Here is a 57,671-nt window from a genome sequence, read left to right as displayed (position 1 = left end):
TTATCTCTTTAGCTTGAGATTTACTCGACTGAAAACCACCTAAACAATCTTGCTTCCACTCCAGTACATGCTCTCTATATAAACCCTTTTCTCGACAATACTGACTAATTTCAGCTTCTGACATCGGGGCTGTTTCGATAATGACTGCAAGCTTAGCTTCAGCAGACCATTCATCACTGGTTAATGTTTTACCTGGCACGGGTGACCTTCTTTTCTGAGTTTATCGCGCCAATGATACAAGGTTTTGGATGAGACACCTTCACTCTGTGAGACCTCTGCGACAGTCATACTTTGGGGAGGCAATAACTTTTTAAGGATCGCTTCTTTACGTTCTTGTGAATATCTGGCCATCTCGCTCTCTGTTTACCGCCCCTTATGTTGAATTAATGGATGATTTTAAGGGGTGACAACTATCCTGACACATGGGGATACTTACCACAGGTACCTAATTCACATGCTCGAATTTTATAATAGTAAACAGCATTAGTTCTGCTTGGTAATGAGATGAATCTAGAGCCGCCCCCGTCCCACTACAACCATCAATCGTCGTCTTACTAGCTAATTTCCCTGATTTAATAACAAAACGTAAATTACTGGCACTCGCCCCCCCAGAATTCCCGCCACCAGCATAAACCGTTGACCAAGTACTACTATTTAGCGACTCTTGAATTTCATAAGTCACAGCATTACAGCCACTAATTGCATTCCAATTGAGCTGAACACTCGTTGAATATTTTGTGCCAGAAAGTGATGGGGCTGAAGGGCCTGCAGCGGGGAGGAATGCTGCATTAGCAACAACAGAAAAAAGTAAGCCGAACATAAATATTAGCTTCATCGTCAATGATTTTGAGCGCATATTATTCTAAGTCATTGAATTCATATGATAGCAAAAAATACACATAAAGTTACATCATATCAACAAATGTAAACCTTAAGGCTTATTGAATTATTCCTAATAAGTACTAGCAATTAGGATAATTACTAGCGTTCCCCATTCGATTATCTTTAACCATCCTATTCCTATTAAACCGCCAAATTACCATATTCCCCATACAAAAATGCAGCCCTAAGGCTGCATTTAATCTATCCGTTTCTACTTATAACACTGGTGGCTAATCACCGAAGTCATCCAGCATGATGTTTTCCTCTTCGACGCCTAGGCTCTCCAACATGTTGATCACCGAAGTGTTCATAATAGGAGGGCCACACATGTAGAACTCACAATCTTCCGGCGCCTTGTGATTCTTAAGATAGTTCTCAAGAATCACATTATGGATAAAGCCGGTGTAACCATTCCAGTTATCTTCAGGCTGTGGATCAGACAGTGCTACATGCCAGACGAAGTTTTCATTTTCGGCCGCTAGCTTATCGAACTCATCTTGATAGAAGACTTCTCGGGTCGAGCGTGCGCCGTACCAGAAGCTCATCTTACGCTTGGTCTTCACGCCCTTAAGCTGATTGAAGATGTGAGAGCGCATGGGCGCCATACCCGCACCACCGCCGATAAACACCATCTCGGCATCGGTCTCCTTGACGAAGAACTCACCAAATGGTCCCGATATCGTCACCATATCACCGGCTTTCAGGTTGAAGATGTAAGATGACATCTTACCCGGCGGCAAACCTTCCGATGGCGGCGTAGCAATACGCACGTTGAGCATGATGCGGCCTTTCTCGTCCGGGTAGTTAGCCATAGAGTAAGCACGCAGCACATCTTCATCGACTTTAGACACCAGCTTGAACAGGTCATATTTATCCCAGTCACCACGATATTCGTCTGGAATATCGAAATCGCTGTAGTTGACCTGATGAGCCGGCGCTTCGACCTGAATGTAACCACCGGCCTTAAATTTAACGTCTTCGCCTTCGGGGATTTTGAGCAATAGCTCTTTAATGAAGGTCGCCTTGTTATCATTTGAGATAACTTCACATTGCCACTTCTTAACGCCGAAGATCTCCTCTTCGACTTCAAGCTCCATATCGGTTTTAACCGCTACCTGACAGGCTAAACGACAACCCGTTTTAGCCTCTTTCTTGCTGATATGGTCGAGCTCTGTCGGCAGGATATCCCCGCCGCCAGATTTCACGATTACCCGGCATTGACCGCAGGTTCCACCGCCACCACAGGCGGATGGAATAAAAATCTTTTTATTGGCCAATGCCCCAAGCAGCTTATCGCCGGCTGGCGTTGTGATGCTCTTTTCTTCGTCATCATTGATGCCGATTCTTACATCACCGGTTGAAACCAGTTTACTCTTGGCGAATAGAATCACCATGACCAGCATACTCACCACTAGGGTAAACATGCCGATACCAATTGCCATTTCCATCGAATCTACCTTCTCTTAATTCAATTTCGTTAATTCAACTTCGTCAATCCAAGTACGCGATTAGCTCACTGAATTAAATTGAAATACCTGTGAATGCCATAAAGCCCAATGCCATCAAGCCGGTGGTGATAAACGTAATGCCTACACCTTGAAGCCCTTCGGGTATGGCATGAAACTTCATGCGTTCACGCAGGCCTGCCAACATCACAATCGCCATCGCCCAACCAAAACCTGAACCTGCGGCAAACACCACGGACTCACCTAAGGTGTAATCTCGGTTGGCCATAAAAATAACCCCGGCAAAAATTGCACAGTTAACGGTTAACAGTGGCAGGAAGATCCCCAGCGAGTCATAGAGGCTCGGGATGTATTTATCTAAGAACATCTCGAGGATCTGCACTAACGCCGCGATAACACCGATAAAGGTGATCAGCTGCAGGTAACTCAAATCAATCTCAGGGTATCCTGCCCAAGCCAGCGCCCCCGGAGCCAGTACGTTGGCATAAATAAGCTGATTTAAGGGTACCGCAAGCATCATCACCACTATCACCGCGATACCTAGACCGAAGGAGGTAGATACCTTCTTAGAGACCGCGAGAAAGGTACACATGCCCATGAAGAATGACAGCGCCATATTGTCGATAAGGGCCGCCTGAACAAATAGATTTATATAGTGTTCCATAACTTTCTCTTACCCTCTCTTACGCTGAATGACATTGATAGCCCAGATCATCAAACCGATCAGGAAGAAGGCAATCGGTGGCAGTTTGAACATCTCGTTCGTTAGGTACCAGCCTCCATTTTCCACCGTTTTCAAAATCTCATGGCCAAACAGAGTGCCACTGCCGATCAGTTCTCTGACAAAAGCCACGCCGAGTAAGATCACGCCATAGCCCATGGCATTACCTAGCGCATCGACCACGGCCATTGGCGGCTTATTCTTCATGGCAAAGGCTTCTGCACGGCCCATGATGATACAGTTGGTAATAATCAAACCCACAAACACAGATAGCTGGCGAGACAACTCATAAGCGATATCCTGCAGCACCATGTCGACAATGATCACCAATGAGGCGATAATCGTCATCTGCGCGATGATGCGCACGCTGTTGGGGATAAGGTTACGTATGCTCGAGATGATCAGATTCGAAAACACCAGCACGAAGGTCACGGCTAAGGTCATCACCAATGCCGTTTGCATCGAATTACTGACCGCTAGCGCAGAACAGACACCAAGCACCTGCATGGCAACCGGGTTGTTGGATAAAATAGGAGTCGTCAGAACTTCCCGAGTGGCGGCTAAACTTTTACTCATCTTAAACCTCCGCAGCTTTTAGCTTGTCTAAGAAGACTTTAAAGCCTTCGCTACCAAACCAGAATTGAATCGAACGCTGTACACCACGTCCCGTCATGGTTGCACCGCTCACGGCATCGACACCATGAATGTCACCCTCTTTTGCACCGCCCTTAACAATTTTCAATACTGGCTTACCCTTAGCATCGAAAATTTGCTTGCCGCGGAACTTATCAGTCCACTGTGTCTCGTTAAGAAAGTCACCGATACCTGGGGTCTCACCATGTTCATAAAACACCACATTCCCGATAGTATTAAAGTCGGGTTTCAATGCAACGTAGCCATAGATAATCGACCACAGGCCTTTACCATAAATAGGTAAGACAAGACTCACCAACTTGCCATTTTCGTCAAACACTTGGAAAATTCGCACTTGATCGGCACGGGTTTTAATCTTAGCTTTATCTTTCTTTCTCTCTAACTTATGTGATGTTTCAGGGTTAATGGCCGCCATACGCTCATCAAAATCCATCACTTGTGTGCGCTCCAGAGACTGAATTTCACCCGAATCTAGATCGACAATCATAGGCGTAACCGATGCCTCGAAAATGGCACGAAAATCTTGATCGCCGCGGATATCCACATCCGATGCCATCAATACATAACGCTTAAGCTCATCACGCTTCTTGACCAGCTTGCGCTCTTTGAGTAGCTCGGCGGTTCCTGTGATCATAAACGAGCACAAGAGGCTGAGAGTGATGATGAAAATCATGGTTCCCACCACAGAATCTTTCTTCAAGGCCATTATGATTTAGCTCCCGAATTATCATTACTTAACAGTGCAGCGGGGCGCTTAGCTCTGCGCTTGATATTGGCGCGAGCCACCATGTAATCGAACAGTGGCGACCACAAGTTAGCGAATAAGATAGCTAGCATGATCCCCTCAGGCATTTTCAGGTTCATCACCCGAATGAGCACGGTCATAAAGCCAATTAAGATGCCATATGCCAGCTTGCCCTGACGGGTATAAGAAGTCGTCACAGGATCGGTGGCCATAAACATCATAGCAATGGCGAAACCACCGGTCACAAGATGCCAAGTCCAAGGCATGGCGAACATATCATTCTTGCTTGAACCGATAAGGTTAAACATGACAGAGGTTAAGATCATGCCAAGCATGACGCCGGCAACGATACGCCAATCGGCTAAACGAGTGGCAAGCAGTAAACAACCACCTATCAGTAAGGCCAAGGTACTGGTTTCACCGATAGCACCTGGGGTAAAGCCGAAGAAGGCGTTCCACCACACTGGATCGGAGAAGGCTTGATACCAGCTATAATCGATAAAGCTCAACTTACCCGCAGCGGCTTGGGCTAAGGCAGTAGCACCCGAGAAGCCATCTACTGCGACTAAGAGTGCAGGTTCTGCTATCTGAGTCGGATAAGCAAAGAAGATAAAGGCTAAGCCCGCTAACGCCGGATTAAGGAAGTTATACCCCATACCGCCGAAGAGCTCTTTGGCGATGATCACACCAAAAGTGATCCCCATAGCGACTAACCAGAGTGGCGTCGACACGGGCAATATCAGGGTAAACAGTAAGGCGGTAACGAAGAAGCCTTCGTGAAGCTCTTGGCCACGCACCTTAGCGAACACCATCTCCCACAACAGACTGACTAACAGTGCGGTCAGATAGATAGGAAAGTAGAAGCTAAGACCGTATAAAAACAAGCCGATGAGACCCGTCTGTTCGGTGAGGCCACCTAAGACTAAATTAAATGGCGCGAGTTGCCATACATCAGGAGTCGATAAGCCAGATGCTATCGCGATCTGTGCCTGAAGCCCTAAATTGTATAAGCCAAAAAAGATAGCTGGCATTAAACAAAGACCCACTAAGGTCATGGTACGTTTAACATCGATGGCGTCACGTACGTGCACCTTACCTTTAGTGCTGCGCCCGTTGGCGATAACTAAGGATCTTAGATACCCCTTCATCGCCTGACCCGGCGCGTAGTAGTCTTGCTGAACGTCAGGTTTTCTATCGTTATTACTCATTTATCCTTCCTTCTCAATGATGTCCAGGCAGGCACGAAGCTCTTTACCGAAATCGTATTTTCCCGGACAAACAAAGGTACATAATGCTAAATCTTCTTCATCTAACTCTAATGCGCCGAGCTCCTGCGCCTCGTCGGTATCACGGACCACTAAGTCCCGAACCAACAAGGTCGGTAATATATCCAAGGGCATGACGCGATCTAGCTGACCAAATGCCATCATGGCGCGCTGTGATCCCCCTGTGTGAGTGGTCATATTGAATAATTTTTTAGCATGGGTAAATCGTGAGGTCACCGCGCGAGTGATAGAAAATTTATCTGCGCCGCCGCGAACCCAAGAGAGCAATTCATGCTCAGAATCTTCGGTCAAGGCGGTGATTTGATTGTGAAAGCGGCCAAGGTAGCTGTGTGGACCCGATGCTGTGTGACCCGAGAGTACAGAGCCTGAAACCACTCGTGAAAGACCTGGTGTTAACTCATTCTTAGTACTTTCAAGGATCTCGGCACCAAGCTGAATGCGGATAAGCCTAGGGTTAATCACATCCGGGCCGGCAATAGACACGACGCGATCGGTATAAAGCTCACCGGTCATAAATAGCTTGCCGTAGGCGATAACGTCTTGATAGCCAATATGCCAAACAGTACGTTCGATACCCACAGGCAGAGTAAAGTGAATGTGAGTACCCACTAACCCAGCAGGATGAACTCCACCGAAACGCTTGGTTTCGACCTGAGGAAGATCATGGCCAGGCAGGCTATCTCCTTCGTCATGGCACAGATACACCTTATTGTCGGTTAAGCGAGTGAGTACCTGCACACCGGTTAAAAACGCTTTTTCCTGCTCGGCGATGATAATACGCGGATCGGCTGCTAACGGATTGGTGTCCATGGCAGTAACGAATATGCCTGCAGGTGATGAATCGAGTTCTGGAACCCGAGAAAAGGGGCGAGTACGCAGCGCAGTCCATAAACCACTGTTCACTAAGTTATCTCTAACTTGTTCACGACTCACTTGAGCAAGTGAGTCATAGGATTCGAAACTGATGCTGTCATAGCCGTGACATCTAATCACCACCGACTGAAGCACACGGCGTTCACCACGGTGAATCGCCACCACCTCACCGCTAGCGGGAGCAGTAAATATCACACTGGGTGTTCTCTTATCTTCGAACAGCGGCTGACCTTTCTTAACCTCTGCACCCACTTCAACCAACATACGAGGCTTTAAGCCAACATACTCTTCACCAAGAATGGCCACATGAGATGACCTGGAGAAATTTTCAATCTCTTGCCTAGGCTCTCCGGCAATCGGTACATCTAGGCCTTTCTTTATTGTTTTAACCTGATCTGAGAAACCTGCCATCACAATCATCAACCATAAAAATTAGGATAGTGAATGGTAAATGCTTGTTAACTAAAATACCAACATTGAGGTCACATTACATTCCAGAACTGTAAGCCAACAACGAAATTTAGCTCAAATTTGTGAACTAGATTTATAATCGAATAAATATGAGAGTAACAATGTGGCTTTATAACAAAATAACTAATGTTTACTCACCCGCTCCTTTTCAATAGCTAACGCTTGCATGCCCGCAGTAATCGCCATTACCGCTTTAGATTTAAACTCACGACGATAGAGAGTGTAGACAACGAACAGGCTAGCGCAGATGAATAAAACAGGATGGAAAAACCAGCACATGACAGCCATCGAGAAATAGTATGCTCTTAAGCCATAATTATAGGAGTGCGCCGCCTGGTCTTGCACTATCGCCATCTGCTTTGCATAGTTTTTAAGGTTTTCATTACAGCCACTGGGATCGAAAGGCGCCGCACCCACCATCACATTGAGAAAGCCATATTGGCGCATGGACCAGGTAAACTGAAAGAAAGCCATCACGAAGATGAAGGTCAATAAGGCCAATTTAACTTGGATTAACAGGTACTGCGGGGTAGCGGCATAAGGGATTGTGGCTATCACAGCCTCTAAGCGCTCCACCTGAGCAAACAGGGTCAACACACCGGCGAGTACCAACATAGTCGTAGAAGCGAAAAAAGTGATGTTACGCTCCAGATTCGCCAATAAGGCCGCCTCTCCGACTCGAATCTCGCGGGTCATCAGCTCATTCATCCAATGAATTCGATGTTGATGTAAGCTTCTGGCAATACAGTTAGTGGTTTTAGCCTTACGGCGCGCAAAGGTGGTATAGCCCACCCAGCAACAGAAAAAGCACACAAAAGAGACAACATCTAGCACAGAAAAAGACATACCAACCTACTAACTCCATAAACCTAAGGCTATTAAACCAGTTTTGCGCTCCAGTAACCATCACTCTAATGGGGAAAGATGTTTTTCAATCGGTTGCCACTGAGTCAATATTAAACAGTTAAAACATTAGCAAACTTAGAGCCTAGTCAGCTTTGGCATGTGAACACCTTTTCCCTGCTACACTTTAAATCAACTATCGGTCGCTCAAAAAGGAACGGTAATGGATTACTCAAATAGAATTTTTAAGCTTGCACTGTTAAGCTTTTCCTTATCTGCTACGGGGCTAATAGGATTCGATGCCGCCGCAGCCAACGTCCCATCAGAGACGCAAGATGCGTCTAACTCACATCGTGCTTTCCCGTCTGTAACACTTGCCGAACCCGCTAACGGTGAACATGCCATAGGTCTACTTGGTGCTAAACTTCCAGAAGTAGCTGCTTGGTATGGCAAGACTACAGCTCAGTTTGCCAAGATGATCAGACAAGACTCGAGTGTCTGGTTAGATAAACAAGGGCGAGTTTTCTATGTTGAGATCCAAGAGCCCAGTCAACACAGCATGACCGAACCTTTGACCGCTCCGGAAACTGCACTTAACCAAGAGCAAACGTTCAAGTTACATAGCAGGGCTGGAGCGCCTAGAACAATACTGTTAGATTTTGATGGCCACACTACAACAGGCACAGCCTGGAATGACTCCTATGGCACACCGATTGTGTCACCCGCTTACAACCCCTATGGAGTTCCTGAGACCTTTACCCAAGACGAACTCGATAGAATTCACCTGATGTGGCGACAGGTCGCCGAAGACTTTGCCCCCTTTAATGTCGATGTCACCACAGAAGACCTCACTAACCCAGATGACCTTGCAGCCGATCCTATAGCCCGTGAAACCTCAGGCGATCAACTGTTCGGTACACGCGTGGTCATAACCCAGAACACCTTCTCCAACTGCGACTGTGGTGGCTTTGCCTATCTCAAATCATTCAATGATTACGGAGCCAATACCAATTACTTAAAACCCGCCTTCGTGTTTAACTCGAGTGTCGTCGGTGCCGGTGAAGCTATCACCCACGAGGCGGGTCATAACTTAGGGCTAAGCCATGATGGACAAACAAATGGAACCGGTTATTACACAGGCCATGGCTCAGGTGTAACTGGCTGGGCACCGATAATGGGGGTGGGTTATTATCAAGAATTAGTGCAGTGGAGCATGAACACCTACCCACTGGCCAATCAGCCTCAAGATGATATCTCTGACATTCAATACTATGGTGCCCCCTTGATGGCTGATGACCATGTCGATGACATGAGCATCGTCGACAACGTAACCGCCATGACAGTCACAGCTAATGGCGCAACAGACCAACTCAATGCTTTTGGGCTAATTCACCTTAGTAGCGATCAAGATATGTTTAAATTCGATGCGGCGATGGGTAGCTATAGCATCTCTATTCAAGCCGATGATATCAGTCCAAACTTAGACATAGAAGCCAGCCTCTATGACAGCAGCGGTAACTTGCTGCAAACAGACAATGTCGCAGATGTTCTATCGGCATCACTGAGCGGCAGCTTCGCCAGTGCCGGAACCTACTTCCTGATGATAGATGGTGTCGGTAAAGGTGATCCTCTGGATACGGGCTACCCAGATTACGGCAGCTTAGGCCAATACATCATATCTGCCACCGTTCAGAGCACCTCAAACCTTCAGACTCCAACGGCCAACATCGGCACCTCAGGCTATTCGCCAGCTTTTGCACCTACATCTGTGTCATTTAGCAGTGCAGGCTCGACAGATGATGGCGACATTGTCAGTTATGACTGGCTTTTCGGTGACGGAACGGGAGTGACAACCACAGATCCTGTCGATGATCCGACTCATGAATATCTGGCCCCGGGAGAATACATAGCCAGCCTTACCGTCACAGACAATGATGGCTTAAGTGACCAAGACTCGATTGCAGTTTCAGTCCTGAATCGAGCGCCAATGGCGGTAATAGCAGCAGATCCACTTACGGGCCAGGCAGCATTGGAGGTGACATTTGATAGCTCTGGCTCAAAAGATGATGATCCCCAAAGCAGTATCAGCTTCGATTGGAACTTTGGTGATGGCGCAAGCTCAACTGAGGCGATGCCAAAACATCTTTATACTACAGCAGGTGATTATACTGCGACTCTTACTGTCACCGACAATTTAGCGGCCAGTGATGCAGTTAATATCAATATTAGCGTCGATGCACCTCCCTTTATCAATCAAGTCGCTTATGGTGAGATATTCACGGCAGGCACAGTGAGCGGCAACTACCAAGACTCGGCCCTCGATAGTGGCTCGAGTCAGACAATTACAGAACGCCAATCTGGCGGTAAGAAGCAGAATCGGTTTAGCTACCTAACCCATACTTGGCTATTTAGCATCGCAGCGGCCAACTTAGTCGAGTTACATCTGGATGCCAGCATGTCTGTCTCACCTGACGACCAAATGATACTCTCTTACTCAGTCGATAATGGCGCAAATTTTTCTGACTTTGCAGCACTTTCCAGTGGTGACAGCAAGCATTACAGCACCCCGCTTCCCCAAGGTGTGAGCGGGGAAGTCAGACTAAGAATTGAAGATAGCGATCAAAGTGCCGGGAACAATAGCTCATTCGATAGCATCACAATTTCGAATCTCTATATTCGTTCTGAAACAGATGCTAGCCTAACGCCGCCGAGTGCCCCCACAGAACTGAGCGCCAGCATGGCTTCTTCGAGTCAGATAAATCTAGCTTGGATGGATAACTCAACGAATGAGTCGAGCTTCAATATTGAACGCTCATTAAATGCGACTAACTGGACACAAGTCCAGACTCTGCCAGCCGAGACCACGAGTTATAACGACACAGGACTATCTGCCGACACCCTATATTACTATCGAATCTATGCCGCCAACGGTGCAGGTAACTCATTAATCTCGAATATAGATTCTGACTCCACTTCGCCTGCAAGTCATTTTAACTTGTCAGCCTCGGGTTATAAGTACAAAGGTGTTAAACATATAGAGCTTCACTGGCAACAATATCAAACTATTGATATTGTTTTGGATGAAGTACTAACAGCAAGTCTTACTGGTATATCAGGCGCAGAAACTGCGGAAAAATACTACTTTGATCTAAATACAGAGATTAAAGGTGGTAGTAGTCATTCGGTACGAGTCTGTGAGAGCGGCACAAGTAATTGCTCCGATACGCTGAATATTACCGTTTTCCCATAGCGTTAATTACCAAAGTATTGCTAACCAGCCTATTTTCAACAAGATTCAGTCAATAAAAAACCACCGTAATAGCAATATTCACGGTGGTTTGATTAATCATTAAGCCAATTTAACTTAATCTAAATTAGAACGTCACCGTCTGTTCGGCTGTACAGCTAGAACTCCCATCATCACAGGCCTTATAGGTATATGAACCACCACCTTTAGCGCTGATAATATCGGTATAAGTCAAACTGGCAGATGTCGTGGTAATCATGCTGCCGTCACGGTAAACATCAACATGAGTCCCCGCAGCACCATTAAAGGTTAAATCGACCTTCTTCACGCCTTTACTCTTGTAGCCATTTGCGCTCATAGTAAAGTCGCCACCGGGCTCTCCGCCGCCGTCACCGGCGCAACCATTGGCAGTAAGGTATGCATCTGCTGCAGATGCTTTCACGATACCGTAGCCAAAATAAACATCCTTACCAGCAGCGCCACTATCCATGGCCGTCGCCTTTAATGCTTCACGGATTTCACTGCCGTTACATTGGTTATGGTTAGACCAAACCAGAGCAGCCAAGCCCGACACTGCTGGGGTCGCCATAGAGGTACCGCTCATAAAGCCATAATCTGACGTGCCAATATCGACAGCAATCGTACTCGCGGCCATTAGCGCACCGCGATCCTCAAATGTAGCCCCAACAGCTGGAATACTCGTAGCATTGGTATCACCTAGCGTGCCATATAACATGCCAGGTTCGTTGTTGATGATAACTGCGCCTATACCGCCTGAGTTTTCACAATTTGCCACCTTATCGTGGAATGAGATATTACCGAGGTCGATCACACACACATTGCCATTAGCACCACTATCGGTCGTCTCTGCCGTGCCCATATAATAAGTACTGCCAGTGACACTGCCGGGGTTTTCCATGGCGGAGCTTGCAAAAGCAACGCCATCGGCAGTCATATTCGCAGCCGTAGCCATACCGGCAGGATAAGTCGAAAGTGTATCTACACCACCAGCCGTGACCTCGACACAGATAGTCTCATCTGTTTTCACCTTCTTGCCACGCCCGGTCGTACAACTAGGAAATTGTGAGAAATCGGCAATATTATTGTCGGCGTCGTTAGCACCGATCATCATCACAGATGGGTAACCCGCAGGGTACGAGCGAACATTATTACCATCGTTACCCGCTGCCGCGACCACCAGGCCACCGGCATCGACGAATGACTGGAAGGCATTAGACTCGGTAGAGTTAGCGCCTCCGCCACCTAGACTCATGCTGATAATGTTTGCACCAGCCGCGCTACAAAGGTCTGCTGCATGGGCTAAGTCTGATGAGTAGCCCCAGCCATCATCGTTAAACACCTTGATGAGATGCATGTCGATACCCGGTGCCATACCAATCACGCCGACATTATTGTCTGCCGCGCCAATCGTGCCAGCAACGTGTGTACCGTGTGGCCCGCCGTTCTCATCCCAGTTGCCTGTGCCTGAATCATTGTCGCCGCTGATATTATTCCACTCAAAATCGGTGTTAGTGGTATCGAGTCCAGAATCGATAATACACACCTTCATGCCCGCACTGGCATTGAATGCAACTTGATTAGCTTGAGATTGATACACTGCATAAGGTGTGACTTTCTGGGTCATGGGATCACCGGCATCATCACTGTAGGCCGACATAAGTTGACGACGCTGGTCCACTTCAATCAACTTAATATGTGGGTTGTTAAGCAGCCCTTTCACTTGGGCAAAATTTTTACCACTAAAAGTGGCGGCGATAAAGCCATTGCCGTCCACATGGATTTGACCTCCGAGTTATTTAGTCAGTGCTTTTATAACACCTTTCTTGCTGCTATCGACTTGAATGATATATCGATCATCATCTGCAATGACACTTGTAGACACACTCACGGTAAGGGCCATGATTGCGCCTGCAACTTTAGATAACTTCATAGATTTGCTCCATTATATTTTTTGTTTAGAGTTACTATTTAGATTCGAACACACCGCAAATTATCGGCTACGACTATCGCCTTTGATGGTATTTTCGTTTGCTTACGCTCCCGAAGCTAACAAAAGATCACAATTGCAGCAAGCCAATAACAATATAGCAACACGCAACCTGGCGTCCTAATAACATTTTCATTCGTCCATAAAAAAACCAATCAGGAATGAGTGTTATCGATCACCTACGAGCAAGAGCTAACCTTAAGTATCAGCCACCAAGATCTCATCGGTGCTGGTTTCACTTGTCTTGTTACTCTGGCCAGTTTTATAACCTACGAAAGCGAAAAACAGGATATAGGCAGAAAAGAAGGCACAGCCTACTCGTGTCCAAGGCCGCCCATCTCTGGCGTTGCCAGATATAACATCAGAATCGAACCAATAGAGACTTCGACCCCCACATAACAGCCCCCCCCCAGCGCCATACATCAAGTGCTTATGGTCTAAAAAGGACCCTTTTACCTGACTACCGACCGAGGATGTACTAACACTGTCAATTTTCGGCAGTCGGGTAAAATAGATAAGTGCCGCGATACCGATAATCACCACGGCTTGGACCATATAAGGAATTTGAACCGCTGCCGCCTAAGTTCATCCGCGCCGATCCCGTTTGTTCCGAGCCAACTTTGACGATTAAAGGGTTAAGGGCAACTTGTAAGAATGCGACACCAGTGGCCAAGACGAAGAGTGCAAACATCACCGCCATGTATTCCATATAGTGGGCGGCGGGAATAAATAAGAGATAGCCGATACCCATGATGCCTAATGCCAACGCTGTTAATTGGTTCGATTGGTATTATTAATCGACATCCATCAGGCTATGGCGAGCACAAACAAACTTCTCTCTCCCAATCCTGTTATGCCTATGTTATTTTTTACATCATTATCAATCACTAGGGTCTCGTACCTATGTTTACTTCCAAGAGCTTCTCCTTTCTTTCCCTGCTCGATGCAAATAACCAACGGGAATGGTTCAAGGCTAATCAGGCCCAATATGAAGATGAAGTTCGCACTCCGGCCCTTAAATTTATCGAAGCCATGCAGCCCCATGTGCTGGCGCTATCACCAAGATTAACCGCCACCTCCAAGAAAGTCGGTGGCAGCTTGATGCGTCCACAGCGTGATGCCCGTTTCAGTAAAGACAAGACTCCATATAAGACCAATGTCGGCATTCAATTTCGTCACTTTCAGGGCAAAGATGTCCACGCTCCCGGCCTATATCTGCATATTGCCAACGATGGCTGCTTTATCGGTGCGGGGATTTGGCATCCCGACTCTAAGGCACTCAACAAACTGCGGACCTGTATCGATGAAAACCCCAATGCCTATAAGAAGGCATTAGTTCAGTTGCGAGAAGCAGGATTCGAGATGGAGGGCAGTAGTCTGGTACGCCCGCCAAGGGGATATGATAAGACCCACCCCATGTTAGATGAGTTAAAGCGCAAAGACTTTATCGCCATCAAATCGATAGAGGCTAAACAGATCACAGATAAAGACTTTGTCTCCTGGTGCGCCAACGAATTTAAGCACACCCAAAAACTAATGGGTTACCTATGTTTCGCGTTAGATTTGGATTACTAAAACAAAACGACGTAATAAAGCCATCATAAATCGGGACTCGATCACCTAGCACTTAGCACTCTGGATGAATGAGCTTGTAGGTAATGACGTAGAGTTGTTCTGTGTTTGGATAAACCTGACTGATTATTTCCTTTAGCTTAGGTAACTCAAGGTATTCTTGCTGGGCGTGAAACTCGTTGATCTCGCTGAATAGAATTGGCTCTACCGACTTAATTTCGATATCACAAACCTTAATATTGGTTTCTAAGGTATACACCTCTACCTGAGTGCCCGGCACATAATGACACTCAGACTCATCCCTGATGGTGATGGTCTTTTTCCCCGATGCAACAAAGGGGGTGAGCATTTCAAAAAAACTGATTGTTGTTGGTACGTCTGTCATTGATAAATCCAAATTATCTATTTTGTTATTTCGACTAACTTAGTCAGCGATTTTACTCATGTCTTTTACTTCACTAAAACGGTATTGCCCGTTTCAATGATCACCATATTTTTTTATTAACCAAGATTCTACCAATAAAGACCACTAATATGATGACTCCCAAACATACACTGAAAAAATCCAAGGGCATAAACAGACTTTCATGTAGGAATCCTTTTTCATCGACATATTGATAGCACATATTTTCCAGCGATTCTAAGGCTGAAAGGCTAATGGAGCAAGAGCACCCTAACCATTACCAATAGCAATAAGCTATATAAAAAATCTAACCACCTTGATTCGAAGCTGGCCCACATCTGTTATAATTCGCCCCCAGATAAATACCATCCTAGATAACTACCCATGGGCGACGCCTTGAACACAAGCCACACTGATTCAACTCTCCATTCGAGAATAGGCTCAACAGCTGATGATCACCTCTCAATCGTGACCTTTCTAAACGAGATCAAAGCGACCTCTTTTGCAGCCTTGACTGCCGAGACTCAGGTGCAAAAGCGTGCTCTTAGCTATGCCAATACCATACTTCACCTATTTACTCAGGTGATGGAAAAGAAGCAGCCGGCCGATCGCGTTGTGGGTGAGTACTTTAGAGTCAATAAAAAGCATGGTTCTAAAGACAGGCGGGTGATCCGTGAGAGTTTATTTGCCCTGTTTCGTTGGTGGGGATGGTTAAACAAATTCTCAACTCATACCGGTACTTGCACAGTAAATACAGGCACCCAATCTTGGTTCACTATGTTGACGCTTAATGCCCGGCTGGAGTCCCATTCATGGGAACCGTTTATTGCAGCCTGGACAGGCTTTTCTGGCCAGAAGCAAGCGCTCATTCTTGATGCAGACACACCTTTAGAGACAGTATCGGCAAAATGTGACTGGCTGGCTAGCCAGTTTCCGGCTATCTCTTTTACCACAGATGACTTAGTTCCAGAGTGGTTCTGGCAGACTTGCCCCATTCAAGATGCCGAGCAGCGCTTGGCTATGGTCCAGGCCCTATCTTCTCGCCCGCCAATCTGGGCCAGAGTACAGAATATCGCAACCAATGAGGCCATAGCGAAGCTAGCCAAATTAGATATCACCGCCACGGCGAGTGAGTATTTTAGCGATAGCATCAGTCTTGGCCATAAGAGTATCAACCTCAACGGCATGTCACTATATCGTGAAGGCGAGCTTGAGATACAAGACTTAGGCTCACAAGTTGTCGGGCAAATATGTAACCCGAGTCCAAATGATAACTGGTGGGATACCTGCAGTGGTGCAGGCGGTAAGAGTCTGCAATTAAGATCTTTGATGTTAGCCAAGGACAAGCAAGCTAGGGGCACAATTATCGTCTCAGATGTGCGTCGTAAGCCATTAGAGGAGCTGGCCAAGCGCGCTAAACGTGCAGGCTTTAAAGGCATCACAGCTTCCCCTTGGAAGTCCGATGATCTGCCTGTGCCGCATAATCACTTCGATGGCGTGCTTGTTGATGCGCCTTGTAGTTGCACTGGTACCTGGCGACGCAACCCGGATATGCGCTGGATAGATGGGATTGAAGCTGTTCAGGATAAACCAGATCTGCAACTGGATATTATCAGCCGCTCCAGTCAGGCAGTTAAAATCGGTGGCACCTTGGTATATGCCACCTGCTCACTGTCCCCCTTGGAAAATGAAGATGTGGTCAATGCCTTCTTGGCCAAGCACGCTGATTTTACTCTGGTAGTCACTAGACATCCGTTTACTGGCGTAGAGGCCTGTATGCATCTAGTCTTGCCGTATCAAGCCGATACCGATGGCATGTTCGTCGCTCGAATGAAAAGAAAATAGGCCATGGAACAAGTTCGATCTGACTTCATCTATTCCCCCGGTTCTATGCTGTGGTTCGCCCTATAGTGATGGCATGGGCGATGTGGTGGTCAGAGTGAGCCATTAACTAAGGCTGTCGACAAGGTTAAGGCGATGGCCACTCAAGCCTATCAAGTCTGGCTCAATGAAAATCTGCATGGGTTGGCAATACACACCTGAGAGTGGCGAGCAACCGGTCCTCTCATGCTTCACCGAACCCTTCGATACCTGGTGCCTTAATATAAGTCTGTCTTTCCTCGGACAATAGTTTGATCTTATTTGCCAGTGCCAGTGCCAGCATAAGTGCATCGGCGATTCCGTCTATGAGTGTGGCAAGTTCTGCATATTCGATAAAATCGGGGTGAGTCCTAAATCTCCCGGAAGAATAATCAGTAAGTTATAGCAGGCGATAAAGATGAGTCCACCTAGACATAACATCACAGCCATGGCTTCAAAATCTGCACTCCGCTTGTGATCTAACAGATGTTTGAGCTCCACCTTAGGCACAGAAGAGAAGTAGGATATAAGTAAAACATCAGTCGTAATAGCACCTGAGTGACAGACGCTACCAAAAGAGAGTACCGAAGGTGCATAATAACCAGACGCATGGAAAGAGAGTAGACCCCAGCGCCATAGTGTAACGACCGCCCACCCCAATAGCACTGCCATTCTCACTGTTTTTCGCCCAGGCATAGGAATACTTTGCCCCGATCTCAAAATGATGAATACCCGCATCATGGGCTACATGTACGGCACTCGATTACTCAATTACTCAATTGTTTTTAAAAAACAATTATATTACCGCACACATTAAAGCAACCAACAAACCACAATAACCATAAAGAAGTAGCAGTTCCCCACAGAGTGACAACAAAGAAACAATTCGTATCATCCGAGTTCCTGCGCAAGCCTGTAATACCATTCCGAGTAAGTATCTGGAATGGTATAAGTTGCGCGCAATTAATTTGCTCGAAACTATACTTACTGCTAGATTAGCTGAACACTTCAGGAGAGATTCAACATGACATCCATCTATGACTTTTCGGTAAATAATATCCAAGGAAAATCGGTATCCTTATCTGAATATAAAGATAAGGTGATATTGATAGTCAATACGGCAAGCGCATGTGGCTTCACCCCTCAATATAAGGGGCTACAGGCGCTGTATGACAAATACGGTCCTGAGAAATTTGTCATCCTTGGGTTTCCCTGCAACCAGTTCGGAGATCAGGAGAGTGGCAGTGAGAGTGAAATATCTTCATTTTGTGAACTTAACTACGGCGTGAACTTCCCTCTCTTTGAGAAGGTAGAGGTCAATGGCCCAGAGGCACATCCCCTCTATGAGTACCTCAAATCCGAGGCTAAAGGGATTTTAGGCAGCAAGGGGATCAAATGGAATTTCACCAAATTCTTAATTGATAGCCAAGGAAAGGTGTTAGCACGATTTGCTTCAACGACTAAGCCGGAAGCGTTAGAAAAAGAGATAAATAGTTTGCTAGGCTAATCAACAAGATAGTTTTTTATTTAATTAAACACAAAAAACATCGTCTATTTTTTGAACTTATCCATTTTCAGGGCATCAAAGAATATGAGCGCGAAGAAGGTTTTCATGTTCATCATTCTCCCTGGGACTTCTAGCGCGGTCCCCTTGATCTTAAATGATCATCAGGCAGCCCAATCTTGATAAAAGACTGGTGTTGCCCTTTTTTTTGCTTCATATTCATCGCTCTTCCAAGCAGTCATTATCGGAAGAAAAATAAAAATGACTTTATCTGCTTCCAAAATGAACTTTCGCTAAATTAATGACTCATACATAGTGAACCGAATTTCTGGCTTCGACTGTTTATACTCAAATGAGTCTTACACCGTCCAAGCCGTTTCACTGTTCATCATCATCTCCCTTTAGATACGTATGGTATCTACTGGAAACATGTTATCGACTGCTAGCGCTAATCGATATTATTGTTTCCAACTACAGATTCTGAATAAGAATTCTATGGCTCCCCTTATTTAAGGTGGGGCCATTTTTTTATCTTCTAGTCAAAGACTATCTGTTTTTACACATAAAAAACGTGCCTTAGTTCGAACCTAAGTTTCAGTCTACATTTATGCCTCTGGACTATAATTACTACAAACGCCATATCGGCTTCGAGAGGTAACACCATGGCTATTTCTACCCGGTTAAATGAGTATCTACAGGATAATGAAGTGAGCTATGAGCTTGTGTCTCATCCCCATAGTTTTAATTCCCTGAGCTCGGCCATAGCGGCTCGGGTCTCACCATCCCAGCTGGCAAAGGCGGTGATCTTAGAAGATCATGAAGGACGTAAGATGATGGCTGTGTTACCCGCTAACCATAAAATCAGCTTGGGAGCACTGGGTGACAAACTCAATCGGGACCTACACCTGATGAAGGAGCAGGCTATTTATCAGATGTTTAATGACTGTGAGAATGGGGCTATTCCCCCCTTAGGAGGCGCCTACAACTTAGAAGCGGTTTATGATGATCTGTTAGTGGATGCCAAAGAAATCTATTTTGAGGCTGGAGACCATAGCAGCTTAGTGCGCATAAGCCGAAAAGATTTCGTTAAACTGATCAAAGATGCCAAACACTTAAGGTTCAGCCATCAAAATATACACTAGATTTGGCAGGAAAAAACTTAACCAGTTAATTTAGTTCACAAAATTAACTGGCGATTGCGATTAAGCAAAACCATAGAGATCTTGCTTATATTTTAGTGCTGAGTTTGCCCAGTCGAACCTCTGTTGACTGGCTAAGCGTTCCATATTCAGCCACTTGTCACTGTTATATTCCCCGAGAACATCGGAAAAACGCTCCAATAGACTCTCAGCTTGTCCAGCCAGGCTATCACCAAAAAACAGATAGCCGGTCTCATTGTCGGCCACCGTATCACGCAGCCCCCCCACTCCATGAACCAGACAAATTTGTCCCGCTTTCATCGCCAGCATCTGACTTATTCCACAAGGCTCGAAGGAGCTTGGCATCATAAACAGATCACCGTTTCGATACAGGGCATCCGAAACGGCCTCATCATAGCCGTTGAGGAAGATGAAGTTAGCATATCTGGCTGCTATGGCGCTGAATTCTCGGGCGATTTCAGCGTCGCCGCTGCCCAGAAGTATGAAAACCCCCTCGGGATGAGCCTGAGCCAAAGCCTGTAATATAGACTCGAGCACTGAGACTCGCTGGCCATTAGCGAGCAAGACTCTCTGGCGCAAGATAAGCACCTTCTGATCTGTCAGTCGACCGACCGAAGTCACGAGCATGCTCGGGCCTTTGTGCTTATTCCTTGACGGCTTGTCTGCCGATTGTAGCTTATAAACCTGGGTATCTTTAGACAGCCAGACACGTCGCCACAATCCTGAAATTCGCGTCAGGGCTATCTGATCACAGCCAGTAACCCACTGTTTATCACCCTGCCAGCACAACAGCGCCGACTCCATCAGCTCCAACAAACCCAACCAGCTATCATCTTGTTCGGCTATCCCCAGACTCTCCTTAACACTCAGTGCAACTCTCGTTTCATCGCCAAGCTCATCGTAGACACAGGCGTTTAAAATCCCCACCAGTGCACCAGAGTCTTGTTTACGCTGCAGATCTGCCTCCAGACCTTCACCACCAAAAAAACCAGCGTCATGATCTGAGGGTTTCAGTACTTCATCGGCATAGGTCGGTGAAACCAGATGAACCTTAGCGCATAGATTAATCCCGACTCTCATGGGATTGATACAATGGCGGTAGCGGGGATCTATCACCGACTCGAGCTGGTCAGAGGTTAACTTATCCAGTAGATTCGGAAACCAGGCATTCAGGGAAGAGCTGTCATCTCTGAGTGGGCGTGTCCCCTGTATGGCCAGATTGTGTATGGTATAAACACAGGGAATAGCCGATAAATGTTGGAAATTGTCATCATACTGACTCAAGAGGGCAAACATGGCGCTGTGCCAGTCATGGAGATGTATCAAGTCTGGCATAGGCAATAACTGCTCATTGATTGCCGTCGCTACACAGAGACAAAACAGGGCAAACTTATTGGCATCCTCGGCGAAGGGCCGCTCGTCACTGCCTTGGCTATAGATCTCATGGGGTTTCCCGCTAAACACGCCATCTTGAATGTCGATGAAGTAAATCACCGCGCCCTCAACGTCTGGATTAGGAGTACTTAACAGGGAAACACTTTGTCTGCTACCGCTAAAAGTCACCCTGAATTCAGCAAGTTTAATGGCGTTAACCGAGCCAGCGAGAAAGCCATAACTTGGCATAATCACATCAGCAATCACATCTTGCTGCGCCAAAGCGGCCGGAAGGTCGCGGATAACATCCGCCATCCCCCCCACTTTGGCCCTTGGTATCGAGCCGTTTTCGGCGGCTAACATCAATACTCTTTTCAATGTGCTTTCCTCATTCCGTTCAAAGTAAACTGCAGAATCGAGTACGGAGATTCACTCATAGCCTACGGGCAGACCCAACATGTCTCTGGTCACTAACACCACACCCTTCTCCGAGACCCTAAAGCCTCTTTTTCTGTCGTGAACATGGTCATAACCAATCACAGTGCCTTCTGGAATGATGCAGCCACGATCAAGAATGACATTCTTAATTTTACAATGTCGCTGCACCACTACATCGGGCAGAATCACCGCGCCTTCGACTAGTGAATAGGAGCAGATCCTCACCTCATTAAATAACACACTACGACGCACCGTTGCCCCTGATATGATGCAACCTCCAGATACGATTGAGTCCAGAGTCATGCCTCGCCTGTCATCATCATCGAAGACAAACTTTGCCGGTGGAAGTTGCTCCTGATAGGTCCAGATAGGCCACTTGGCATCGTATAGATTTAATGGCGGTGTTGGGGATAACAGTTCCATATTGGCCTGCCAAAATGAATCCAGAGTGCCCACATCACGCCAATAAGCTTTTTGGTCATTAAAGTCACTGCAAAATGGATAGGCAAACACATTATGTTCTTGGATAATGGCAGGAATAATATCTTTACCAAAATCTCGCTCAGAGTTTTCATTCCGGGCATCTTTTTTGAGCTGCTCAAACAGAAACTCTGTGTTAAAGACATAATTCCCCATAGAAGCTAAACAAGTTTCCGGACTATCGGGCAGATGTTTAGGCACTTCAGGCTTCTCTTCGAAGCCTAAAATTCGCTGTTTCTCATCGACCTCAACCACACCGAAGACCCCGGCCGCTTCGGCTACCGGCACCTCGAAACAGGAAACAGTCATGTCTGCCCCAGACTCAGAATGGGCGGCAAGTATGCCAGCATAATCCATACGATAAACATGATCGCCCGATAAAATCATCACGTATTTAGGCATCTCGTGACGAATAATATCCATATTTTGAAACACGGCATCGGCCGTGCCCTGATACCAGTTTTCCGAGAAGCGCTGAGATGCAGGTAAGATCTCCACCGACTCGCCGAGTTCCTTCTTAAAATGCCCCCAACCTTGCATTATATGACGAATGAGTGAATGAGATTTATATTGAGTCACCACACCCACACGGCGGATCCCAGAGTTGATACAGTTCGATAGGGGGAAGTCGATGATCCTAAACTTACCTCCAAAATAGAGTGAAGGTTTCGCGCGCCAGGCTGTTAACTCATGCAAACGGGAACCTCTGCCCCCGGCTAAGATAATGGCATAGGTATCACGGGTTATATTACTGATATAACGTGGACTCGGATTAGGCATCTGTACTCACTCCTTGAGATTCATTGCTTAGGGTTAATTGGCTTTCACCGTTCAACGTTTGCTGTATTGAATTAATGATTACGACTTTAAGGTACTGCATGATTAAGCCCTCCATATTGGGTCCCGGCAACTTGAAGATGTGGTTCGCACAGCTCTGGAAAAACGGCTGAATTGACTGTTAATAATTAAGCTTTCCATATTTCATCCCGGTAAGCGGCAATGGTGACATCACTCGAGAAACGCCCACTGCATGCAGTGTTGCGTATACTCATTTGGGTCCAACTATCAGGGTCTTGATAGGCGCTCGCGGCTCGCTGCTGAGCTTGTCGATATGATTCAAAATCTGCCGCCGTCATCCAAGGATCCGTTGGCGACTTGATGCTTTCTATCACAGGGTCGAAAATACCGGGTTCCAGTAGATTAAAGTGACCACTCTGCAGCAATTTCATCACTTGTTTTAGTGCTGGAGACTGGTTAATAAAATGCTCTGGCTGGTAATTATCTTGCAGTGAATGAACTTGACTGGCATTTAAGCCAAACAGGAAGAAGTTGTCCTCACCCACCTCTTCGAGCATCTCAATATTGGCACCGTCTAAGGTGCCGATAGTCAGCGCACCATTCATCATAAATTTCATGTTACCCGTGCCCGACGCTTCTTTGCCTGCGGTGGAGATTTGTTGAGACAAGTCCGTTGCCGGACAGATCTTTTCCATGGCGCTGACGTTGTAGTTAGGCAAGAAGGCAAACCTGAGATAGGGTGTAATTTGAGGATCGGAATTGACCATGTGAGCGACATTATTGGCGAGCTTGATCAACAGCTTAGCCATGGCATACCCAGGCGCGGCCTTGCCACCGATCAAGACACATCTGGGCACTAGCTTATCTAAGCGGTTATCACTAATGGCCGTTAAGATCTCATGATAAAGGTGAATAACATGCAGTATGTTGAGCAGCTGACGCTTATATTCATGAATGCGCTTAACCTGTACATCGAACATCATTTCAGGCTCAAATTCGACGCCACACTCTTTAGCAATCATCAAACTGAGCTCACGCTTATTGGCCAGTTTCACCTCACGCCACTCATCAATCAGTGCCTTGTCTTCGGTGAAAGCACTCAGGGCCTGTAAGTGTTGTAGATCTCCGACCCATTGGCACCCCAAACGTTTTGTCAGTAAAGCGGCCAATCTGGGGTTACAGTGTGCCAACCAACGTCTCGGCGTCACACCATTGGTCTTGTTATTAAACTTTTCCGGCCAAAGCTCATAGAAATGTTTAAACAGACCCGATGTCAGTAGCTGAGTATGCAAGCCGGCGACCCCATTGACCGAGAAGCTGGCAACGATGGCCAGATAGGCCATGCGCACGTGGGGCTCGCAACCCTCTTCGATGATCGACATCTTGGCCAGCATGTCAGCATCTCCGGGCCAGTGGTGAGCCACATCATCCAGATATCGCGCATTGATCTCGTAGATGATCTCTAAGATTCTGGGGAGCATCTGCTCGAACATGCGCACGGGCCAGCGCTCTAGCGCTTCGGGTAACAAGGTATGATTGGTATAAGCCATGATATTGGTGGTAATGTCCCAAGCCTGCTCCCATTCCAGCGCATAATTGTCCACCAGCAAACGCATCAACTCAGGGACGGCCACACTAGGGTGCGTGTCATTGAGCTGCATCACATTGGCTTTAGCGAAGTCACTAAAGTCGATGCCATTTTTCTTTATCCAGTTATTAAGCAGATCTTGCAGACTCGCCGAGGATAAGAAGTACTGCTGCCTTAGCCTAAGCTCCTTGCCGTTCTCGCTGGCATCGTTGGGATAGAGCACCATAGTGATCTGTTCTGCCAGGTTTTTTCTGGCAACCGCTTCGGTATAATCTCCCTGATTAAACTCGGCTAAATCAAAATCATCTGTGGCTTCAGACTTCCACAACCTCAAGGTATTGATGCGGCTATTGCGATAACCAGGTATCGGCATATCATAGGCTACCGCCTGCACATCTTGAGTATCCACCCAAGTGACATGCCGTCGGCCCAATTTATCGATATAACTTTCTGTATGGCCAAAGAAGGGCACTGTGACATTATGATTGGGCACCCTGACTTCCCAAGGGTTACCATCTTTAAGCCAACGATCGGGACCCTCTATCTGATAGCCATCGACAATTCTCTGGGCAAACATGCCGTATTCGTAACGGATCCCATAGCCAGTAACCGCTATGTCTAAGCTGGCACAACTATCGAGAAAACAGGCGGCGAGCCGACCTAAGCCTCCATTCCCAAGACCGGCATCATGCTCTAAACTCTCCAGAGACTCTAAGTCGACAGCATACTGACTCAGGGCTTCACGGCTCTCATCGGTCAATTGCAGATTCAACAAGGCATTGCCTAATGCTCGTCCCATCAAGAACTCCAGAGACAGGTAGGCGACTTGCTTAGTCTGATATTGGCTGTCTTTAGCTCGGGTCTGTCGCCAGTTATCCAGCATCAGCTCTTTCACGCTACTTGCTAGGGCATGAAACAGATCGTGCTGAGCGTACTCCTCCTGACCCAGGCCATTATTCATATAACGATTCAAGGAAGCCGACAATGAATTGCAGGGTTCGCAATCTTGCTGGAGTTTTTTAACGTCATCCTTAAGTGGTTTATCCGCTGGCTTAGCTTGGGATAGTTCTTGGCACTTAGGGGGGCTAACACTCATGAACAGGCTCCTTAAATTCGGCATAAAACAGCATCAAGCTTCGGTCTTGCAGGTGATATATCGGATTTAAATTGGTAGAAAGTGAAACATACTCAGGGTTTAATTCACTATCTTGAGTGTGTAACAGACAGCGCCAGGGAGACAGGTTATCAAGCTCAGGCAAACAAAAATCCAAACTTTTCTCGTCTGTGTTAAGCATCAAGAGGAGTGCCTGTCGACAGCCATTTTGCGCCTCAAGCTCACCAGTTATCACCAGACTCAGACTGCGAGTCTGGGTCTCACTCCACAGTGCCTTGGTCATCACTCCACCTTGACGACAAAACCAATCGAGTCCGGGTGCATCCACATTGGCGCCCTCATGTATGTATTGATGATGGCAAAGCAAAGGAAAACGTTTTCTGAGGTGAATTAATTTTCGGGTAAACTGCAGCAGTGCATTACTGCCGATATCTTGTTGCCACTCCCGCCAGCTCAGCGGACTGTCTTGGCAATAGGCGTTATTATTGCCTGACTGGGAGTGACCGACTTCATCCCCAGCCAGCAACATGGGCACGCCTTGGGACAAAAACAGAGTCGTGAGTATATTGCGGCACTGCCTTGCTCTTAGACCATTAATATCAGGGTCGTCCGTGACGCCTTCGACACCATAGTTATGGCTGAAATTTTCCTGATGCCCATCGCGGTTGTCTTCACCATTTGCCTGGTTGTGTCTCAGGCTGTAACTGACAAGATCCATCAAGGAGAAGCCATCGTGGCTGGTGACAAAGTTAATACTGGCGGCCGGCGGCCGACCAGAATGTTCAAATAGATCACTGGAACCGTGAAAACGTCTGGCAAATTCGGGCAAGATCCCGGCATCCCCACGCCAGAAACGGCGAATGGTATCGCGGTATCTGTCATTCCATTCACTCCAGCCCATGGGGAATTGTCCCAACTGATAGCCACCCGGACCTATGTCCCAAGGCTCAGCTATCAAACGGGTCTGGCTCAGCACAGGGTCTTGAGCTAAGGCATCGAAGAAGCCGGAACCAGTATCGAAGCCATGGGTTTCACGGCCCATACAAGTGGCTAAATCGAAACGAAAACCATCGACGCCCATCACTTCCACCCAATAACGCAGCGAGTCCATCACCAATTGCAGTACATTAGGGTGGGTAATATTGAGCGTGTTACCGCAACCGGTATCATTGATGTAATACCTAGGTTCACTGGGACTCAAACGGTAATAACTTAGGTTATCTATGCCCCTGAAACTGTAGGTCGGACCGAGCCGATTGCCCTCGGCGGTGTGGTTATAGACCACATCTAAGATCACTTCGATGCCCGCCTTATGAAATTTAGTCACCATATGACGAAATTCAAACACATCATCACCACTCAAATAGCCCTGGTGCGGGGCAAAAAAACCTATGCTGTTATAGCCCCAATAGTTACTCAGTTGCTTGTGTTGCAGGAAAGGCTCATCGAAGAAACTCTGCACTGGCATAAGCTCGACACAGGTGATGCCTAAGTTGATGAGATAGCTTATCGACTCAGGACTGGCGAGTCCGGCGAAGGTGCCTCTTTGGTGTTTGACAATATCCGGATGCAGCTGAGTAAATCCCTTAACGTGCAGTTCATAGATGATGCTGCGCCTCCGAGAAAGTGACACATCCTCCTGATTATCATTTTTTTTCACCGGGATCACGGGGCCAAGCTGGTGATAATCTACCACTCGACACTTAGGCATACTGGCCGCATTGTCTGTCGTGTCGAAGGAGAGGTCTTGCTCGCTATCTTCGAGTATATAACTGTAATGACATGGGTTATCACGGCACTCACCCACTAACTGCTTTGCATAGGGATCGAGCAGGAGCTTATTGGCATTGAACCTGTGCCCTGATAGCGGTTGAAACAAGCCGTCGACGCGATATCCATATAGCAGACCCTCTCTCGCCCCTTGAAGATACCCATGCCAGATATGTTGCGACTTTCCCGGCAAAATAAACCGCCCTATCTCGTCATGACCATGTTCATCGAAGATACACAGAGTGACCCGAGTCCCATGGGCCGAAAACAGGGCAAAGTTGACGCCACAATCATCGACACTCGCCCCTAATGGATAAGGCTTACCGTTAGTGAGCTTCATCTGACTCACCAGTCTGCTCTAACCCTCTGGTTAAGTTAGTGGTTAAGTTAGTGGCTGAATCTATGACTGAGTGACGGGTTAAATGAGATGGCGATAAGACTAAACACCCCAGAGACGGCACTGTAATAAGACTGCTGTGAGGCATGTTCTGATAAGGCAACTCCTCGGCCAATATCACCCCGGCATTCCCCACTCCACTGCCACCATAAAGCTCACTATCACTGTTAAGCAGCTCTCGGTACTCGCAGCCCAGAGGCAAGCCTATGCGAAAACCATGATGAACTTGAGGTGTCATATTGACGATAAATATCAAGTGTTCGTCTGCAGACTCGTCATAACGGATAAAGCTAAACACGCTAGCCTGATGATTATCGCAATCGAGCCATTGAAATTTATCTGCCCGGGTATCTTGGCAGTAAAGAGAGGGCTGACTTAGGTACAGGTGATTAAGATCTTTCACCCAGGTCTGCAGCCCTCGGTGAGGAGCATACTGCAGCAGATGCCAATCTAAACTGCGCTCATGACTCCACTCGTCTCTTTGGCCAAACTCATTGCCCATAAATAGGAGTTTCTTACCCGGGTGCCCCCACATGAAGCCGAAATATGCCCGTAGGCTGGCAAACTTCTGCCAGTCATCACCTGGCACTTTATGTAGCAATGACCCCTTGCCGTGAACCACCTCATCGTGGCTCAAGGACAAGATAAATTGCTCGCTGAAACAGTACATCAAACTAAAGGTCAGCTCGCTGTGATGATGACTCCTGTGGATTGGATCTCGGCCCAGATAGCGTAGGCTATCGTTCATCCAGCCCATGTTCCACTTGAAGCCAAAACCTAAGCCCGATTCGTCGACTCTCTTTGTCACTCCAGGCCAGGCAGTAGACTCTTCGGCGATCATGACGATCCCCGGAAATGCCTGGTATAAACGCTGGTTAAGACTCTGCAGGAAGCTAATGGCCTGCAGGTTTTCCCGCCCCCCCTCAGCATTGGGGAGCCACTGCCCCGGCTCGCGGCTGTAATCTAGGTATAACATGGAGGAAACGGCATCGATACGCAGGCCATCGAAATGAAACTCATCGAGCCAATAGCAGGCATTACTCAGCAGGTAGCTTTGCACTTCGCCGCGACCGTAATTATAGATCAAGGTATCCCAGTCAGGATGCTCCCCCCGTCTAGGATCTTGATGCTCATATAAGCTAGTGCCATCAAACTGGATTAGACCATGGGGATCTTTGGGAAAGTGTGCCGCCACCCAGTCGAGTACCACGGCCAATCCCGCCTGATGACAGGCATCGACAAATGCTTTTAAACCTGCAACATCGCCGAATCTATGGCTAGGCGCGTACAAGCCCACAGGCTGATAGCCCCAAGAGCCATCGAAGGGATATTCACTGATGGGCATCAGCTGCAGATGGGTAAACCCCATCTCTTTGACATAAGGAATGAGCTGCTCGATGAGATCTTGATAATTCAGAAAAAGCTCGCCCTCATCCCCCTTACGTCGCCATGAAGCGAGATGAACCTCATAGGTGGAGATTGGCTGGTGGTGCCATTGCTGAGCTTTACGATACGCTAGCCACTCTTTATCTTGCCAGTTAAAATCTTGCTTACGAGGGACCAAGGAGGCATTTCCCGGCGCGGCTTGCATGGCCTTAGCATAGGGGTCCGATTTCTCTATGCGCTCGCCATGCTCAGATATCAGCTCAAACTTATAATGTGCTTGCTCATTAACATCGGGAATAAATATCTCCCAAAGGCCATTGGCCAAGTGTTGGCGCATCACATGCCGGGTCCCGTCCCAATGGTTAAAATCTCCCACCACAGACACGCGCCTGGCATTGGGGGCCCACACACAGAAATTGACCCCCTCGACTCCCTGACTCTGTCGCCAATTAGCCCCTAACAGATGATAAGCCTGCTCTAAGCGTCCCTCAGCAAACAGGTAAACATCGTCTTGGTTTAACAAGCTTGGAAACTGATAGGGGTCGATGATCTCTTCTATGCTCAAGGGATATTCAACCCGCAACTTATACAGGAAAGGTTTCACCCTTCGCCCTATCACCCCGGCAAACAGACCGGTTTCATTGACCCGTTCCAGGCTGGCAAGCTTACGTCCATCCTTAAGGTTGAGCACCTCTACGCTTAGAGCTCCGGGTAATAAGCAGCGCACCAGCAAGTGTTTCTTAGCCTGAACGACTTTAACTTTCGCTTCGACTTGTTTCCCTTTGGTATTTTTTGTCGACGTATCGCTCGGGTTTTCCTGTAAATGCATGCCTAACAGAGAAAACACATCGCAATATTCACCATTAAGCAGCGCAATATCGGCGCCGTGATGAAAGTGAGGGGCATTTTGAGTCATCATTTATCTTCCATTAAAGTTAAAAATTCTCAGGCTAACCTGCTGTAACCTCTTATAAGCTGATCAAGATGCATAACCGCTCAGACTGAGCGCATTCAAACATCAGCAATTAAACTTTAGTATTCAGAGTTTCTCGTCGCCCTTATCCGCTCCAGCAGAAGCTTCACCTTGGGAGATTCTTTTATAGCTGAGAAACTCATAGGCAAGCGTCGCTGCCAATTGGGATACTCATGCCAGGTCCCGGGAATATTCACACTGTGTATGTCGCCAATGAGATCGCTGAGCTGCACGCTAAATAAGGCCGAACAGCTCAGGGCTGAGGCACTGACCCAGGCCTCAAGTAACGCCTCATACTCCAGACTGTCGACCGTGACAGATTTATCGATACAACCAACACCCATCAGCAGGCTAAGCAGCTGCTGTTTCTCAAGCTCGCGGCCGTTCAGGGCATCCCCCAAGGCTTCATCATTATCGATAAGCTCGAGCTGACGTCTCAAATGCAGATCGCTGGTAGACCACCACGCGGCTAAGTTAGGCACATCGTGATTGGCCAGCATCATTAAACTGTCTTGTTTATGTTCATCAGGACTCATGAAACCTGTGCTGTGCTTACAAAAATAGAACAGCTGATTGGAATAAATTCCCGCGTTTCGCAGACGCAGATCCATCTCGGGGGGAACCAAGCCGAGATCTTCTCCTATGATGCAGCACCTGGCTCGCCAGCTTTCCAGGCATAGGATGGCGAAAAGACTGTCGACGGGGTAATACACATAGGCTCCCTGACCGTTATTTTCATCCAAGGGGCACCACCACATTCTCAGTAAGGACATCACATGATCGATTCTCAATGCGCCACAGTGACGCATATTTGCCCGAAATATGGATGTGACATATTGAAAATCATCTTTCTTTATTGACAGTGGGTCTAAGGGAGACAGGCCCCAATTTTGTCCCTGAGGCGCGAATGGATCCGCTGGTGCTCCGATACTGGCACTGAGGCAAAATTGCGACGGGTTTTGCCTAACTTCGACTCCTTCCGGGTTAGCACCCACAGCGAGATCTCGTATCAAGCCTAACGACATCCCGGCTTGCTTGGCATATGCCTGACAGGCACAGACTTGCTCTTCGGCAACAAACTGTAAAAATCGATAAAAGTTGAGGTCCTTGGGTAAGTCATCCCTAGCTTTAGCCGATGCAACCTCGACAAATTGAGTCAGTGCTTGCCCTTCTCTATGCACAAAATCATCGAATGCTTGCCTCCTAACCGATGTTTCTTTAGAGTTTGACTGATTAAACTCTTGATACAAATGAACAAAAGCGCGATATTTAAGCTGGGTCAACTGGGGGTAATCCAGCCAGTTATCGATATTGATTGCGCGCCTCAGACTCTCAAATTCATCTGACTGCAACTTATATTTTACTTGGGTATACTCAGGCACACCTTGGATATGAATATAGAGGGGATTTATTCTGCGTCTGTCACTGGGACTATAGGGGCTCACCTGTTCAGGCTCTGCTATACCTAAGGCATGCAGCGGATTCAGCTGAATAAAATCTCCCCCATGCGCGGCCACCAAGTCAATAATATCAGTTAAATTGCCAAAATCTCCGATGCCCCACTGGCTGTCACAACGCAGCGAATAGAGTTGAATACTGAGCCCCCAAGGGCGAGGCTGAGTCTTCGAGACATTATTTTCATTTGAATCTTTAGCTGAATTTATATCTGAGAGTCTAAATGCTTGTCTTGGGGCCATCATGACGATTCCCGAATACCTGTGTGTCCCCGCGATTAACTCGGCACTGTGATAACCTAGACCCAACCGCCGATTATTTGCCTCAATCATCTCAGGAAAATCAGCTTGCAACTCGGTAACAGTATCGGTATCGCCATTGGCATCTACGGAATCGACTGGCATTAACTTCAGCAGGGATAAGCGATAGTGTAAGTATTGAGTCTTGTCAATGTGATAATCATCGACTATCTGCATATCGGCCGGCAGCACGCTAAGACTGAATAAGCAGCCCGATTCACTCAAGATCCTCAGCGTCAATTCATCTTGATAGCCATAGGGCAGATACAAACTGATCTCAGGCTCATCCAGATAGGTATGCTGAAAACCATGAAGCCCTAAGGTCCATGGCTTGGCATCGAGTTCATGGATACGCCGTTGCAGATACTCTGCATCGATTTCACCTCGAGTATCGACTAATTTATCCAGCATGCACCTCAATACTCCCTCTCTGTCCTGAGCAGGGATACGGATATTCTGGCCACTGAAATTGATAAACTCGGCACCGACGCCCTGCAGATACAGTAACTTTTCCAGCCCCATACTCGTCGTCCTTATACGAAATACACATACTCAATAACATTCACGGCAACAGATGACAGAGAAGCTGCTATAAAAAACAAAACCAAGTAAAGTAGATCACTGGCAATATGTAAATAGTAAATAACTACTATTTACTAAATAAATCATCAAAGTCTAAAGTCCAAAGACTATAAAATAAAAGCAATGAAATAAACCAAGACAGCAAACAAGATTGACCACCAAGTTAATGTGCAGATGCTACCTTTATTTCCATTATTAAGCCAAGTCAAAAAAATAATAATAAAATCACATACAGCTTTATTTGAATTTTGAAAAAACCGTTCAGCAGGCCCATTCACAACCTTAAATACAAGATAAGTTTCAATTGGTTACATGAAGATTTAAACTTAAATACTATGAAAAGAGTAAATTGATTGCGACTTTTAATTAATGCCAAACTAATTAATTAAAGTTGACATCTAATTAAGTTGCAAGCTTATAATTAAAATCATGTGTTTACACTATATATATAATTAAAAACTCTTTCCCATATAAATGACAACATTTGAATAAAATCAATAAAAAGCCAAGCCCCCAAAATAATGCAGATTGCATCCTATATACAAACGACACTTAAATCTTTCACATCAACCACAGAGAATTAATTTTAAATAAAAATAACTTTAACAATAATATCTTATACATGAGATGAGGCAATAAAAATAAACAACATCAGATGTTCCCCACGGCAAGATCATTATAAATTGAACTTTATGCTCAAGTAGCGATGCTGGAGTAATACAATAAGTGCAACAGGCTGAAATTTGAATAGTGCTGGAGTAATACAATAAGTGCAACAGGCTGAAATTTGAATAGTGAGCCAGCTGAAGGCACAATCTAAGCTCTCACACAAAAATTAAGTCCGTTATGAATAAACTCAACGAACAGTACCGACAGCTAACTCAAGAGCCACGATACCAGATTTCAGCCCTTCGTAAAACAGGGATGGGACTGAGAGGCATTGCCAAAGAGATCGGGGTACATTACAGGTAACCGTTCACCAGCCCCTTATTGACACGATCAATTGATGATCAATAAGGTTTGGTCATATCGCTATTGAACGATCTCTTTGCCGTGTCAAAATAGCTTCATGAAAAAGAAAAAACAATTCGCAACAGAGCCGCCTACGGTTGCTGAACTCGGTGAAAACAAAGCAAACTTACTCATTCAAGAACTGTGGGAAAAGTTACGTGAATATGAAGACCGCCTAGCATTGAGCTCTAGAAACTCATCCAAATCACCATCCTCTGACTCCCCTGCGGATAAGGCCGAGCGAAAAAAGCTCAAACGCCTCGTAGTGGAAATAAGGTTGGCGCTCAACCTGGACATACGGGGCATAAAAGACCATTAGCAAAGCTTACAGAGACTGACGAGAGAATTGCTTGTTTGCCAGATAGTTGCTGCGCTGATTGTGGCGGTAAAGTTGTGGCTAACTCGTCGCCAAGTTATCGCCATCAGGTGTTTGAATTACCTAAACCTACACTTGACATCACCGAATACCAGTTATTTCACGGGCGTTGTCAGCAGTGCAACACAGTGAGTAAAGGAGCCTTGCCTGAAGAGGCTCCCGATGGTCAGATGGGGCCACGATTGCTCAGTTACGTGGCTGTGCTCAGTGGCTTGTATCACCTGAGCGTACGTAAAATTCAACGTTTACTGCAAGACCAATACGGGACTCATTTCTCTACCGGTCTGATTTCTGAAGCGCAAGGGCGAGTCAGTAGTATGCTGACGCCGACACACCAAGCTCTGCATCAACACATAAAAAAAGCGTCATTAGTGCATGTTGACGAGACGTAACCGTTCACCAGCCCCTTATTGACACGATCAATTGATGATCAATAAGGTTTGGTCATATCGCTATTGAACGATCTCTTTGCCGTGTCAAAATAGCTTCATGAAAAAGAAAAAACAATTCGCAACAGAGCCGCCTACGGTTGCTGAACTCGGTGAAAAAAAAGCAAACTTACTCATTCAAGAACTGTGGGAAAAGTTACGTGAATATGAAGACCGCCTAGCATTGAGCTCTAGAAACTCATCCAAATCACCATCCTCTGACTCCCCTGCGGATAAGGCTGAGCGAAAAAAGCTCAAACGCCTCGTAGTGGAAATAAGGTTGGCGCTCAACCTGGACATACGGGGCATAAAAGACCATTAGCGGAACTCAGCGCAACCGATGAGCAAGTCGCTTGCTTACCCGATTCATGTTGTTCTGATTGTGGTGGCGAGGTCATTGCCAACCCGACTCCAAGCTATCGTCATCAGGTATTTGAATTACCTAAACCTGCACTTGATATAACTGAATACCAGTTATTTCACGGGCGTTGTCAGCAGTGCAACACCGTGAGCAAAGGAGCCTTGCCTGAAGAGGCTCCCGATGGTCAGATGGGGCCACGATTGCTCAGTTACGTGGCTGTGCTCAGTGGCTTGTATCACCTGAGCGTACGTAAAATTCAACGTTTACTGCAAGACCAATACGGGACTCATTTCTCTATCGGTCTGATTTCTGAAGCGCAAGGGCGAGTCAGTAGTATGCTGACGCCGACACACCAAGCTCTGCATCAACACATAAAAAAAGCGTCATTAGTGCATGTTGACGAGACGACGCACAATCGTAATGGTGAAGAGCATACCCGCTGGGTCTGGTTGTTATCGAGTGAGGATGCCGTATTCCAACAGGTGAAATATTTTCGTAATAAGGATGCAGCCAAATCGATATTAGGCGAGCATACCCAAGCGATTGTCGTGAGTGACCAATGTCCCAGCTACAACTGGATTGAGCCCGAACGGCATCAATTTTGCCTTGCCCATGTGCAGCGTAATTTACAACAAATGGCCGATTATTCAGGTAAGGGGCTTACCGCGAGTATCGGCAATCGACTGGTATTGCTATTCAAGTCCGTATTTCGCACTCAACATAGATATGAAGCCGGTGACGTTGACGAAATAATGTGGCGTCGGCGAATGCAACGACTAAGGCGCAATATTAAGCGCTGGCTTGAGTGCGGGGAAAATGTGCCCGCTTCACGCTACTCAGGCCGATGCCGGCATATTCTCAAATATGAGCAAGGTTTATGGGTTTTTCTCAATCACCCAGGGACACCTTTGACCAATAACGAAGCCGAGCGTTGTTTGCGTGGCAGCGTGATCATGCGCAAGATCTGCTATGGCACCAGTTCAGATAGGGGTGAGAAGTTTCGATCTCGGATCCTCTCAGTCGTTGAAACGTGCAAGAAGCGCAAGTTATCCCCGATAACAGTGATCAGCACTATCATTGCGGGCGTGGTGGGTAAATGCGACTACCCAGACGTATTTGGACTAACCTCAGCTTAGTCAATCCCCCTCTGGTGAATGCTTACCATTACAGCACTGTTAGTCGGGAGCTGAATAGAAATTCACCCCCTAATGGATACTCAGGTGCTGAGGCTCACCCGCTGAGTGATATACGGAAACGAACATCCTTAAAAGCGAACAAACGTCATAGCCACACAGATGACATCATCCGTGGCTCCGTCATTTTAGGCTGGTCTCCAGAGGCTATTAGTCTGCGAATGACGGTTGAAAGTAAAGTCACAGAGACGCTTAGCCATACGACGATCTACCGACGTATTGAAGAGAATAGGTTGCAAGGTGGTCACCTGTACCGTCAGTTGCCCAGGTTTGGTAAAACACGGTGGTAGGGTGGAAAACGTAATAAAAAAGCGGGAGTTAGGCTAATTCCTGATCGAGGCGATATTGCAGAGCGGCCTGATATTGTGGATGCGCGGACGCGATTAGGTGATTGGGAAGGAGACACGGTACACGGGCAGAGTGCCCACCTTGTGACACTCGTCGATCGCACAAGCCGCTTTACGCTAGCCAAACGTGTATTTAGCAAAACGAAAGAAGAAGTTGGCGATGCAATGATTGCTCTGCTGAAAACCGTTCACACGGTAAAGACAGTGACGTTAGATAATGGCGGTGAATTTGCAGGTCACGTTCGAGTGTCAAAGGCAATAGGTGCAGATATTTACTTTGCCAAGCCTTATGCCAGTTGGCAACGAGGAACCAATGAGAATACCAATGGTCGGATCAGGCGTTTTTGGCCAAAAAAATTCGACATGGGCAAACTGACAGATGATGAAATTGAAAGAAGGATCTTGCTACTTAATTTCACGCCAAGAAAAGTATTAGGTGGCCTCACTCCATTTGAGGTCTATATGGGACAGGGTGTTGCACTTATTACTTGAATCCAGCCATGATTAACCAATGTTATTTAATAAAAGTTGGAAGTTGTACTCATCTCATGATCAAATAGTAAGTGCGAACCACTAATCAAAAATGAGAGAGCACAAGATGAATTTTAACGCGATTCCTAAGCAACTGACAAGTGTTCTTAACTCATGCAACATCACTCAATTAGCCAAACAGTGTCATTTCATGCAGCGGATGCGCAACATTTCACCCATGCAGTTGGTGCTGGCAATCCTCAATACTTTGGGAACCAGAACCAATATTAACCTTGCTGATATTCATAAGAATTTATGCAGCCAACATGACATCGGGATCAACTATAAGCCCTTTCATCATTTTGTAACCTGAGTTAATTGATTGCTACCAGACATTAATTACACAAATAGTGTTTCATTATCCCTTTTGGGGTGGGCACGGCAGGCGTACTGGCTCAGATAACTGCACCATTTTTTAAGTAGCCAATAGATCTGGAGGAATAATTCTCGCCTCTGTCATAAATTTACAGATTTAGTAACCAACCTCTAAGTTCCGAACAAATATCCCCCCTACCTGCGACGTTTTTAGAGCTAGCTCACACTTTTAGGAAAACAAGATTGGTAATTTAGTAACCAGAAATGATAACAACTTTTAACATTCAAGCATAAAGGTGATTTTATGGCTGCTAAATTTTATATCCCATCTGTCAATGTGTTAGGCAAAGATGCCGTCGACGATGCCATAGGTGATATCAAAACCTTAGGTTTTCAACGCGCACTCATTGTTACCGATAAACCCTTAGTAGAGTTAGGCTTAGTCGGCCAAGTCGTGGAGAAATTAGGTGCCATAGGCATAGTAACCACCATCTTCGATGGCGTACAACCAAACCCAACTTGTGGCAATGTCGAAGCGGGTCTTGAACTACTCAGAAGTAATGACTGTGATTTCGTCGTCTCTCTCGGTGGTGGCTCTCCACATGATTGTGCCAAAGGTATCGCCCTCGTTGCGACTAATGGTGGCAGCATCAAGGACTACGAAGGCCTGGATGTGTCTGCCAAGCCTCAGCTACCACTGGTTGCCATCAATACTACAGCTGGCACGGCGAGTGAGATGACACGTTTCTGTATCATCACAGATGAGGCCCGTCATATTAAGATGGCTATCGTGGATAAACACACGACGCCTATCTTATCTGTCAATGACCCAGAGTTGATGCTGGCGAAACCTGCGGGACTCACAGCAGCAACTGGTATGGATGCACTGACTCACGCCATCGAAGCCTATGTGTCTATTGCCGCAAACCCAATCACAGATGCCTGCGCCATCAAGGCCATAGAGCTGATAAAGGCTAACCTGATCGAGGCGGTCGATAATGGCCAAAATATCGATGCCCGTGAACAGATGGCATATGCTCAGTTCCTCGCTGGAATGGCATTCAATAACGCCAGTTTAGGTTATGTCCATGCCATGGCTCACCAGCTAGGTGGCTTCTACGACCTACCACATGGGGTTTGTAATGCCCTCTTGCTACCCCATGTTCAACAGTACAATGCACAGGTAGCCGCGCCACAGCTCAAAGACGTTGCCAAGGCCATGGGCGTCGACGTATCAAGTATGAGTGATGAGCAAGGTGCAACTGCAGCAATTGATGCTATCAAGGTACTGGCAGCTGCAGTTAAGATCCCTGAAAACTTGACTAAACTGGGCGTCAAAGCCGAGGATATTCCGACGCTAGCGGATAACGCTCTGAAGGATGCATGTGGTTTTACCAATCCTAAGCAAGCAACACACGCAGAGATCTGTCAGATCTTCACTAATGCGCTCTAATACGAGAGTCATTGACTGCTAAGCCGTCAGTAATTTATTAGCCCATCTCCGGATGGGCTTTTTGTAAGCGTCCGGCGAACTACGCCTTGCCGAGTTTGACGCGCCAGGGCAAGAGGCTGCTGAGGTCGCAGTTTGGGTGAGAGAGTTGTTCTAGGCACCGTTCGATATAATCGAACGGTGTTAAGCCATTCGCTTTGGCGGTTTCTATTATGCTGTACAAAATGGCACTGGCCTCGGCACCGCGGTGATTGTGATTGAACAACCAGTTTTTACGCCCTATCACAAACGGTTTTACTGCGCGTTCCACAAGTTGACTTGCCTCAAGCAATAATTGCTTAAGCAAATCAATATCATTGGGTAGGTTATCATGGGGTGATTATATCAAATGTCATCCAGAATAAGGCTAATGCAGTGATCTAATCATCGAAAACTGCATACGTAATAGCGATCAATCAACTGTAACTCAAGCCCTTAACTTGACGGTGTCCCAATACATCAAACCCTGAGAGCAGCCAATGAAACTCTTGCTCAGATAAGCGCATACATTCATCTTCACTCTGAGTTGGCCACTTAAACTTTGCCTGTTCGAGGCGCTTATACCAAAGCGCAAAGCCGGTGTTATCCCAGTACAATATTTTTAATTTATCGCGGCTTTTATTGCAAAAAATAAACACACTGCCGTCGGTGGCCTCTAGCGACAGTTGTTGCTCAACGATGATGGCCAAGCCATTTATCGACTTACGAAAATCCACGGGCTCTCTATGCAGATAAATACTAGGAAGCTGCTGAAACATCAACATGCTTGCAGGCCTTTTATAATTTCAAGTAAGTAATTTGCTGGCAACGAGCTTGGGAAGGTCCATACCCCTGTTTGATGCTGTAAACGTATCATCTGTTGCGCATCACAAAGTTGAGTTTGAGGCGTTACCGCTGTTGTCGGAGCCAGCGTTGCTTTAGCAAAAGGCATGACCGCTTTAATTTTATCTTTGTTGGCTTTACGGGCATAAAAGGTACTGATACTGAACTTATGCTGACGACAGAAAGCCGTGATAGTTAAGCCGCTGGCGGGTTGCTGCCTTATCAAAGCAGCCCAATCTTGATGAGAACGTTTAGCCATATTAACTCCTGATAAATAGTCAGGAGTTAATATGGCGGATCAATGAAATCTGTTGAAGTTGTACTTGCCCGGACGCTTACGGCTTTTTATTACGGAAAATAACCAGCTGCAAGGTCATTTGCATGTGCATCACCTAGGCTGATGTACCGTCTATTAAAAGTAGCTCTAAACCAGCAATTAATCACCCTAGTCACATTACTCACGTTACTCACAAAAACAGGCCGACCATCAAAAAGCTCAGGATTTGAGTCCTGAGCCTGTTGCTTATCTTGTTGCCGTTTACACTTAGACTTAGCTTATTTCCGCCTTATCCTTAGCTTTAAACTTCTCCCGCATCGTTTGCATCATCACATAGAAAACAGGAACTAACAGGGTTCCTACGATAGTGGCCGCTAACATACCGCCAAATACCGAATACCCTAGGGCACGTCGACTTCCGGCACCTGCGCCGGTGGCGATAATCAGAGGTAAGACCCCGAGTAAGAAAGAGAACGCAGTCATCAATACCGCACGGAATCTCAATTTTGCAGCCATCTCACCCGCCTCGAGAATGCTCTTGCCCTCTTCACGCAGTTGCTTGGCAAACTCCACGATCAAGATGGCATTTTTACACGCCAGACCGATCAAGAGCACCAGACCTATCTGTGCATAGAGGTTTAAGTCTGAGCCCATCAACCAGATATTGATGAAGGCCCCCAATATAGCAATAGGCACGGCTAGGATAACCGCGAAAGGTATGGTCCAGCTCTCGTATTGAGCCACCAAAAACAGGTAGGTAAACACCAGCGCCAGGCCAAAGATCAAGGGCGCTAAGTTACCTGCCTTGATCTCTTGGTAAGTCTGACCTGTCCACTCATAGGTATAACCCGTAGGCAGAGTCTGGTTAGCCGCTCGCTCCATGGCGGTAATGGCATCACCCGAGCTAAAACCTGCTGCAGGAAAACCATTGATGGTGGTCGAGCTAAACATGTTATATGAGGTTATCACATCGGGACCCAATATCGGCGCCACAGTCACCAGTGTACTCAGAGGGATCATCTCCCCTGTGTTAGAGCGAACATAGAAACGCGAGATATCTTGCTCAGAATTTCGAAATTCTCCCTCGGCCTGCAAGATCACTCTATATACTTTGCCATAACGGTTGAAATCGTTGACGTACATAGAGCCCAACATGGTCTGCATGGTTGAGAAAATCTCGTTGAGAGAGATGCCTAGCGCCTTGGCCTTGTCCCTGTCTATATCAACATATAACTGCGGCACATCCGCGCGAAAATTACTGAAAGACATGGCAATTTCAGGCTGTTCATTGGCTTTCATGATCAAGGCTCGCATCACAGAAGCTAGCTCCTGAGGCGTTCGTCCTTGGGTATCCTGCAACACAAACTCGAAGCCACCGACACTCCCCACACCAGGTATAGGCGGCAATGAGAATGCCATGGCTTTCACCGAAGGATTAGCCGCATACTTAGCCTGTAGCTTAGCCACTATCGCAGCCTCGGCCATATCCGGTGTATTTCGTTCCTCCCAGCTTGAAAGTGTCACGATCATCAAGCCACCATTAGAGGCAACCGAACCGGACAAGATACTAAAACCACTGGCATGGATCACATTCTCGACCCCAGGCTCGGCTAATGTTAATTCGACCAGGTCTTTCATCACAGCTTCAGTACGGTTGAGTGACGCACCATCGGGCAGTTGAATATCGACCATAAAGGCCTTCTTATCTTCCATGGGCACGAAACCTGATGGCAATATATTAGCGAGACCTCCCGTTAGGGCGAGCAGGCAGACATACACAACTAAGACTAAGGAAAGCTTTCGAGTCAGGGATGAAACCAACTTCATATACTTGCCTGTGACACGTTCAAAATGTTTATTGAAGGTGGCATGAAAGCCTTTAGTATGCTTCTTGGGTCGTCTAAGAAGGGAAGCACACAGAGCCGGACTCAAGGTTAATGCATTTACCGATGAGATCAGTACCGAGATACATATGGTCACAGAGAACTGGGCATACATCTGCCCCGTGATACCAGGCATCACAGCCGTTGGGGCAAACACAGCGAGCAAGACTAAGGTGGTCGCAATAATCGGTCCTGTGACCTCTTTCATCGCCTTAGAGGTCGCTTCTTTGGGTGATAACCCCTCATCTTCCATCAGGCGAGTGACGTTCTCCACCACCACAATTGCATCATCGACCACAATACCGATAGCCAAGATCAAAGCGAACAGAGATACCGTATTGATGCTCATGCCAAACACCAGCAAGAAGGCAAATGTACCGATAAGTGAAACAGGGATCGCGATAGCAGGTACCAGAGTCGAGCGTATATCCTGTAAGAAGATAAACACCACTAACACCACTAGTGCTATGGAGATAAACAAGGTCTGTACTACCTCTTTGATCGAAGTTTCGACAAACGCTGTGGTGTCATAGAGGACTTCATATTCCAGGTCTCTAGGAAACTGCTTCGACAATCTGTCCATCTCGGCCTTAATTGCCGCCCCAACCTCTAATGCATTGGCATCGGGTGATTGATAGACGGCAATAATGGCTGAAGGCTTATTGTTGAGTCGACCTTGTGCATCATAGGTCTGGGAGCCAAGTTCTACACGAGCCACATCGCCGACGATAACTTTAGAACCATCATTGTTGGCGCGGATCATCACCTCACGAAATTCTTGAGGGTCCTTCAAACGTCCCTTAGTTTGCAGTGTGTACTGAAACTGTTGCTGCGGATCCACAGGGGCTGCGCCGATACGACCCGCTGCGACCTGAATGTTTTGCTCCTGTAGTGAGGCGATAACATCCGACGCCGTAACCCCAAGACTGGCCATCTTGTCCGGGTTAAGCCAGATACGAATGGCGTAGTCCAGCGCGCCTATCACCTGAACTTTAGACACACCATTTTGACGCGCTAAAAAGTCGGTGATATTGAGTCCGGCATAATTAGTGATAAACAGGGAGTCGAAGGTCTCATTGGGGGATATTAGGTTCACCACCATCAAGATACTTGGGCTCTGTTTCTCCACCTTAACGCCCTGTCGCTGCACCTCAGCCGGCAACCTAGGCATGGCCTGTTGTACCCGGTTCTGGACTTTCACCTGAGCCATATCGGCATCTGTGCCCACCTTGAATGTCACGCTCAAGGAGTAGCTGCCATCGTTGGCACTCTTAGACTCCATATAAAGCATGTCTTCGACACCGTTCACTTCCGCTTCCAACGGCTGGGCTATGGTGTCTCTGACGATATTAGCACTGGCACCGGAATAACTGGTCGACACATTGATCTGCGGTGGGGCTATCTCAGGAAATTCCGATACCGACAAAATTGGAATAGAAATCAGGCCAATAAGCGTCAGTACCGTCGAGATAACGAAGGCAAATTTGGGCCTGTTGATAAAAAAATCACTAATCATGACATTCCCCGCCATCTTCAAGGCAAACATTTGATGTAGGCAAAGGCAAACTTAGGGCCAAGCCAATAAAAAACTCACTGATCATGACATAGTCCTACTTAGCATCGCTGGCAGTGGGTGTAGCTTGAGTATCTTGAAATGGCACTATTTTTTGCTCAACAGCCTTGACCTTGATACCCGGACGGATCTTCTGCAGGCCATCGACGACGATACGCTCACCATCTTCGAGGCCACTCAACACGCGCCAGTCGATTCCAAATCGTTCGCCAAGCTCGACGATGCGCTTCTCTACTTCATCTTGTTCATTGAGTACCATGACGAAACGCCCTTGCTGATCTTCCTGTACTGCGGCTTGAGGAATGAGTAAGGCTTGCTCTTTGATGGGTGATTCGATTATCAGAGTCACAAACATACCAGGCAACATTAACTTAGCATCATTCTTGAAAGTTGCTCTTATGGGTAAGGTTCCCGTCGCTGCATCGATTTTATTACTGATAAAATCGATATAACCCGTCTCATTAAATATAGTACCGTTAGGCAGACGTAGGCGGATCACGATATCTGAAATCTGTACCTGACGTTTAGCAGTCTGAGACAATTTCTGTTGAACCGAGATAAGTTTCTTCTCTGCAACCTGAAAGTTAACCCACATAGGTTGTAGCTGAACCAGGTTCGCCATCTCTGAATTTGGCGTGATGATGTCTCCGGTACTGACCTTAGCATTACTGATACGACCGGAAATAGGCGCATATACCTTGGTATAGCTGAGCTGTAATTCGGCGCCTTGTACGGCGGCTTCGGCTTGTACCACACCCGCTGCGGTGGTGAGTTTACGAGAGGTCAGCTCATCCATATCCTGCGCACTGATCATGCCATCGGGAAGCAATTTTCTACCACGTTGCCAATTCATTACTGCCACATCTCTCGACGCGAATGCCTGCTTAAGCACCGCTTTTTGCTGAGCTAATTCGGAAATATAATTGCCAGGATCGATCTCAAATAACAGGTCACCAGCATTAACGTCTTCTCCCTCAATAAACGCACGCTTGAGTAATTGGCCCTGGATTTGAGACTTGATGGTGACATCTTCAGATGCTCTGGTGCGTCCCACGATCTCAGACTTAGACTGAATTTCTTTAGTGATCACCGTATTGACTATCACACTGGGAAGCATAGGGGCTTGCGGCACAGGAGCCTCCCCACAAGCCGTGAGTTGCGCTGCAACGATGAAAAGAGCGCAGTACTTTAAAAGTGAAACAGTTCTGGCCAACATTTAAGCCTCCAGTAGAATTCAGATATTTAATTTTTATTGTGAAATTATAAGCAGATATATGCGCCATTAATAGCCATTAACAAGTTTATTTCATTTATTTCACAATTTATACACAAGCAAGTGTTCACTAACTGCCTTCTGTGTGAATTAAACAACATCTAGAAATACATATGTATCCCAATTTCTGGCCACTTAACCTGTCGATCAAGCTAGTGAGTGCGGATTATCATCGGTAAACATGCAACACTAAAGTTAGTTAGTATCACCTTTTCTGATAGGCATTCATTGTTGCAATGGATAAGCTAAAAACACACGGGCGGATAGTCCATTAGCTGTTGATTTATTAACCGAAGACGAAACAAGAGAGATAAATAGTAAAAAATGAGATCTAGCACAAGGTTATCCGAGTTTAAGTCATGCTAAAAAGAGTTACAGCAAGTTCACTATTCTCGTTAAGAAGAAACAGACCAGAGATAGTAAATTTATATGAGTAAAGACGAATAAAAGTTGACCGTTCAGAAAAGCAATGTCTATGATGGCATTAGTATTCGCAAACAAGTAGGTAATATATGACAGCAATCTCACATGTATACAACTATACCGTTCGATGCCCACACATTAAAGATCCTGCCCACCCCACGACATGGCAAAACCATATTGAGTTTAATCAATCTTGCGAAATTGGATTAAGCCGAATCACAAAATGGCACGGCCACTCAGGCAACCGTATCTTCGAACTGGATGGATTCGTCGTCAGAGAGGCTGAGATCGAGAGTGCCTATTTCTCCGTGCAAAACAAACGAATTAAAGACGACGGTCATGTACTAGTGACCTTCAAGATTTTCATGGATGAGTCGACGAAAGATACATCGGTACAAGAGATCATGCAGCACCTGATAACAGATCTTGATGAAAAACTAGCTAAGCTCTAGTCTACTAATATCGATGGGTATAAAACCCCAAACACTAAATTAGCACTACCTCTTTTGTGAGGCAGTGTTAATTTTACGCCTTAAGAACCAATAACTTTGAGTATTTAAAATATGAAATTATCCCTGATGGTTCTAGCGCTTTTTATCGGACTGACTGGCTGCGCCGACCTACAAGATGCAGGACGCACCATTGGCCAAACCACCAAGGAAGTCACTACTGAGATAGGCCATGCTACAAGAGATATAACTAAGGCCATAGGCCACGCCTCTCGTGATGCGGTCAAATCGGTTAAATCGGTTAAAGCAGACTTAAGCGATGAAGGTGAGAAAACAAACTAAGTATATCGAATCTGGGCCTAGCCCTTCAGTTTACATACTCAGACTGAATACTCAGACTGAATACCCAGACTGAGTCCTCAAACTAAACCCGCAGCCAGAATTGAAAATGAACACATTGAAACTCACCTCCTGCATGGCTCCTATGTCGTGCGTGACCATTTGGCTAAGATGGGTAAAAATTGTCGATATTTTGGCAAGATTATCGAATCAGGCGCCCACCAGAACTCGATACAGATGATTTTAGACAATCGGATCGACGCCTCGGCTATCGACAGCTGGGTACTGGAATTAGAGATAATAAAAAATCCAGAACTTGCTTCAAAACTGCGCGTCATAGATACCCTTGGCCCCAGCAGCTTCCCGCCTTGGATGATATCTAGGCTTGTCCCGGTTGAATTACGTAGACGCATTAAACATCTCTTGCTGGAGATGCACTTAGATCCTGTTGGCCTAAGTATATTGGACAAGGTGGAGATTTCACATTTCTCCGCCACCGAGGACAGAGACTATGATCCTATTCGGAAAATGGCGCAGAGCGCCGAAAAAATAGAGTGGGCCGAAATTTAAGCCAGGACACAAAATATCGATCCAATACAATCCAATCCGTTATACTTACATCTATGGCTTATGTTTTATCAGCTCTTTTACCATGATGCCTGCCTGAGCGAGTAAAATTAGCGTAAAGGGGAGCGCGCCAAAAATCGCGATCTGTTTATTCAAGTCGATATTATTTTTCAATACCAAGGCTGCCGTAATAGCCACTAATACCAGACTCTACATCAACTTAGATTTCACTGCCTGACTTCCCGTCATCATGCTAGTGACATAGATAGCCGAATCTGCGCTGGTGATCACAAATGTTATCAAGAGCAAGATGGCGCCATAGGTCAGGATTTTTCCAAAAGCCAGGTTATCGAAGAAAGTGACAGGCCCAGAGTAAAATCTCTATCGGTTGCCTGTACCACATCAGGCAAGATACTCATCTCGAATACGCTGCCGCCGAAGGTGCTGAACCAGACAATGGGGTCATAGTGGGTATGAGTATGGTGCACAGCAGATATTGACGTATGGTACGGCCACGACTGATTCGAGCGATGAAGGGACCGACAAAAGGTGCCAAGGCAATCCACCAGACAAAATAGATGATGCTCCAACCTTCACTCCATTGACGAGAATCCATATCGATAGAGAAAGAGATAAATGGTAAAAGTTGCAGATAAGTGAGAGTCGAAGTGAGCACTGTACTGGCGACAGATAGAGGGTCGACCAGGGCTAACACCGCTACCAGCATAACAATCACTAACAGCAGGTTGAACAGACTCATCCGCTTGTTCCCCTTATCCAACCCCATGGTAGATGAAAGGGTGAAGGCTAAGGTGATGGCCACGAGTAGGCCGAGTCGAAACTCCACCAATATCTGAGCCTATGCTCCACGCCACTCTGCACTAAGGCTATGGTATTAGCCAAGGTTCCCGCGACGCCGAAGATCACCGCCACCACAGCCAGAAGATCGAATACTTGATACCAGCTTGACTCAGGTTTATCGGTGAAGCTGGCCGAGATAGTCATAGGTCTGGACTTATTGAAGGCAAACCATGCCATCACCAAACCTGAAATAGCATAGAGGCTCCAGGCATGCAGCCCCCAATGAAAATAGGTCAAGGCCAGAGCACTATCTTTACCTAACTTAATTTTACCCCAGGGACTCAAGGCGATAGCCAGAGATAAAATCACAAATAGGGAGGGAATGATGATGAAAGCCAGGCCAAATTCGTGAATGGCGTAAGCCGTTACCCCTGCCACCAAAGATATTGCTGTCTCGGGGAAGATGAGGAAGGCTGCCGCCGCAATACAACAGCAAATAAGTCCTATGGACTCCCGACTCAATTTACTCATTAGGTTTTGAATGGAATGGTTAAGTGTGTTCATAGGGGTGATAAGATTTTAATGTCCGGCGCGGTAACAAACACAGGCCGAAAGGTATGAATTGGCCCCTAGCCTAACACACCCGCAATAAAAAGGACTAAGCCTATGCCCAGCCCTCGAAGGCTTGATCTCTCGAATTCTCGTGCCTAATACCATTCCGAGTAAGTATCTAATCATTCAACGGGAGTTCAAAGCACTGTAGGCAAGGCGAATGTTTGAAGCTAATAGTTATTCTCGGCAACAGCTCCTGCGTTGCTCTCGATAATTGCTCCTGCATTATTCTACCTTCACCCGTCCATGGGCTCGTACCTCCTGCATCTGACCTCCATGGAAGGAGGAAATGTCTTATTTTGTATGGAACAAAATAGACCATGCAGTCGTATATCGAAAACATTCAACGTAGCATAAAGGGCTTTGCCCTTTGCTTTAAACATCAGCCGCACTGCGTGAGGCTCTCAGTGTTTCCACTTCGGTGTTGCATTGACTTAAAAGGGAATAACCATTTCCTCATCAATGCGCCTTGAATTGAAAAATCTGAGAGCCTCTGAACTGACCAGATACTTATGTGGAATGGTATAAGAGCCTCAGCCCCCACAACAGAGTCACAAAACCTACACATATCCAACCCATTTCTGTCATGAAAAACATAGACAATCGTCGCGTCTAAAAATGAAATCCCAACATACCTCAATACAATAAGGGTGATGATAGTGATGAATATGAAAAAAGTAGCGGCACTCGTTTCATGCAGTTTAGTGACTATGGCAGCCAACGCCGCGGTTTTACCTGCTACGCAAACTGACAGTCTATGGTTCAAAACCAGTGCACAGCTGGTCAGCGATAAAACCCTGCTAACGAACAAGACCCAAGCCAAAAATGTCATTCTGTTTGTCGGTGATGGCATGGGGGTTTCGACACTCACGGCGGCGCGTATCTTTCAAGGTCAGCAGATCTCAGGAAATGACGGTGGTGAGGAGAATTTTCTCAGCTTCGAGCAATTTCCTTACACGGCTCTAGTTAAGACCTATAACACCAATCAGCAGACTCCAGATTCAGCCGGCACCATGACGGCCATGGCCACCGGAGTTAAATCTAAAGCTGGAATGTTATCTGTCTCAGATAGCAGCATTCGCGGTAACTGCTTATCATCTAAAGGCAACGAGTTAATCACTCTAATCGACTTAGCCAATGCTAAAGGATTATCTACCGGCGTGGTCAGCACGGCTCGTATTACACACGCGACACCTGCTGCGACTTATGCCGCAACACCAGAGCGAAACTGGGAAGCCGACAGCAATCTGCCGGCTGAAGCCATAACCAATGAGTGTAAAGACATAGCGTATCAACTAGTGATGCGTGATGAAGCTAATGCTCTGAGCGTAGCCCTCGGGGGCGGACGCCGTAATTTTATACCAGATACCGTGATCGACGGTGAGAATAAATCGGGTCGTCGCAGTGATGGCCTGGATCTCACTCAGGCCTGGACTGAAAACTTCAGCAATGCCGCCTACGTGTGGGATAAAGCAGGTTTCGATGCCATAGATGCCAGCACCACAGATCATCTGCTTGGCCTGTTTAATTCGTCACACATGGAATATGAGGCAGACCGTTTAGATGACACCGCAGGTGAGCCCTCACTCACAGAGATGACCACCAAGTCCATCGAGATCCTCAACAAGAATGAAAAAGGCTACTTGCTTATCGTCGAGTCGGGCCGAATCGATCATGCTCACCATGCGGGTAACGCCTATCGCGCCCTAGTGGACACGGTGGAGTTCTCGAATGCGGTAAAAGCCGCGTTTGAAAATACTGATCCTGATGAAACCTTAATCATGGTCACCGCAGATCACAGCCATGTATTCACCATTGCCGGTTACCCGGAGCGTGGTAATCCAATTTTAGGTCTGGTGCATAATGTAGGTGGTGACTTAGCCATAGCAAAAGATAACAGTCCATATACCACATTAGGCTACACCAATGGCCCCGGGGCCGTTATCGGCCAGCGTGATGATCTTTCATCGGTCGATACAGAGCAAAAAAATTTCCAGCAACAGGCATTAGTGCCTTTAAGAAGTGAAACTCACGCGGGTGAAGATATCAGCCTGCATGCAACTGGCCCAGGCGCTCATCTGGCTCAAGGTGTTATCGAGCAGAATGTGATCTTCCATATCATCAACCAGGCGCAATCGCTTGGCGGCACAAAATACTAATCAAACAGTACTCATCTGGAGCAAATCATGAATAAGAAATTTCTCGTACTGTCGATGGCAGCAATTTTAGGTTTGGCGGCGTGTGGTAGCGACGGTGACAATGGCACAAACGGCAGTGACGGTAACAATGGCAGCGATGGTAAAGATTGGTCCGCAGTCAATGAGTGGTACATAGATGGCCAACGTCGTGTAATTCAGGCCGGTGAACTAACGGTTAATAACCAGAGCGGCGCGGCGAAGAATATTATTCTTTTCGTCGGTGATGGTATGGGTATTTCTACTGTAACAGCGGCTAGGATCTTAGATGGTCAACTTAAAGGCAACACAGGCGAAGAAAACTCACTTTCGTTCGAGACCCTACCCTATCTTGGCCTGGCTAAGACCTACAACGTTGACGGTCAAACACCCGATTCTGCTGGCACCATGACGGCCATGGTTACAGGAGTTAAAACCGATGTAGGTGTACTTTCACAGGCAGAAGGCGTGATTCGCGGAAATTGTGCCTCGACTCAGGGACAAGATCTAATGACTTCCATCGAGATTGCCTCTATCGCCGGCATGTCCACGGGAGTGATTTCTACCGCCCGTATCACCCATGCAACCCCAGCCGCAACCTATGCCCATACTCCTGAACGCAACTGGGAAAGTGATGCGGATCTGACTCCAGAAGCCATAACCTACGGCTGTAAAGATATCGCGGCTCAACTGCTGGATTACAGCTACGGCTCGGGTATCAACGTGATTATGGGTGGCGGACGTCGCGCATTTATCCCTGAGACAATGACAGGTCCTGAAGGCAAGAGTGGTAAGCGACTCGATGGCCGTGACTTAACATCTGAGTGGACCGCTAAATATGCCAACTCGGCTTATGTTGCCGACAGAGACAGCTTCTTAGCATTAGACCCTGCAACCACTGACCATGTCCTTGGCCTGTTTAATTCATCTCATATGGAATATGACTACGACCGTACGATAGACGGCGCGACTGGCGAGCCATCCCTTGCCGAGATGACGGCCAAGTCTATCGACATTCTCAAGAAGAATGATAAGGGATTCATGCTTATCGTAGAAGCGGGACGCATCGACCACGCCCACCATGCAGGCAATGCCGCCAGAGCACTATATGACACAATTGCTCTATCTGAAGCCGTGCGCGTCGCCATGGAAAAAACCTCTAGCAAGGATACTCTGCTTATAGTTACCGCAGATCACAGCCATGTGTTCACCATTGCCGGATACCCGACTCGAGGTAATCCAATCCTAGGGCTAGTGAAGGGCAATGATGCCAGTGGTATGCCTGCAGTCACTAACTCTACCGATGCCAACGGCATGCCCTACACAACAGTGGGCTACACCAATGGTCGCGGTTACGCAGCCTTGGAAACTGGCGGAGATGAGCGCTATGGCCTACCAATAGCAGCCGGTCGTTTCGACCTCAACTATGTGGATACACAAAGTGCTGGATTCCATCAAGAAGCCTTGGTGCCATTAAGCTCTGAAACCCATGCGGGTGAAGATGTGGCAATTTTTGCCAGCGGACCCGGTGCACACTTAGTGCAAGGCACTGTAGAGCAGAACCATATTTTCCATGTGATAAACCACGCCGCTAGCTTAGTCGAAAAAGCCGAAACGGCTCTATAAGCTCTGTTTATCGGGCCGTCTAATCTTATACCCATCAGTATGACTTAGACGGCCTTCACTCAAACAATCCAAAGCACAGGAGTTGTTATGAAGTATTCTTTGCTTAGCGCCGCCCTACTCGTCTGTTTCGTTCACACAGTGTCGGCTCATTCGACAGCGAGTCATGCCACTGCAGCTAACCTATTAACAGCGAGCCAATCGACGCAGGCCCAGCCAGCCTTGGGTGTCGAGCTGGCTCACAAGGCGCGGCAGGTATGCGACGGCGTATCCCCAAGCCAGCTCAGCGCAACTTATGTGATATTCAAGGGAGATGACTCGGGTAAGCTAAGCCATGAGCTGCAACTGACACGCTACCAAGATACGGTTATCTACCAAAGGTCGCCGCAAACCTTCGAGGCCTGGCAGCGCAACGGCGAATATATTCGCTATTTTCCAATGGATAAGCGCTCCGTGAGTTATCGCACCGGCGACCTTCTATCCCTCAATATCAGCTATGATTTAGAACAAGTCTTTCATCTAGTCTCACCAGATGTACGCTCTGAGCTTAAGCAAGCCGATGATATCCAGCACACTTGCCTGACCCTTGAGAGTTTTAGCGGTGAACAGGGAGGGCTAGAGGTGAGCCTGCAGTGGGCAACATCACTCGAACTCCCCTATCGCCTCACGACAGGTGAAAATGAGCAACGACTCACTTATCAACTCATCGAGGTGAAGCCTGTCACATCAGTGGATTTTAAGACCTTGACTGCGGGATACAAAGATATCGATTTTGCCGATGTCGGCGACAGCGAGTCAGATCCCTTTATCGCCAAGATGATCACTCAGGGCTTCATTCAACACGGCAGCTCAGGATTTTATAATAGTAACGGACAACAGATGCCCGGCGATGGTCATAGTGGCCACTCACACTAACGATACGTTAATGAGACGCTAACAGTAGATAACGAATCTTGCTATTAGCCTTGCTGCTGCGAATAGTAAAAACAAAAAAGTCTGCCTCGGCAGACTTTTTTATGACCCGATTTACTCATTTCTGAAAAATTAGCCAATAACCAGCAGCGTTAAGCCAACAAGCCTTTTAGTTTAGCGATAAAGGTATCGATATCGGCTCGGCTGATATCGGCATGGGTCACTAGCCTCAAAGTGGAGCCTGGGCTGATTAATATCCCCTGAGACTTGAGCTCAGTCGCAATATGCATAATGTCCACATCTTGCTTTACCTCAGCAAACAGCATATTGGTTTGCACCTGCGTCAGATCTATCTCAAATTCATCAAGCTCAGACAGACACTCGGCTAAATAGCGCGCATTGTCATGATCGATAGCCAGACGATCGACTTGGTCAGTGATAGCCAGTTTAGCCGCTGCGGCTAAAATACCGGCTTGGCGCATGCCACCGCCAAGCATCTTGCGCCAGCGCCTGGCTTTATGAATTAAGCGCTCATCACCTAAAAGCAAGGATCCTACCGGGGCACACAGGCCTTTAGAGAGGCAGATAGAAACGGAATCAAAATATTGGGTAATGTCAGCGATTGCGATATTTTGCGCAACGGCCGCATTAGCGACTCGAGCCCCATCTAAGTGGATTTTCAGCTTGTTGTCGAATGCTAACGTTTGCGCTTGTGCCAAATAGGCCTGGGGCAAGACTTTACCCCCTATGGTGTTCTCGAGACTGAGCAGTTGAGTGCGAGCAAAGTGGACATCATCAGGCTTAATTGCCGCCTGAATATCGGTAAGTAAGATACTGCCGTCAGCTTGATTAGTAAGAGGCTGAGGCTGGATGCTGCCGAGTACTGCCGCGCCGCCTCCTTCAAACTTGTAGTTATGCGCTTGCTGACCACAAATATACTCATCACCACGCTCACAATGAGCCATCAGTGCCAATAAGTTTGCTTGAGTACCAGATGAAGTGAATAAGGCACCATCGAAGCCATACATCTCGGCGGCCATTGCCTCTAAACTGTTTACCGTAGGATCATCGCCATAAACATCATCTCCTACTTCGGCATTGGCTATTGCCGCGCGCATTGCAGTCGTTGGCTTGGTTACTGTATCACTGCGAAAATCGATCATCTTAGCCTCTGTTTATGATTTTGAGGCATGAATACTACTCCCTGAACATAGCGAGTACCAGTATTTACCCGCCAAAAACAAAGGTCGTTAGAGCATAAGACAAAGTCAGCAATCATCCCCAGTTAAACCGGGCTTTACACCATAAAAAACCGACAAGACATTAACAACAGACCCAAATGACGACAAATGAACAGTTAAACAATATTTATACCTGTCTCTTTGGCTTTTCATCAGGCAGAATCCGTCTCCTTTTACTCAGTGGCACTCTTTATTATGCAAGAAGTTCAATTTATCAGCCTTCTCTGGCTTAGCAGTATTTTCTATTGTCGGTGCCCAGAAGACACTATTACTCGGGTATAGCCCGCTAGTAACGGGGGTTTTTGGTGGCATTATTCGTGACATCTTGTGCAATCCAAAATTTGATTATCAATATGGTGAGCTACATTAGGCCCTGAGGATCTAGATCCTAGGATTTTAGTGGCATAAATGTTCCAGACATAGAAAAGGTTGGCAAATGCCGACCTTTTTCCTTTTTAACTTTTAGCCGTCTAACTTTCAGCTATCTTATTTCAAGCCTGCTTACTCGATGCGCTAGCGTGTGAGTAAGACCTAACTGTCACTATAAGAGTGTAGACTTAAGCTGCTACAGAAGATGCAACTGCTGGTGTCTCTTTCAAGTGAATATCCACCTGAGGATATGGAATACCTATGTTAGCTTCATCCAGTGCAAGTTTAATCTGCTCTAGAATTTCAAAATAAGCTGGCCAGTAATCGCTGCCTTTAACCCATGGGCGAACCACGAAATTAACCGACGAATCGGCAAGCTCAGACAGTGCGATAGTGCAAACAGGATCTTTCAATACATACTGGTTATTCTCAATAACGCGTGTCAGTACCTTCTTCGTTTCAAGAAGATCTGCATCATAAGAAACACCGATAACGAAATCGACCCGACGAGTCTCCATCGCAGAGTAGTTAGTGATTGTGCCGTCCATCATGGCCGAGTTTGGCACTACGATAAGTTTATTATCCGGTGTTAATAGCTTAGTTGAGAATATAGTGATCTCATTGACTGTACCCGCGATACCGGCGGCTTCAACATAATCACCGACACGACACGGGCGAAACATCACCATCAAGACGCCTGAAGCGAAATTAGACAGTGAGCCTTGTAGGGCCAAGCCAATCGCTAGACCCGCGGCACCGATAACAGCAACCAGTGATGCTGTCTGTACGCCAATTTGTCCAAGCGTGGCCACTATGGTGAACACAAACACCAGTGACCATGCCATATTTGAAACAAATGAGACAACGGTAGGATCCACTTTACGTTTGGTCATCAACTTACTAGATAGCTTCTTAGCAAGACCGGCACAGTATTTACCGATAATAAAAATAACAATCGCAAAAATGATCTTCATGCCATAGGTCACGATAAGCTCTGGCGCTTGCTCGATCAAACCTTCCAAGTTTTCCATGTATTACTCCCTTAAATTTTCCCAAACAAATGTCTGAGTTAACGCAATTCAAATTTAACACCGAAAAATAGCCCATATAAATATGAGCTGTTTTATTTCAGGTTTAATTCAAATAAAAATTCTAAGCGGCTCTCTGAACCCTACTTTTAGACACCTAGTGACTTAACTCCACCAAAAAATTGACCCGTCGATTTAAGGCCCTGCCTACTGGTGTATCATTTGTACTAAGTGGAGATCGTGTTCCCATTCCTCTCACGATAAAGCGCTCTGGGTCAAAGCCATAATCATCAACTAAGATCCCCATGACAGTTTTGCCCTTGCCTCGGATAAGAGCAGATTGGCCTCTACACTCCCGACGGAATCAGTATGTCCAATGAGGCATAACTTAACGTCATTTAGCTGTAAAAAATTGTTTTGTTTGAGCGAGAACAGGCCATTGCGAATAGAGTATCTCTGTCTTAGCGAACTCAAAGTTTAACGCTAACTCAGTGGCCTGGATACAAGTCTCGGGATAAACCTTGTCATCACTTGTGCTGAAACAAATCGGCTTAAATAATCGACTCTTGTCACAACCTGAAGCATCGACAAGTACGCCCATGGGCGTATGCGGACAGGCATCCTTAATATCAGGTACCCCATCTTTATCACTATCATTCCAGCCAAATGCTACCGGACTGAGAACAAGCCCAATAAAAAATAATAAAGTTAGCCAACATTTATTCATCATTTGTAACCTATATGGCCATTGACGCCTATGGCTTGTGCCTCAGGCTTATATAGCTCATCGGCCCTGACGTGAAATGCTAAAGATTATCCTCGCAGATATGGCGTATTTTATATCCTTCTGCAAATTTCGCAATTACTTAGCACTATAAACTTTACGCGAGTCACGAAAATCCAATATTTACTAATTTAGCCAATCGAGTTAGCTAAGTCACTAAATCGGTGCAGTCAGTAGCCGCTGACAAACACGGTCAGTTCGAAAGCTAAACATATGGATCTATTAAAATTGCACAGGCAGTTGATCATAGGTGCCAGAGACAGGGCTCCAAGCAATTATAATCAGCAACATTTACCGGATGTCTGGTATGGAGTTAGAGAATAACACCCTATTAAAATTGATAAGCTGGACTTTAGTCTATGTCTGATCAGGTATAAATTGGGCCAAAAAAAAGCGCTCCTACTGAAGCGCCTTTCATCTTGTTCCGCATTAGAACGAGATTAGTATATGAAGCTAACCGTAGCAGGAATACTAGTTAGCTTCTGGCTTAGGCGGATAATTGACTAACATCTCAGAGATAGCATGATTGATAACTTCAGCACGCTCCTCAGGAGTATGCTGATCACGAATGGTATCGGCGACAGAGCCACGCCAGATAAGCTTGCCAGTTTCACGATTCACCATGTCTAAAATCAAGGTGCCGACTTCATACTCACGCACCCTAGTTTGAGTATTCATGCTACCACTATATCCCCATCTAGAACCATAATATGGGTTATAACCATAGTTAGTACTGAAGGTGTCTACGTTAATTTTCTTATCAACCTTGGTCAGGTAATTAACTAAGATATCGGCGGTGGCCGCATCGGTAAGAGTTATGCCTTTAGCCGATAACTGGCTGTCTACTGCGGCACGAATACGCTGGTCCATCAGACCATCCAGATGATATGTGCTGTCTTGGGTCTTTTTAACGATCCAGGCATAGGTCTTTACATCGTTAAAATTTGCTGCTGGATCATAATCTGAACTCGTTTTTAGTGTACTACAGGCACTCAGTGCCAGTGCAACCAAAGCAACTATAACCTTCTTCATTTTGACTCCATCAGATATGCATCTTGTAAAATTCATTTTATAATTTCAGCTTACATAGCAATTTCATGATCTACAAGTCTAATTAGTATATCGTTCAGCTTGACTTAAGACAACACCTAAATGATAATGATTATCAATTAATTTCTAGTGTGCTATCTTTCTTTTTGCTCCCGAACAAGCCTCGGTGCAATCGCAGCAAGCTTCGACCAGAAAGAGCCAGGGACATATCAGTCTATTTATCTTGCCTGTTATCGTGTTGGCCTGGTTACTCTTTACCTTAATAGACAGACATAACGGCAACTATGGAGCGGCGGCAATAGGCTTCATTTTAACCTCTTGTGCCATTGCTCATTCAAAGTTTCATAAGTTTATTATTCCTTGCGCCTCTGTCACTGCTGTATCACTGGTCATTGGATTCATGCTGGCAGCATAACGGCTTTCCTTCTCTTCAAAAATATCAAAATCAGTGAGGCTAGCGTTTGCTAGCCAGCTTAGTTGCAACTATCTCCTGCTCCCATTACCATTCTCGAAGACTTAATAAAGCATAAAGCTCCCATAAAATTATTCAGTTTGTTAAACTCTCATTATCACCAGTTATTTAGTAGTCGCCCATGAGAATAGATCCCAACGTATCCTTGGTCTACAGCACAGATGTAGGCCGTATATCTCCCGCAGTAGCGCTCAAAGACATCCCAACTGGAGATGGTATCGTGCGTATCCATAAAGACAGTAAAGGGCGCAAAGGCAAAGGTGTTTCTGTCATCAAGGGCCTAGGCTTGAATGACAAAGAGCTAAAAGCTCTGGCGCAGAAATTAAAGAAACAGTGCGGCTGTGGTGGAACGGTAAAAGAGTTCAATATTGAAATGCAAACTGACAACAGAGAGCAGCTCAAGACCTTGCTGCAAAAGCTCAAATATACAGTAAAGCTAGCCGGCGGTTAGCAGCCTGTATAGTCCAGATTAGCAAGGCTAGTTGTCAGTCTCTATTCCCTCTTCCATGGAGCCAATTAATGGAAAGTTTACAAAACCACTTCTTAATCGCGATGCCCTCACTCAAAGACACCTTTTTCGAGCGTTCGGTGATCTATCT

Annotated in this window: 45 protein-coding genes and 10 pseudogenes (2 of these 55 only partly in view); 21 read left to right on the top strand and 34 right to left on the bottom strand. The window is 46.5% G+C overall.

What is annotated here, in order from left to right:
* The 9 genes and pseudogenes from KT99_RS04920 to KT99_RS04875 form a co-directional block, all read right to left on the bottom strand.
* Nucleotides 1-351, bottom strand: a pseudogene (locus KT99_RS04920) (IS3 family transposase); it reaches 1,204 nt to the left of the window's first position.
* 94 nt (nucleotides 352-445) lie between these two features.
* Nucleotides 446-835 (bottom strand): hypothetical protein, encoded by a 390-nt coding sequence (locus KT99_RS04910; RefSeq protein ID WP_005497610.1) that lies wholly within the window; start codon nucleotides 833-835, stop codon nucleotides 446-448.
* A gap of 277 nt (nucleotides 836-1,112) precedes the next feature.
* A complete protein-coding gene (nqrF, locus tag KT99_RS04905) occupies nucleotides 1,113-2,330 on the bottom strand; it encodes an NADH:ubiquinone reductase (Na(+)-transporting) subunit F (protein ID WP_005497609.1) in 1,218 nt (405 codons plus the stop codon).
* A 73-nt stretch (nucleotides 2,331-2,403) separates the two neighbouring features.
* Entirely contained in the window at nucleotides 2,404-3,012 is a 609-nt protein-coding gene (nqrE, locus tag KT99_RS04900) for an NADH:ubiquinone reductase (Na(+)-transporting) subunit E (RefSeq protein WP_005497608.1), read from the bottom strand.
* A gap of 9 nt (nucleotides 3,013-3,021) precedes the next feature.
* Nucleotides 3,022-3,645, bottom strand: coding sequence for an NADH:ubiquinone reductase (Na(+)-transporting) subunit D (locus KT99_RS04895; RefSeq protein WP_005497607.1), 624 nt, complete (start codon nucleotides 3,643-3,645; stop codon nucleotides 3,022-3,024).
* Between the two features lies 1 nt (nucleotide 3,646).
* Nucleotides 3,647-4,429: a Na(+)-translocating NADH-quinone reductase subunit C gene (locus KT99_RS04890; RefSeq protein WP_005497606.1), complete on the bottom strand. Its 783-nt coding sequence runs from the start codon at nucleotides 4,427-4,429 to the stop codon at nucleotides 3,647-3,649.
* A complete protein-coding gene (locus KT99_RS04885) occupies nucleotides 4,429-5,676 on the bottom strand; it encodes an NADH:ubiquinone reductase (Na(+)-transporting) subunit B (protein WP_005497605.1) in 1,248 nt (415 codons plus the stop codon). Before KT99_RS04885 ends, KT99_RS04890 begins: the two co-directional genes overlap by 1 nt.
* On the bottom strand, nucleotides 5,677-7,038 hold the full coding sequence (locus KT99_RS04880; protein ID WP_040571627.1) for a Na(+)-translocating NADH-quinone reductase subunit A: 1,362 nt from the start codon (nucleotides 7,036-7,038) through the stop codon (nucleotides 5,677-5,679).
* Nucleotides 7,039-7,221: 183 nt separating this feature from the next.
* Complete coding sequence (locus KT99_RS04875) at nucleotides 7,222-7,944, bottom strand: DUF599 domain-containing protein (protein WP_005497603.1); 723 nt, start codon at nucleotides 7,942-7,944, stop codon at nucleotides 7,222-7,224.
* 220 nt (nucleotides 7,945-8,164) lie between these two features.
* On the opposite strand from KT99_RS04875, the gene KT99_RS04870 reads away from it, so the two are divergent.
* Complete coding sequence (locus tag KT99_RS04870) at nucleotides 8,165-11,191, top strand: PKD domain-containing protein (protein ID WP_005497602.1); 3,027 nt, start codon at nucleotides 8,165-8,167, stop codon at nucleotides 11,189-11,191.
* Between the two features lie 124 nt (nucleotides 11,192-11,315).
* Here the strand turns inward: KT99_RS04870 and KT99_RS04865 are convergent.
* Both KT99_RS04865 and KT99_RS04855 read right to left on the bottom strand, forming a co-directional pair.
* Nucleotides 11,316-13,139: pseudogene (locus tag KT99_RS04865) on the bottom strand (S8 family serine peptidase).
* Between the two features lie 544 nt (nucleotides 13,140-13,683).
* Nucleotides 13,684-13,947 (bottom strand): hypothetical protein, encoded by a 264-nt coding sequence (locus KT99_RS04855; RefSeq protein WP_005497598.1) that lies wholly within the window; start codon nucleotides 13,945-13,947, stop codon nucleotides 13,684-13,686.
* Nucleotides 13,948-14,099: 152 nt separating this feature from the next.
* Here KT99_RS04855 and KT99_RS04850 point away from each other — a divergent pair, with 152 nt between their 5' ends.
* Complete coding sequence (locus KT99_RS04850) at nucleotides 14,100-14,771, top strand: DUF2461 domain-containing protein (protein ID WP_005497597.1); 672 nt, start codon at nucleotides 14,100-14,102, stop codon at nucleotides 14,769-14,771.
* A gap of 52 nt (nucleotides 14,772-14,823) precedes the next feature.
* Here KT99_RS04850 and yqfB read toward each other — a convergent pair whose 3' ends face one another.
* Both yqfB and KT99_RS23505 read right to left on the bottom strand, forming a co-directional pair.
* Nucleotides 14,824-15,153: a N(4)-acetylcytidine aminohydrolase gene (gene yqfB / locus KT99_RS04845; protein WP_040571609.1), complete on the bottom strand. Its 330-nt coding sequence runs from the start codon at nucleotides 15,151-15,153 to the stop codon at nucleotides 14,824-14,826.
* A 100-nt stretch (nucleotides 15,154-15,253) separates the two neighbouring features.
* Nucleotides 15,254-15,394 carry a DUF3955 domain-containing protein gene (locus tag KT99_RS23505; protein WP_083804809.1) on the bottom strand — a complete coding sequence of 47 codons (141 nt, stop codon included), beginning with the start codon at nucleotides 15,392-15,394 and terminating at the stop codon, nucleotides 15,254-15,256.
* A gap of 245 nt (nucleotides 15,395-15,639) precedes the next feature.
* Between KT99_RS23505 and KT99_RS04840 the strand changes: the two genes are divergently transcribed.
* The gene (locus KT99_RS04840) at nucleotides 15,640-17,016 is read left to right on the top strand and encodes an RsmB/NOP family class I SAM-dependent RNA methyltransferase (RefSeq protein ID WP_005497593.1); all 1,377 of its coding nucleotides are present in this window, start codon (nucleotides 15,640-15,642) and stop codon (nucleotides 17,014-17,016) included.
* Nucleotides 17,017-17,269: 253 nt separating this feature from the next.
* On the opposite strand, the pseudogene KT99_RS23500 reads toward KT99_RS04840, so the two are convergent.
* Nucleotides 17,270-17,427: pseudogene (locus tag KT99_RS23500) on the bottom strand (diguanylate cyclase); the annotation flags it as partial.
* 168 nt (nucleotides 17,428-17,595) lie between these two features.
* Nucleotides 17,596-17,788 (bottom strand): annotated as a pseudogene (locus KT99_RS20495) (YfaZ family outer membrane protein); the annotation flags it as partial.
* Between the two features lie 267 nt (nucleotides 17,789-18,055).
* Here KT99_RS20495 and KT99_RS04830 point away from each other — a divergent pair.
* Both KT99_RS04830 and KT99_RS04825 read left to right on the top strand, forming a co-directional pair.
* Nucleotides 18,056-18,538 (top strand): glutathione peroxidase, encoded by a 483-nt coding sequence (locus tag KT99_RS04830; protein WP_005497587.1) that lies wholly within the window; start codon nucleotides 18,056-18,058, stop codon nucleotides 18,536-18,538.
* 659 nt (nucleotides 18,539-19,197) lie between these two features.
* Nucleotides 19,198-19,677: an aminoacyl-tRNA deacylase gene (locus KT99_RS04825; RefSeq protein WP_005497585.1), complete on the top strand. Its 480-nt coding sequence runs from the start codon at nucleotides 19,198-19,200 to the stop codon at nucleotides 19,675-19,677.
* A 60-nt stretch (nucleotides 19,678-19,737) separates the two neighbouring features.
* Here KT99_RS04825 and KT99_RS04820 read toward each other — a convergent pair whose 3' ends face one another.
* The 6 genes from KT99_RS04820 to malQ all read right to left on the bottom strand — a co-directional run bounded on the left by KT99_RS04820 (nucleotide 19,738) and on the right by malQ (nucleotide 32,289).
* Nucleotides 19,738-21,432 (bottom strand): glycogen synthase, encoded by a 1,695-nt coding sequence (locus KT99_RS04820; RefSeq protein WP_005497584.1) that lies wholly within the window; start codon nucleotides 21,430-21,432, stop codon nucleotides 19,738-19,740.
* Between the two features lie 66 nt (nucleotides 21,433-21,498).
* Nucleotides 21,499-22,767, bottom strand: coding sequence for a glucose-1-phosphate adenylyltransferase (gene glgC, locus KT99_RS04815; RefSeq protein ID WP_005497583.1), 1,269 nt, complete (start codon nucleotides 22,765-22,767; stop codon nucleotides 21,499-21,501).
* Between the two features lie 185 nt (nucleotides 22,768-22,952).
* Nucleotides 22,953-25,469 (bottom strand): glycogen/starch/alpha-glucan phosphorylase, encoded by a 2,517-nt coding sequence (locus tag KT99_RS04810; protein WP_005497582.1) that lies wholly within the window; start codon nucleotides 25,467-25,469, stop codon nucleotides 22,953-22,955.
* Complete coding sequence (gene glgX / locus KT99_RS04805) at nucleotides 25,459-27,597, bottom strand: glycogen debranching protein GlgX (protein WP_005497580.1); 2,139 nt, start codon at nucleotides 27,595-27,597, stop codon at nucleotides 25,459-25,461. Before glgX ends, KT99_RS04810 begins: the two co-directional genes overlap by 11 nt.
* Entirely contained in the window at nucleotides 27,584-29,959 is a 2,376-nt protein-coding gene (gene glgB, locus KT99_RS04800; RefSeq protein ID WP_005497579.1) for a 1,4-alpha-glucan branching protein GlgB, read from the bottom strand. The genes glgX and glgB overlap by 14 nt, the downstream gene beginning before the upstream one ends.
* Nucleotides 29,960-30,072: 113 nt before the next feature.
* Nucleotides 30,073-32,289: a 4-alpha-glucanotransferase gene (malQ, locus tag KT99_RS04795; RefSeq protein WP_005497577.1), complete on the bottom strand. Its 2,217-nt coding sequence runs from the start codon at nucleotides 32,287-32,289 to the stop codon at nucleotides 30,073-30,075.
* A gap of 906 nt (nucleotides 32,290-33,195) precedes the next feature.
* On the opposite strand from malQ, the pseudogene KT99_RS20490 reads away from it, so the two are divergent.
* The 6 genes and pseudogenes from KT99_RS20490 to yiaY all read left to right on the top strand — a co-directional run.
* Nucleotides 33,196-33,315 (top strand): annotated as a pseudogene (locus tag KT99_RS20490) (helix-turn-helix domain-containing protein); the annotation flags it as partial.
* Nucleotides 33,316-33,418: 103 nt separating this feature from the next.
* Nucleotides 33,419-34,125: pseudogene (locus KT99_RS20485) on the top strand (DUF6444 domain-containing protein); the annotation flags it as partial.
* A 100-nt stretch (nucleotides 34,126-34,225) separates the two neighbouring features.
* Nucleotides 34,226-35,661 (top strand): IS66-like element ISSbe3 family transposase gene (locus tag KT99_RS04775; RefSeq protein WP_086017578.1). Its coding sequence is split into 2 segments (ribosomal slippage): nucleotides 34,226-34,418 and nucleotides 34,418-35,661, totalling 1,437 coding nucleotides; the frame shifts between segments, so codons are not numbered across the junction.
* A gap of 26 nt (nucleotides 35,662-35,687) precedes the next feature.
* Nucleotides 35,688-36,557: pseudogene (locus KT99_RS23495) on the top strand (IS30 family transposase); the annotation flags it as partial.
* Between the two features lie 106 nt (nucleotides 36,558-36,663).
* Nucleotides 36,664-36,909 carry a hypothetical protein gene (locus tag KT99_RS04760; protein ID WP_005497572.1) on the top strand — a complete coding sequence of 82 codons (246 nt, stop codon included), beginning with the start codon at nucleotides 36,664-36,666 and terminating at the stop codon, nucleotides 36,907-36,909.
* 306 nt (nucleotides 36,910-37,215) lie between these two features.
* On the top strand, nucleotides 37,216-38,364 hold the full coding sequence (yiaY, locus tag KT99_RS04755; RefSeq protein WP_005497570.1) for an L-threonine dehydrogenase: 1,149 nt from the start codon (nucleotides 37,216-37,218) through the stop codon (nucleotides 38,362-38,364).
* A 79-nt stretch (nucleotides 38,365-38,443) separates the two neighbouring features.
* Here yiaY and KT99_RS04750 read toward each other — a convergent pair.
* The 5 genes and pseudogenes from KT99_RS04750 to KT99_RS04730 all read right to left on the bottom strand — a co-directional run.
* Nucleotides 38,444-38,668 (bottom strand): annotated as a pseudogene (locus KT99_RS04750) (transposase domain-containing protein); the annotation flags it as partial.
* Between the two features lie 148 nt (nucleotides 38,669-38,816).
* Nucleotides 38,817-39,164 carry an IS66 family insertion sequence element accessory protein TnpB gene (tnpB, locus tag KT99_RS04745; RefSeq protein WP_005497566.1) on the bottom strand — a complete coding sequence of 116 codons (348 nt, stop codon included), beginning with the start codon at nucleotides 39,162-39,164 and terminating at the stop codon, nucleotides 38,817-38,819.
* Nucleotides 39,158-39,481 carry an IS66 family insertion sequence element accessory protein TnpA gene (tnpA, locus tag KT99_RS04740; RefSeq protein ID WP_005497564.1) on the bottom strand — a complete coding sequence of 108 codons (324 nt, stop codon included), beginning with the start codon at nucleotides 39,479-39,481 and terminating at the stop codon, nucleotides 39,158-39,160. Before tnpA ends, tnpB begins: the two co-directional genes overlap by 7 nt.
* 291 nt (nucleotides 39,482-39,772) lie before the next feature.
* Nucleotides 39,773-42,898, bottom strand: coding sequence for an efflux RND transporter permease subunit (locus KT99_RS04735; protein ID WP_040571625.1), 3,126 nt, complete (start codon nucleotides 42,896-42,898; stop codon nucleotides 39,773-39,775).
* A gap of 94 nt (nucleotides 42,899-42,992) precedes the next feature.
* On the bottom strand, nucleotides 42,993-44,171 hold the full coding sequence (locus KT99_RS04730; RefSeq protein WP_005497559.1) for an efflux RND transporter periplasmic adaptor subunit: 1,179 nt from the start codon (nucleotides 44,169-44,171) through the stop codon (nucleotides 42,993-42,995).
* Between the two features lie 569 nt (nucleotides 44,172-44,740).
* Between KT99_RS04730 and KT99_RS04725 the strand changes: the two genes are divergently transcribed.
* The 3 genes from KT99_RS04725 (at nucleotide 44,741) to KT99_RS04715 (ending at nucleotide 46,009) form a co-directional block, all read left to right on the top strand.
* A complete protein-coding gene (locus KT99_RS04725; RefSeq protein WP_005497558.1) occupies nucleotides 44,741-45,103 on the top strand; it encodes a hypothetical protein in 363 nt (120 codons plus the stop codon).
* Nucleotides 45,104-45,214: 111 nt separating this feature from the next.
* The gene (locus KT99_RS04720; RefSeq protein ID WP_005497557.1) at nucleotides 45,215-45,442 is read left to right on the top strand and encodes a hypothetical protein; all 228 of its coding nucleotides are present in this window, start codon (nucleotides 45,215-45,217) and stop codon (nucleotides 45,440-45,442) included.
* A gap of 60 nt (nucleotides 45,443-45,502) precedes the next feature.
* The gene (locus tag KT99_RS04715) at nucleotides 45,503-46,009 is read left to right on the top strand and encodes a PhnD/SsuA/transferrin family substrate-binding protein (protein WP_332370240.1); all 507 of its coding nucleotides are present in this window, start codon (nucleotides 45,503-45,505) and stop codon (nucleotides 46,007-46,009) included.
* A 51-nt stretch (nucleotides 46,010-46,060) separates the two neighbouring features.
* Here the strand turns inward: KT99_RS04715 and KT99_RS22655 are convergent, their stop codons facing one another.
* From KT99_RS22655 to KT99_RS23220, 4 genes and pseudogenes are all read right to left on the bottom strand, one after another.
* Nucleotides 46,061-46,204 carry a hypothetical protein gene (locus KT99_RS22655; protein ID WP_005497555.1) on the bottom strand — a complete coding sequence of 48 codons (144 nt, stop codon included), beginning with the start codon at nucleotides 46,202-46,204 and terminating at the stop codon, nucleotides 46,061-46,063.
* 12 nt (nucleotides 46,205-46,216) lie between these two features.
* Nucleotides 46,217-46,354: pseudogene (locus tag KT99_RS23230) on the bottom strand (BCCT family transporter); the annotation flags it as partial.
* Nucleotides 46,355-46,421: 67 nt separating this feature from the next.
* The gene (locus KT99_RS23225) at nucleotides 46,422-46,853 is read right to left on the bottom strand and encodes a BCCT family transporter (protein WP_269764037.1); all 432 of its coding nucleotides are present in this window, start codon (nucleotides 46,851-46,853) and stop codon (nucleotides 46,422-46,424) included.
* Nucleotides 46,814-47,338: a BCCT family transporter gene (locus KT99_RS23220; RefSeq protein ID WP_050774316.1), complete on the bottom strand. Its 525-nt coding sequence runs from the start codon at nucleotides 47,336-47,338 to the stop codon at nucleotides 46,814-46,816. Before KT99_RS23220 ends, KT99_RS23225 begins: the two co-directional genes overlap by 40 nt.
* Nucleotides 47,339-48,081: 743 nt before the next feature.
* On the opposite strand from KT99_RS23220, the gene KT99_RS04705 reads away from it, so the two are divergent.
* The 3 genes from KT99_RS04705 (at nucleotide 48,082) to KT99_RS04695 (ending at nucleotide 52,131) form a co-directional block, all read left to right on the top strand.
* Nucleotides 48,082-49,578 (top strand): alkaline phosphatase, encoded by a 1,497-nt coding sequence (locus KT99_RS04705; RefSeq protein ID WP_005497548.1) that lies wholly within the window; start codon nucleotides 48,082-48,084, stop codon nucleotides 49,576-49,578.
* A gap of 27 nt (nucleotides 49,579-49,605) precedes the next feature.
* Nucleotides 49,606-51,219 (top strand): alkaline phosphatase, encoded by a 1,614-nt coding sequence (locus KT99_RS04700; RefSeq protein WP_005497546.1) that lies wholly within the window; start codon nucleotides 49,606-49,608, stop codon nucleotides 51,217-51,219.
* An 87-nt stretch (nucleotides 51,220-51,306) separates the two neighbouring features.
* Nucleotides 51,307-52,131, top strand: a complete 825-nt coding sequence (locus KT99_RS04695) for a hypothetical protein (protein ID WP_005497544.1) — start codon at nucleotides 51,307-51,309, stop codon at nucleotides 52,129-52,131.
* Between the two features lie 149 nt (nucleotides 52,132-52,280).
* Here the strand turns inward: KT99_RS04695 and ltaE are convergent, their stop codons facing one another.
* The gene (gene ltaE / locus KT99_RS04690) at nucleotides 52,281-53,291 is read right to left on the bottom strand and encodes a low-specificity L-threonine aldolase (protein WP_005497542.1); all 1,011 of its coding nucleotides are present in this window, start codon (nucleotides 53,289-53,291) and stop codon (nucleotides 52,281-52,283) included.
* A 304-nt stretch (nucleotides 53,292-53,595) separates the two neighbouring features.
* Here ltaE and KT99_RS20475 point away from each other — a divergent pair.
* A pseudogene (locus KT99_RS20475) lies at nucleotides 53,596-53,703 on the top strand (TRIC cation channel family protein); the annotation flags it as partial.
* Between the two features lie 223 nt (nucleotides 53,704-53,926).
* Here the strand turns inward: KT99_RS20475 and KT99_RS04685 are convergent.
* The 3 genes from KT99_RS04685 to KT99_RS04675 all read right to left on the bottom strand — a co-directional run bounded on the left by KT99_RS04685 (nucleotide 53,927) and on the right by KT99_RS04675 (nucleotide 56,582).
* Nucleotides 53,927-54,769, bottom strand: coding sequence for a mechanosensitive ion channel family protein (locus tag KT99_RS04685; RefSeq protein WP_005497540.1), 843 nt, complete (start codon nucleotides 54,767-54,769; stop codon nucleotides 53,927-53,929).
* Nucleotides 54,770-55,160: 391 nt separating this feature from the next.
* The gene (locus tag KT99_RS22650) at nucleotides 55,161-55,496 is read right to left on the bottom strand and encodes a hypothetical protein (protein WP_232504245.1); all 336 of its coding nucleotides are present in this window, start codon (nucleotides 55,494-55,496) and stop codon (nucleotides 55,161-55,163) included.
* Nucleotides 55,497-56,021: 525 nt separating this feature from the next.
* Nucleotides 56,022-56,582 carry a DUF4136 domain-containing protein gene (locus KT99_RS04675; RefSeq protein WP_005497537.1) on the bottom strand — a complete coding sequence of 187 codons (561 nt, stop codon included), beginning with the start codon at nucleotides 56,580-56,582 and terminating at the stop codon, nucleotides 56,022-56,024.
* Nucleotides 56,583-56,766: 184 nt separating this feature from the next.
* Between KT99_RS04675 and KT99_RS04670 the strand changes: the two genes are divergently transcribed.
* From KT99_RS04670 to KT99_RS04660, 3 genes are all read left to right on the top strand, one after another.
* Nucleotides 56,767-57,015: a hypothetical protein gene (locus KT99_RS04670; protein ID WP_005497535.1), complete on the top strand. Its 249-nt coding sequence runs from the start codon at nucleotides 56,767-56,769 to the stop codon at nucleotides 57,013-57,015.
* A 178-nt stretch (nucleotides 57,016-57,193) separates the two neighbouring features.
* Nucleotides 57,194-57,523 carry a stress response translation initiation inhibitor YciH gene (gene yciH / locus KT99_RS04665; protein WP_005497534.1) on the top strand — a complete coding sequence of 110 codons (330 nt, stop codon included), beginning with the start codon at nucleotides 57,194-57,196 and terminating at the stop codon, nucleotides 57,521-57,523.
* A 68-nt stretch (nucleotides 57,524-57,591) separates the two neighbouring features.
* Nucleotides 57,592-57,671, top strand: partial view of a YqgE/AlgH family protein gene (locus KT99_RS04660; RefSeq protein WP_005497533.1) — the start only. The gene runs 481 nt beyond the window's last position; only the first 80 of its 561 coding nucleotides appear in the window; its start codon is at nucleotides 57,592-57,594; the stop codon falls past the right edge of the window.

Source organism: Shewanella benthica KT99, assembly GCF_000172075.1.
Classification (GTDB): Bacteria; Pseudomonadota; Gammaproteobacteria; order Enterobacterales; family Shewanellaceae; genus Shewanella; species Shewanella benthica_A.
Note: the sequence above shows the minus strand (reverse complement) of the source record. Positions and strands in the feature narration are given on the sequence as shown.

Coding starts and splice junctions, on each gene's coding strand:
- KT99_RS04910 (WP_005497610.1), bottom strand. CDS start 835: ATGAAGCTAATATTTATGTTCGGCTTACTTTTTTCTGTTGTTGCTAAT.
- nqrF (WP_005497609.1), bottom strand. CDS start 2,330: ATGGAAATGGCAATTGGTATCGGCATGTTTACCCTAGTGGTGAGTATG.
- nqrE (WP_005497608.1), bottom strand. CDS start 3,012: ATGGAACACTATATAAATCTATTTGTTCAGGCGGCCCTTATCGACAAT.
- KT99_RS04895 (WP_005497607.1), bottom strand. CDS start 3,645: ATGAGTAAAAGTTTAGCCGCCACTCGGGAAGTTCTGACGACTCCTATT.
- KT99_RS04890 (WP_005497606.1), bottom strand. CDS start 4,429: ATGGCCTTGAAGAAAGATTCTGTGGTGGGAACCATGATTTTCATCATC.
- KT99_RS04885 (WP_005497605.1), bottom strand. CDS start 5,676: ATGAGTAATAACGATAGAAAACCTGACGTTCAGCAAGACTACTACGCG.
- KT99_RS04880 (WP_040571627.1), bottom strand. CDS start 7,038: ATGGCAGGTTTCTCAGATCAGGTTAAAACAATAAAGAAAGGCCTAGAT.
- KT99_RS04875 (WP_005497603.1), bottom strand. CDS start 7,944: ATGTCTTTTTCTGTGCTAGATGTTGTCTCTTTTGTGTGCTTTTTCTGT.
- KT99_RS04870 (WP_005497602.1), top strand. CDS start 8,165: ATGGATTACTCAAATAGAATTTTTAAGCTTGCACTGTTAAGCTTTTCC.
- KT99_RS04855 (WP_005497598.1), bottom strand. CDS start 13,947: ATGGGTATCGGCTATCTCTTATTTATTCCCGCCGCCCACTATATGGAA.
- KT99_RS04850 (WP_005497597.1), top strand. CDS start 14,100: ATGTTTACTTCCAAGAGCTTCTCCTTTCTTTCCCTGCTCGATGCAAAT.
- yqfB (WP_040571609.1), bottom strand. CDS start 15,153: ATGACAGACGTACCAACAACAATCAGTTTTTTTGAAATGCTCACCCCC.
- KT99_RS23505 (WP_083804809.1), bottom strand. CDS start 15,394: ATGTGCTATCAATATGTCGATGAAAAAGGATTCCTACATGAAAGTCTG.
- KT99_RS04830 (WP_005497587.1), top strand. CDS start 18,056: ATGACATCCATCTATGACTTTTCGGTAAATAATATCCAAGGAAAATCG.
- KT99_RS04825 (WP_005497585.1), top strand. CDS start 19,198: ATGGCTATTTCTACCCGGTTAAATGAGTATCTACAGGATAATGAAGTG.
- KT99_RS04820 (WP_005497584.1), bottom strand. CDS start 21,432: ATGTTAGCCGCCGAAAACGGCTCGATACCAAGGGCCAAAGTGGGGGGG.
- glgC (WP_005497583.1), bottom strand. CDS start 22,767: ATGCCTAATCCGAGTCCACGTTATATCAGTAATATAACCCGTGATACC.
- KT99_RS04810 (WP_005497582.1), bottom strand. CDS start 25,469: ATGAGTGTTAGCCCCCCTAAGTGCCAAGAACTATCCCAAGCTAAGCCA.
- glgX (WP_005497580.1), bottom strand. CDS start 27,597: ATGAAGCTCACTAACGGTAAGCCTTATCCATTAGGGGCGAGTGTCGAT.
- glgB (WP_005497579.1), bottom strand. CDS start 29,959: ATGATGACTCAAAATGCCCCTCACTTTCATCACGGCGCCGATATTGCG.
- malQ (WP_005497577.1), bottom strand. CDS start 32,289: ATGGGGCTGGAAAAGTTACTGTATCTGCAGGGCGTCGGTGCCGAGTTT.
- KT99_RS04760 (WP_005497572.1), top strand. CDS start 36,664: ATGAATTTTAACGCGATTCCTAAGCAACTGACAAGTGTTCTTAACTCA.
- yiaY (WP_005497570.1), top strand. CDS start 37,216: ATGGCTGCTAAATTTTATATCCCATCTGTCAATGTGTTAGGCAAAGAT.
- tnpB (WP_005497566.1), bottom strand. CDS start 39,164: ATGTTGATGTTTCAGCAGCTTCCTAGTATTTATCTGCATAGAGAGCCC.
- tnpA (WP_005497564.1), bottom strand. CDS start 39,481: ATGGCTAAACGTTCTCATCAAGATTGGGCTGCTTTGATAAGGCAGCAA.
- KT99_RS04735 (WP_040571625.1), bottom strand. CDS start 42,898: ATGATTAGTGATTTTTTTATCAACAGGCCCAAATTTGCCTTCGTTATC.
- KT99_RS04730 (WP_005497559.1), bottom strand. CDS start 44,171: ATGTTGGCCAGAACTGTTTCACTTTTAAAGTACTGCGCTCTTTTCATC.
- KT99_RS04725 (WP_005497558.1), top strand. CDS start 44,741: ATGACAGCAATCTCACATGTATACAACTATACCGTTCGATGCCCACAC.
- KT99_RS04720 (WP_005497557.1), top strand. CDS start 45,215: ATGAAATTATCCCTGATGGTTCTAGCGCTTTTTATCGGACTGACTGGC.
- KT99_RS23220 (WP_050774316.1), bottom strand. CDS start 47,338: ATGAGTAAATTGAGTCGGGAGTCCATAGGACTTATTTGCTGTTGTATT.
- KT99_RS04705 (WP_005497548.1), top strand. CDS start 48,082: ATGAATATGAAAAAAGTAGCGGCACTCGTTTCATGCAGTTTAGTGACT.
- KT99_RS04700 (WP_005497546.1), top strand. CDS start 49,606: ATGAATAAGAAATTTCTCGTACTGTCGATGGCAGCAATTTTAGGTTTG.
- KT99_RS04695 (WP_005497544.1), top strand. CDS start 51,307: ATGAAGTATTCTTTGCTTAGCGCCGCCCTACTCGTCTGTTTCGTTCAC.
- ltaE (WP_005497542.1), bottom strand. CDS start 53,291: ATGATCGATTTTCGCAGTGATACAGTAACCAAGCCAACGACTGCAATG.
- KT99_RS04685 (WP_005497540.1), bottom strand. CDS start 54,769: ATGGAAAACTTGGAAGGTTTGATCGAGCAAGCGCCAGAGCTTATCGTG.
- KT99_RS22650 (WP_232504245.1), bottom strand. CDS start 55,496: ATGATGAATAAATGTTGGCTAACTTTATTATTTTTTATTGGGCTTGTT.
- KT99_RS04675 (WP_005497537.1), bottom strand. CDS start 56,582: ATGAAGAAGGTTATAGTTGCTTTGGTTGCACTGGCACTGAGTGCCTGT.
- yciH (WP_005497534.1), top strand. CDS start 57,194: ATGAGAATAGATCCCAACGTATCCTTGGTCTACAGCACAGATGTAGGC.